The sequence below is a fragment of the Candidatus Babeliales bacterium genome, assembly GCA_035455925.1.
Classification (GTDB): domain Bacteria; phylum Babelota; class Babeliae; order Babelales; family Vermiphilaceae; genus SOIL31.
In genome coordinates this window covers 1-57,671 of sequence record DATIEE010000015.1, presented here as the reverse complement: position 1 = coordinate 57,671, position 57,671 = coordinate 1, and the positions used below count along the sequence as shown (strand labels likewise).

The 57,671-nt window shown below is 32.4% G+C and carries 62 protein-coding genes and 5 tRNA genes (1 of these 67 running past the window's edge); 27 read left to right on the top strand and 40 right to left on the bottom strand.

Features of this window, described 5'->3' with window-relative positions; genetic code table 11:
• From VLB80_02585 to VLB80_02575, 3 genes are all read right to left on the bottom strand, one after another.
• A protein-coding gene (locus VLB80_02585; protein ID HSC25080.1) for a glycine--tRNA ligase crosses the window boundary here: on the bottom strand, positions 1–192 show its 5' portion. 1,134 nt of this gene lie to the left of the window's left edge; the window shows 192 of its 1,326 coding nt (coding positions 1–192); it begins with the start codon at positions 190–192; its stop codon lies beyond the left edge, outside the window.
• A 281-nt stretch (positions 193–473) separates the two neighbouring features.
• A complete protein-coding gene (locus VLB80_02580; protein HSC25079.1) occupies positions 474–1,244 on the bottom strand; it encodes a hypothetical protein in 771 nt (256 codons plus the stop codon).
• 484 nt (positions 1,245–1,728) lie between these two features.
• The gene (locus VLB80_02575; protein HSC25078.1) at positions 1,729–2,490 is read right to left on the bottom strand and encodes a hypothetical protein; all 762 of its coding nucleotides are present in this window, start codon (positions 2,488–2,490) and stop codon (positions 1,729–1,731) included.
• A gap of 219 nt (positions 2,491–2,709) precedes the next feature.
• Here VLB80_02575 and VLB80_02570 point away from each other — a divergent pair, with 219 nt between their 5' ends.
• Together VLB80_02570 and VLB80_02565 are read left to right on the top strand one after the other, a co-directional pair.
• Positions 2,710–3,297 (top strand): hypothetical protein, encoded by a 588-nt coding sequence (locus VLB80_02570; protein HSC25077.1) that lies wholly within the window; start codon positions 2,710–2,712, stop codon positions 3,295–3,297.
• A gap of 100 nt (positions 3,298–3,397) precedes the next feature.
• On the top strand, positions 3,398–5,044 hold the full coding sequence (locus VLB80_02565) for a trypsin-like peptidase domain-containing protein (GenBank protein ID HSC25076.1): 1,647 nt from the start codon (positions 3,398–3,400) through the stop codon (positions 5,042–5,044).
• A gap of 152 nt (positions 5,045–5,196) precedes the next feature.
• Here the strand turns inward: VLB80_02565 and VLB80_02560 are convergent, their stop codons facing one another.
• The 3 genes from VLB80_02560 to VLB80_02550 form a co-directional block, all read right to left on the bottom strand.
• The gene (locus tag VLB80_02560; protein HSC25075.1) at positions 5,197–5,664 is read right to left on the bottom strand and encodes a hypothetical protein; all 468 of its coding nucleotides are present in this window, start codon (positions 5,662–5,664) and stop codon (positions 5,197–5,199) included.
• A gap of 69 nt (positions 5,665–5,733) precedes the next feature.
• Positions 5,734–6,603: a zinc metalloprotease HtpX gene (locus tag VLB80_02555; protein ID HSC25074.1), complete on the bottom strand. Its 870-nt coding sequence runs from the start codon at positions 6,601–6,603 to the stop codon at positions 5,734–5,736.
• A gap of 16 nt (positions 6,604–6,619) precedes the next feature.
• Positions 6,620–7,102, bottom strand: a complete 483-nt coding sequence (locus tag VLB80_02550; protein HSC25073.1) for a MerR family transcriptional regulator — start codon at positions 7,100–7,102, stop codon at positions 6,620–6,622.
• A 166-nt stretch (positions 7,103–7,268) separates the two neighbouring features.
• On the opposite strand from VLB80_02550, the gene VLB80_02545 reads away from it, so the two are divergent.
• The 3 genes from VLB80_02545 (at position 7,269) to VLB80_02535 (ending at position 10,134) form a co-directional block, all read left to right on the top strand.
• On the top strand, positions 7,269–8,333 hold the full coding sequence (locus tag VLB80_02545; protein ID HSC25072.1) for a hypothetical protein: 1,065 nt from the start codon (positions 7,269–7,271) through the stop codon (positions 8,331–8,333).
• A gap of 104 nt (positions 8,334–8,437) precedes the next feature.
• Complete coding sequence (locus VLB80_02540) at positions 8,438–9,649, top strand: hypothetical protein (protein HSC25071.1); 1,212 nt, start codon at positions 8,438–8,440, stop codon at positions 9,647–9,649.
• A gap of 65 nt (positions 9,650–9,714) precedes the next feature.
• Positions 9,715–10,134, top strand: coding sequence for a hypothetical protein (locus tag VLB80_02535; protein HSC25070.1), 420 nt, complete (start codon positions 9,715–9,717; stop codon positions 10,132–10,134).
• A gap of 10 nt (positions 10,135–10,144) precedes the next feature.
• Here the strand turns inward: VLB80_02535 and VLB80_02530 are convergent, their stop codons facing one another.
• Positions 10,145–11,863, bottom strand: a complete 1,719-nt coding sequence (locus tag VLB80_02530) for a hypothetical protein (protein HSC25069.1) — start codon at positions 11,861–11,863, stop codon at positions 10,145–10,147.
• Positions 11,864–11,933: 70 nt separating this feature from the next.
• Positions 11,934–12,833 carry a hypothetical protein gene (locus tag VLB80_02525; GenBank protein HSC25068.1) on the bottom strand — a complete coding sequence of 300 codons (900 nt, stop codon included), beginning with the start codon at positions 12,831–12,833 and terminating at the stop codon, positions 11,934–11,936.
• A 231-nt stretch (positions 12,834–13,064) separates the two neighbouring features.
• Between VLB80_02525 and VLB80_02520 the strand changes: the two genes are divergently transcribed.
• Together VLB80_02520 and VLB80_02515 are read left to right on the top strand one after the other, a co-directional pair.
• Entirely contained in the window at positions 13,065–13,232 is a 168-nt protein-coding gene (locus VLB80_02520; GenBank protein ID HSC25067.1) for a hypothetical protein, read from the top strand.
• Positions 13,229–13,561 (top strand): hypothetical protein, encoded by a 333-nt coding sequence (locus VLB80_02515; protein HSC25066.1) that lies wholly within the window; start codon positions 13,229–13,231, stop codon positions 13,559–13,561. The genes VLB80_02520 and VLB80_02515 overlap by 4 nt, the downstream gene beginning before the upstream one ends.
• A 30-nt stretch (positions 13,562–13,591) precedes the next feature.
• Here the strand turns inward: VLB80_02515 and ppsA are convergent, their stop codons facing one another.
• The 3 genes from ppsA to VLB80_02500 form a co-directional block, all read right to left on the bottom strand.
• Positions 13,592–15,988 carry a phosphoenolpyruvate synthase gene (ppsA, locus tag VLB80_02510; GenBank protein HSC25065.1) on the bottom strand — a complete coding sequence of 799 codons (2,397 nt, stop codon included), beginning with the start codon at positions 15,986–15,988 and terminating at the stop codon, positions 13,592–13,594.
• Positions 15,989–16,018: 30 nt separating this feature from the next.
• Complete coding sequence (locus VLB80_02505; GenBank protein HSC25064.1) at positions 16,019–17,221, bottom strand: clostripain-related cysteine peptidase; 1,203 nt, start codon at positions 17,219–17,221, stop codon at positions 16,019–16,021.
• A gap of 175 nt (positions 17,222–17,396) precedes the next feature.
• Positions 17,397–17,933 carry a hypothetical protein gene (locus VLB80_02500; protein HSC25063.1) on the bottom strand — a complete coding sequence of 179 codons (537 nt, stop codon included), beginning with the start codon at positions 17,931–17,933 and terminating at the stop codon, positions 17,397–17,399.
• Positions 17,934–18,199: 266 nt separating this feature from the next.
• Here VLB80_02500 and VLB80_02495 point away from each other — a divergent pair, with 266 nt between their 5' ends.
• Complete coding sequence (locus tag VLB80_02495) at positions 18,200–18,874, top strand: hypothetical protein (protein ID HSC25062.1); 675 nt, start codon at positions 18,200–18,202, stop codon at positions 18,872–18,874.
• Here the strand turns inward: VLB80_02495 and VLB80_02490 are convergent.
• The 10 genes from VLB80_02490 to VLB80_02445 all read right to left on the bottom strand — a co-directional run bounded on the left by VLB80_02490 (position 18,849) and on the right by VLB80_02445 (position 27,888).
• Positions 18,849–19,796 (bottom strand): UTP--glucose-1-phosphate uridylyltransferase, encoded by a 948-nt coding sequence (locus VLB80_02490; protein HSC25061.1) that lies wholly within the window; start codon positions 19,794–19,796, stop codon positions 18,849–18,851. The genes VLB80_02495 and VLB80_02490 overlap by 26 nt on opposite strands.
• 46 nt (positions 19,797–19,842) lie before the next feature.
• The gene (locus tag VLB80_02485) at positions 19,843–20,820 is read right to left on the bottom strand and encodes a hypothetical protein (GenBank protein ID HSC25060.1); all 978 of its coding nucleotides are present in this window, start codon (positions 20,818–20,820) and stop codon (positions 19,843–19,845) included.
• 11 nt (positions 20,821–20,831) lie between these two features.
• Positions 20,832–21,917, bottom strand: a complete 1,086-nt coding sequence (locus VLB80_02480; protein HSC25059.1) for a hypothetical protein — start codon at positions 21,915–21,917, stop codon at positions 20,832–20,834.
• Between the two features lie 455 nt (positions 21,918–22,372).
• Positions 22,373–23,455: a hypothetical protein gene (locus VLB80_02475; protein ID HSC25058.1), complete on the bottom strand. Its 1,083-nt coding sequence runs from the start codon at positions 23,453–23,455 to the stop codon at positions 22,373–22,375.
• 381 nt (positions 23,456–23,836) lie between these two features.
• A complete protein-coding gene (prfA, locus tag VLB80_02470) occupies positions 23,837–24,904 on the bottom strand; it encodes a peptide chain release factor 1 (GenBank protein ID HSC25057.1) in 1,068 nt (355 codons plus the stop codon).
• A gap of 6 nt (positions 24,905–24,910) precedes the next feature.
• The gene (gene rpmE / locus VLB80_02465) at positions 24,911–25,114 is read right to left on the bottom strand and encodes a 50S ribosomal protein L31 (GenBank protein ID HSC25056.1); all 204 of its coding nucleotides are present in this window, start codon (positions 25,112–25,114) and stop codon (positions 24,911–24,913) included.
• Positions 25,115–25,266: 152 nt separating this feature from the next.
• On the bottom strand, positions 25,267–25,740 hold the full coding sequence (locus VLB80_02460; protein HSC25055.1) for a hypothetical protein: 474 nt from the start codon (positions 25,738–25,740) through the stop codon (positions 25,267–25,269).
• 2 nt (positions 25,741–25,742) lie between these two features.
• The gene (locus VLB80_02455; GenBank protein HSC25054.1) at positions 25,743–26,219 is read right to left on the bottom strand and encodes a toxin C-terminal domain-containing protein; all 477 of its coding nucleotides are present in this window, start codon (positions 26,217–26,219) and stop codon (positions 25,743–25,745) included.
• 30 nt (positions 26,220–26,249) lie between these two features.
• A complete protein-coding gene (locus VLB80_02450) occupies positions 26,250–26,393 on the bottom strand; it encodes a hypothetical protein (protein HSC25053.1) in 144 nt (47 codons plus the stop codon).
• Positions 26,394–26,643: 250 nt separating this feature from the next.
• Positions 26,644–27,888: a hypothetical protein gene (locus VLB80_02445; protein ID HSC25052.1), complete on the bottom strand. Its 1,245-nt coding sequence runs from the start codon at positions 27,886–27,888 to the stop codon at positions 26,644–26,646.
• 217 nt (positions 27,889–28,105) lie between these two features.
• On the opposite strand from VLB80_02445, the gene VLB80_02440 reads away from it, so the two are divergent.
• A complete protein-coding gene (locus tag VLB80_02440; protein HSC25051.1) occupies positions 28,106–28,378 on the top strand; it encodes a hypothetical protein in 273 nt (90 codons plus the stop codon).
• A 36-nt stretch (positions 28,379–28,414) separates the two neighbouring features.
• Here the strand turns inward: VLB80_02440 and VLB80_02435 are convergent, their stop codons facing one another.
• The 4 genes from VLB80_02435 to VLB80_02420 form a co-directional block, all read right to left on the bottom strand.
• Positions 28,415–29,479, bottom strand: a complete 1,065-nt coding sequence (locus tag VLB80_02435; GenBank protein ID HSC25050.1) for a hypothetical protein — start codon at positions 29,477–29,479, stop codon at positions 28,415–28,417.
• Positions 29,480–29,590: 111 nt separating this feature from the next.
• Positions 29,591–29,668 (bottom strand) — tRNA-Asp (locus VLB80_02430).
• A gap of 8 nt (positions 29,669–29,676) precedes the next feature.
• Positions 29,677–29,751, bottom strand: a tRNA-Asn gene (locus tag VLB80_02425).
• Between the two features lie 23 nt (positions 29,752–29,774).
• Positions 29,775–29,849 (bottom strand) — tRNA-Val (locus VLB80_02420).
• Positions 29,850–29,999: 150 nt separating this feature from the next.
• Between VLB80_02420 and VLB80_02415 the strand changes: the two genes are divergently transcribed.
• On the top strand, positions 30,000–30,749 hold the full coding sequence (locus VLB80_02415) for a S49 family peptidase (protein HSC25049.1): 750 nt from the start codon (positions 30,000–30,002) through the stop codon (positions 30,747–30,749).
• On the opposite strand, the gene mreC is transcribed toward VLB80_02415, so the two are convergent.
• Positions 30,711–31,442 carry a rod shape-determining protein MreC gene (gene mreC, locus VLB80_02410; GenBank protein ID HSC25048.1) on the bottom strand — a complete coding sequence of 244 codons (732 nt, stop codon included), beginning with the start codon at positions 31,440–31,442 and terminating at the stop codon, positions 30,711–30,713. The two genes, VLB80_02415 and mreC, sit on opposite strands and share 39 nt — an antisense overlap.
• Before the next feature lie 371 nt (positions 31,443–31,813).
• Between mreC and hemW the strand changes: the two genes are divergently transcribed.
• The 7 genes from hemW to pgsA all read left to right on the top strand — a co-directional run bounded on the left by hemW (position 31,814) and on the right by pgsA (position 37,339).
• Entirely contained in the window at positions 31,814–32,968 is a 1,155-nt protein-coding gene (gene hemW, locus VLB80_02405; GenBank protein HSC25047.1) for a radical SAM family heme chaperone HemW, read from the top strand.
• Between the two features lie 71 nt (positions 32,969–33,039).
• Complete coding sequence (locus VLB80_02400) at positions 33,040–33,501, top strand: pyridoxamine 5'-phosphate oxidase family protein (protein ID HSC25046.1); 462 nt, start codon at positions 33,040–33,042, stop codon at positions 33,499–33,501.
• Positions 33,502–33,524: 23 nt separating this feature from the next.
• On the top strand, positions 33,525–34,718 hold the full coding sequence (locus tag VLB80_02395; protein ID HSC25045.1) for a hypothetical protein: 1,194 nt from the start codon (positions 33,525–33,527) through the stop codon (positions 34,716–34,718).
• 133 nt (positions 34,719–34,851) lie between these two features.
• Positions 34,852–34,938: transfer RNA gene (locus VLB80_02390), tRNA-Leu, on the top strand.
• Positions 34,939–35,048: 110 nt separating this feature from the next.
• Positions 35,049–36,605 (top strand): protein translocase subunit SecD, encoded by a 1,557-nt coding sequence (gene secD, locus VLB80_02385; protein HSC25044.1) that lies wholly within the window; start codon positions 35,049–35,051, stop codon positions 36,603–36,605.
• A 45-nt stretch (positions 36,606–36,650) separates the two neighbouring features.
• A tRNA-Met gene (locus tag VLB80_02380) sits at positions 36,651–36,727 on the top strand.
• Between the two features lie 21 nt (positions 36,728–36,748).
• Entirely contained in the window at positions 36,749–37,339 is a 591-nt protein-coding gene (gene pgsA / locus VLB80_02375; protein HSC25043.1) for a CDP-diacylglycerol--glycerol-3-phosphate 3-phosphatidyltransferase, read from the top strand.
• A 177-nt stretch (positions 37,340–37,516) separates the two neighbouring features.
• Here the strand turns inward: pgsA and VLB80_02370 are convergent, their stop codons facing one another.
• Positions 37,517–38,341, bottom strand: a complete 825-nt coding sequence (locus tag VLB80_02370; GenBank protein ID HSC25042.1) for a hypothetical protein — start codon at positions 38,339–38,341, stop codon at positions 37,517–37,519.
• 153 nt (positions 38,342–38,494) lie between these two features.
• Here VLB80_02370 and VLB80_02365 point away from each other — a divergent pair, with 153 nt between their 5' ends.
• Complete coding sequence (locus tag VLB80_02365; protein HSC25041.1) at positions 38,495–39,061, top strand: glycerol-3-phosphate acyltransferase; 567 nt, start codon at positions 38,495–38,497, stop codon at positions 39,059–39,061.
• Between the two features lie 98 nt (positions 39,062–39,159).
• Positions 39,160–40,899, top strand: a complete 1,740-nt coding sequence (locus VLB80_02360; GenBank protein HSC25040.1) for an ATP-dependent DNA ligase — start codon at positions 39,160–39,162, stop codon at positions 40,897–40,899.
• Positions 40,900–41,004: 105 nt separating this feature from the next.
• On the opposite strand, the gene VLB80_02355 is transcribed toward VLB80_02360, so the two are convergent.
• The 8 genes from VLB80_02355 to VLB80_02320 form a co-directional block, all read right to left on the bottom strand.
• A complete protein-coding gene (locus VLB80_02355) occupies positions 41,005–41,331 on the bottom strand; it encodes a hypothetical protein (GenBank protein ID HSC25039.1) in 327 nt (108 codons plus the stop codon).
• A 191-nt stretch (positions 41,332–41,522) separates the two neighbouring features.
• On the bottom strand, positions 41,523–41,945 hold the full coding sequence (locus VLB80_02350; GenBank protein HSC25038.1) for a hypothetical protein: 423 nt from the start codon (positions 41,943–41,945) through the stop codon (positions 41,523–41,525).
• A gap of 83 nt (positions 41,946–42,028) precedes the next feature.
• Positions 42,029–42,457 (bottom strand): hypothetical protein, encoded by a 429-nt coding sequence (locus VLB80_02345; GenBank protein HSC25037.1) that lies wholly within the window; start codon positions 42,455–42,457, stop codon positions 42,029–42,031.
• 159 nt (positions 42,458–42,616) lie between these two features.
• Positions 42,617–43,132, bottom strand: a complete 516-nt coding sequence (locus VLB80_02340; protein ID HSC25036.1) for a hypothetical protein — start codon at positions 43,130–43,132, stop codon at positions 42,617–42,619.
• A gap of 45 nt (positions 43,133–43,177) precedes the next feature.
• Entirely contained in the window at positions 43,178–44,068 is an 891-nt protein-coding gene (locus VLB80_02335) for a DUF58 domain-containing protein (protein ID HSC25035.1), read from the bottom strand.
• A gap of 17 nt (positions 44,069–44,085) precedes the next feature.
• On the bottom strand, positions 44,086–44,442 hold the full coding sequence (locus VLB80_02330) for a hypothetical protein (GenBank protein HSC25034.1): 357 nt from the start codon (positions 44,440–44,442) through the stop codon (positions 44,086–44,088).
• Positions 44,442–45,677, bottom strand: a complete 1,236-nt coding sequence (gene serS / locus VLB80_02325) for a serine--tRNA ligase (protein HSC25033.1) — start codon at positions 45,675–45,677, stop codon at positions 44,442–44,444. The genes VLB80_02330 and serS overlap by 1 nt, the downstream gene beginning before the upstream one ends.
• Before the next feature lie 182 nt (positions 45,678–45,859).
• Positions 45,860–46,147, bottom strand: coding sequence for an HU family DNA-binding protein (locus VLB80_02320; GenBank protein HSC25032.1), 288 nt, complete (start codon positions 46,145–46,147; stop codon positions 45,860–45,862).
• A gap of 204 nt (positions 46,148–46,351) precedes the next feature.
• On the opposite strand from VLB80_02320, the gene VLB80_02315 reads away from it, so the two are divergent.
• The 5 genes from VLB80_02315 to VLB80_02295 all read left to right on the top strand — a co-directional run bounded on the left by VLB80_02315 (position 46,352) and on the right by VLB80_02295 (position 50,549).
• A complete protein-coding gene (locus VLB80_02315) occupies positions 46,352–47,185 on the top strand; it encodes a TatD family hydrolase (GenBank protein ID HSC25031.1) in 834 nt (277 codons plus the stop codon).
• A gap of 15 nt (positions 47,186–47,200) precedes the next feature.
• Positions 47,201–47,686, top strand: a complete 486-nt coding sequence (locus tag VLB80_02310) for a prolyl-tRNA synthetase associated domain-containing protein (GenBank protein ID HSC25030.1) — start codon at positions 47,201–47,203, stop codon at positions 47,684–47,686.
• 433 nt (positions 47,687–48,119) lie between these two features.
• Positions 48,120–48,548 carry a DUF1398 family protein gene (locus VLB80_02305; GenBank protein HSC25029.1) on the top strand — a complete coding sequence of 143 codons (429 nt, stop codon included), beginning with the start codon at positions 48,120–48,122 and terminating at the stop codon, positions 48,546–48,548.
• Between the two features lie 185 nt (positions 48,549–48,733).
• Positions 48,734–49,072, top strand: coding sequence for a tRNA-binding protein (locus VLB80_02300; protein HSC25028.1), 339 nt, complete (start codon positions 48,734–48,736; stop codon positions 49,070–49,072).
• Between the two features lie 79 nt (positions 49,073–49,151).
• On the top strand, positions 49,152–50,549 hold the full coding sequence (locus tag VLB80_02295) for a sodium/proline symporter (GenBank protein HSC25027.1): 1,398 nt from the start codon (positions 49,152–49,154) through the stop codon (positions 50,547–50,549).
• Positions 50,550–50,710: 161 nt separating this feature from the next.
• Here VLB80_02295 and VLB80_02290 read toward each other — a convergent pair whose 3' ends face one another.
• Together VLB80_02290 and VLB80_02285 are read right to left on the bottom strand one after the other, a co-directional pair.
• On the bottom strand, positions 50,711–51,145 hold the full coding sequence (locus tag VLB80_02290; GenBank protein ID HSC25026.1) for an HI0074 family nucleotidyltransferase substrate-binding subunit: 435 nt from the start codon (positions 51,143–51,145) through the stop codon (positions 50,711–50,713).
• Positions 51,133–51,426 (bottom strand): nucleotidyltransferase domain-containing protein, encoded by a 294-nt coding sequence (locus VLB80_02285; protein ID HSC25025.1) that lies wholly within the window; start codon positions 51,424–51,426, stop codon positions 51,133–51,135. Before VLB80_02285 ends, VLB80_02290 begins: the two co-directional genes overlap by 13 nt.
• 203 nt (positions 51,427–51,629) lie before the next feature.
• Here VLB80_02285 and VLB80_02280 point away from each other — a divergent pair, with 203 nt between their 5' ends.
• Positions 51,630–52,586, top strand: coding sequence for a hypothetical protein (locus VLB80_02280; protein HSC25024.1), 957 nt, complete (start codon positions 51,630–51,632; stop codon positions 52,584–52,586).
• 26 nt (positions 52,587–52,612) lie between these two features.
• Here the strand turns inward: VLB80_02280 and VLB80_02275 are convergent, their stop codons facing one another.
• The gene (locus VLB80_02275) at positions 52,613–53,137 is read right to left on the bottom strand and encodes a metal-dependent hydrolase (protein HSC25023.1); all 525 of its coding nucleotides are present in this window, start codon (positions 53,135–53,137) and stop codon (positions 52,613–52,615) included.
• 91 nt (positions 53,138–53,228) lie between these two features.
• Here VLB80_02275 and VLB80_02270 point away from each other — a divergent pair, with 91 nt between their 5' ends.
• Both VLB80_02270 and VLB80_02265 read left to right on the top strand, forming a co-directional pair.
• Positions 53,229–54,083, top strand: coding sequence for a hypothetical protein (locus tag VLB80_02270; GenBank protein ID HSC25022.1), 855 nt, complete (start codon positions 53,229–53,231; stop codon positions 54,081–54,083).
• Positions 54,080–54,835 carry an ATP-binding cassette domain-containing protein gene (locus VLB80_02265; GenBank protein ID HSC25021.1) on the top strand — a complete coding sequence of 252 codons (756 nt, stop codon included), beginning with the start codon at positions 54,080–54,082 and terminating at the stop codon, positions 54,833–54,835. Before VLB80_02270 ends, VLB80_02265 begins: the two co-directional genes overlap by 4 nt.
• 72 nt (positions 54,836–54,907) lie before the next feature.
• Here the strand turns inward: VLB80_02265 and VLB80_02260 are convergent, their stop codons facing one another.
• Both VLB80_02260 and VLB80_02255 read right to left on the bottom strand, forming a co-directional pair.
• Positions 54,908–56,557, bottom strand: coding sequence for a hypothetical protein (locus VLB80_02260; GenBank protein HSC25020.1), 1,650 nt, complete (start codon positions 56,555–56,557; stop codon positions 54,908–54,910).
• A gap of 329 nt (positions 56,558–56,886) precedes the next feature.
• The coding region (locus VLB80_02255) for a hypothetical protein (protein HSC25019.1) at positions 56,887–57,671 on the bottom strand (785 nt) is incomplete at its 5' end.

Below are 57,671 nucleotides of genomic sequence, written 5' to 3'. Positions count from 1 at the left end.
TAAAATTGTTTTATCAGAAGATTTTATTGATTTCTTCCATGCATTTCTAATGTTATCTTTTAACAATGTACCAAGAGGACCAAAATCATAAACACCATTTATTCCACCATATATTTCTGCTGATTGAAATACCAATCCACGCCTTTTACATAATGCAATGATATCTTCGAGTGTTGGCCTAGGGAGTGACATAAAAAGATCCTTTATAATTTTAATGTAAGCGCAATTATATTATGATAGCGGTTTGATGTGATTTTGACAAATTCAACGATATTTTTTGTGGGTAATGGTAGTAAAAAATGATACTATCAACATATATACTGCACTCTACAAAAGATAAATTATCATGAAAAATTTATCTTTTATAGAGTACAAATGTTTTCTAAATTGATACAAAAAAATCACGTGTATATTAATAAAACAGAAACTATTTAGAATATAATCTCAACAGAAAAATAGTATCACATTATTTTTTATATATTATAGTAATATTCTTCACCATATCTTGTTTTAATATATTCTTGAAAGACTGGAATTTCTTTGATGTATTCTATAGCCAATTTATCGTAAGTATATAAAAATAGACTATTGGAATTCAGTGCTTTTGATGCTTTTATGCTTTGATTAATTTCATTTACATATTCTTCAGTGGGAGAAATTGATTGATATATTATAGATAGGTCTTGATTAGATTTTATTTCTTTCTGGTCATTTCCATAGATTGCATCATTATTATACGATACCTTATGCTTACCATACTGAATTTTTTTTTGTTCAAGCGCTTCAACCAATCTTTTTTTTCCTAATTTTTCAATTTTTTGATCTAATTTTAACTCTGGTTGATTAAAGTAAAAAAATGATTCATAAGGATTAAGAGCGTCAACATAAACTTTCTTTTTATGTGTTAAGTTTCTCTGAAGTGCAGAATAATCCACTAAAACAATTGGAACAAAATTATTTAACAAAAAATCTGGGCTCTTAAATAAAAAATCTTTGTCTTGATTTAGATATACTGCTGTCATATTACGTTTTATTAAACTTTTAACTAAGTCATGATTATCATGACTTGTTTTGCTAAAACTCATAATACTATTTCCATTCATGTAATTAACAACTGTTTCTTGACGTTCAACTGGTAATTGACCAAATGCGAATGGAATAATAGCAGTATCCATTGCAAAATAAATGCTATGTATTGACGCAACAAGTATAAGCATATGTACTTTTATCAAAAAACTATTCATACAAAAAATCTCTCATTGAAATTATTATAAAAAAATTAAATACTATATTTAATAGTACATTAGTGCTTAAAATAGTCAAATTTGAATTTACATACAATAAAGAATTGCTTTTTATCATTTATAGTGCTATGGACTATATCTATTTTTATGAAGTAACAATACAAAGCGTTAAAAGCCCAAATGTGAATAATTTTTTGGTGAATGGTCAAAGTTTTTAGATCAGTAAAAAATATCATTAATCTGCTATGAGCTATTAAATAAAAATATTATTTTTGTTGATATATCATTCGATATCACATTGAATAATATTAGCAAAATTAAGCATAAAAATTTTTTGGTAAATATGTATTTAAAAAAAAATAGATGCTTCAAAATAAGCATCTATAAGTAAAATTTTAGTTATAATAATAATATGTATTTGTTTCTATTTTCAACAAATAGATGCTTCAGCAAAGAAGAAGCATCTATTTGTAATAGACTTTTTTTATATATTATTGTAATATTCATCACCTTGTTGTTCTTGAATATATCCTTTAAATACTGAAATTTCTTTAATTTTTTTTGCAGCTAAATTTGCATATTCAAGTTCCATTATTAAAAAAAATTTGTTTATAAATTCCATAATTTCATTGTGTTTTTTTACGGAGTCTTTGGTTGGATTAATTAATTTATATATTTGATCTATATCCTGATTAGATTTTACTTGTTTATCGTTACAATAGGTCATATCATTATTATATGATACATTCTTTTTACTATATTGAATTATTTTTTGTTCAAGAGCTTCACTTAATTTTTCTTCGCCTAATTTTTCAATTTTTTGATCTACTTGAAATCCTGGTTGCTTAAAATAAAAGGATGATTTATAGGGATTAAGAGCATCAACATAAATTTTTTGAGTTTTTGTACTATTGCTATACAATCTAGAATGATTTACTAAAATAATCGGGACAAAATTGTTTAATAAAAAATCCTGATTTTTGGATAAATAATCTTTGTCTGAATTTAAATATGCTACTGTTATATTATGTTTTATCAAATTTTTAACTAAGTCATGATTATCGTGACTTGTTTTGCTAAAACTCATAATACTATTTCCATCCATATAGTTAGCTATTGATTCCTGGCGTTCGACTGGTAATTCCTCAAATGGAAAAGTAATAATTGTCGTGTCCATCATAAAAGTAACATTATTTATTGATGCGATGAATAAAAGCATAGAAGCTTTTGTTAAAAAATTATTCATAAAATCCTCAATTGAAATAATCATAAAAATAATAAATATTGTATTTGATTATATATTGATTCATATGTAAGTCAAATTTTGATTAATATACTAGTCTGCACATTGAAGTTATAAAATTAAATAAAAATATTTTTGAAAAACTTTGATAAAAAGGTAATGCTATTTGTTATGTTTTAAAGAAGTTTTTTTATAATCATTTTTTAAATGAGGGAAGAGAATATGAAATGTATTAAATACGGTGTATTATTTGTTGTTTTATGGAATATTTCTATTGTTTGCATAACATTACAAGATGCTCAAAATGTACAGGTAAATAATTTTTTTAGTGAATGGTCAAAGTTTTTAGATCAGGTTATTGATGCCGAAAAATACCCGTTGTCCGCTGAAAATGAGGCAATATACCAAGCATTTATTAAGCAAGGAACAACGTTAAAAATTCCAAAAGCTACGGGAAATAAGCATTCTTTGACGGATTTGAAAAAACAAATGAAGTTGATACAAAAACAAAATGAAGATAAGCAACGCTTTTTTGAGGAATGGTCACAATTTTGTGATAGTGTTGCTAATGCAAAGCAATATCCAATTTCTTCAGAAAATGAACAAATATATAATGACCTTCTTGAACGAGGAAAGAATTTATCTATCAAACAATCCTCCTTAGAAGAACTACAACAAAAAATTAATATTATTCGTGAGCAATTAAGCAAAGAACAATTACGCAAAGAAGAATTGAATAAGGAACAACTAAACACAGAAGAATCAAAAAAGGAAGAAGCAAAAACAGAAACAGTAGATACCTCTCAATAAAGCCAAAAATGCCATATACTTGGTTTTTATCAATTATACTGTAAACTATTTTTTATTAAACGATATAGAGCGATAATATTATTGAAAAAGGTTATATAGTATGATAATAAAAAATGGCGTAATAATAACCGTATTAACGGGAATATTTTTTTTACTTTTTATTTCTGTGATATATGTATACAAAAATCAACTTCGACTTGAAAATCAATGGGAGTTATCACAACAAAAAAATATTTTCCCACCAATACATCAACCAACTACACATGTAGTTGAAAACATGGTTACAAGTTCCCAACTGTGGCGTCCAGTACAAGATCGTGTACGAGATACAGTGATTCAATTGTTTGCGCAAGTTTCTGCTACGGATTTATTAGAACCATATAAAACACCACAGCAAGGCACTGCGTGCGGTAGTGGTTTTTTAATTAATGATCAAGCGTATGTAGTTACCAATGCACACGTAGTAATTTCAGCAAAAACAGTGTGGGGACAGCTTCCTTCCTTAGGAAAACGTATTATCGATATGAAAGTTATTGGCATGAGCCCTGAGCACGATTTAGCATTATTGCAAGTCACACAAGAAGGACGAGATCTTATTACCAAAGAACTAGGTGGTATTCCGTATTTGCCATTGGGAGATTCTGATCTTGTACGTCGCTCAGATGATGTTCTGGCGCTTGGATATCCTTTGGGACAGCAATCGTTTAAAAGTACAAATGGTATCATTAGTGGTCACGAGCATCATTTAATCCAGATGAGTGCACCAATTAATCCAGGAAGCTCTGGTGGCCCATTACTTAATGTTAGAGGTGAGGTGATTGGAGTAAATTCATCAGGTGTGACTGAAGCACAAAATGTCGGCTATGCTATTCCGATTAACATTTTAAAAACTATTTTAAATGATCTTTATACGGTAAAAATATTAAGAAAACCTTTCCTCGGCGTAAGGTTTAATAATAGCACTGAAACATTAACTAAATTTTTGGGAAATCCATTACCAGGAGGCTGTTATATTATCGAAACAGTTAAGGGCAGTCCATTTGAAAAAGCTGGTATTATGCGTGGTGATATGATTTATGAAATCAATGGGCATGCTGTTGATATGTACGGTGATATGAGTGTGCCATGGAGCGAGGATAAAATTTCTATTATTAACTATCCATTACGTTTATCAATTGGCGATACAGTAAATGTTGTAGTTTTTCGTAAGGGACAAAAAAAGACATTTACTGTCCCATTCGGTTTAGCTGACCCACAAGCAATTCGTTCTGTTTATCCGGGATACGAAACAATTGATTATGAAATTTTTGGAGGCATGGTTGTTCAAGAACTAAATGTTAATCATATACGTATGTTGGGAGAACATGCATCTGGCTTGCGCAAATATAGTGAATTAAAATATCAGTCTGAGCCTGTTGTTATTATTACCCATGTATTTCCTGATTCTCAATTGTATCGAGGTCGTAATATGCCGCTTGGCGCAACATTACATGAAATTAATGGCGTAAAGATCAAAACACTTAATGATTTTAGACAAGCAATTAAAAATAGTGTGACAAAAGAATATCTTACTATCTCAGCTGCTGATAATATAACACGCTCAGCAGAAACTATTTTTGTGGTGTTAGAAATGAATAAAATTATTCAAGAAGAACCACGTCTTGCACGTGATTATCGTTATCAATTGTCTGAAACAGTAAAAGAAGTTTTACAATTAGCGAACGCAGGAAAAGCAATAAATAATTAAAATATATCCATAATTATCTATATGATGTAGTACATATTAATCTATTGATAAAAAAAATAAGAAAAGTTGTATATTTGCTATTAAAAAAAAGAGAACATCAGTTAATCACTATGATGTTCTCTTTTTTTTAATAAAATTTAATAAAATAAACGTTAATGTATACTTTGTTTATTGAGAGGTTTCCATTTTTTAAGCAATTCTTTACACAGTTGTTCTTTAGGATTTATGTGTGGATTACTATCTAATTTTTTAGTTGTTTTTTCAATACTAGATCGCATGATTTCATGATCAAGTAATGATGAGTCAAAATGATCAATGGTAGGAAGTAAGTTTTTTTGTCGTGCTTTTTGTTGTACATGATCATTTATTGCATCCGATAATAATGTGTCAAGAATTTCAAAAAAATCAATTATACCATGATGCATATCTTCCAAAACATTAGGATCAGATAATGCAGCAGCCTGTTGTATAGTATCATGTAATCCCTGAGAAACTGCCTTGGTAATTATTTTTTTTAATTTATCTGTATCATATCTTCCAAGCCATTTTAATAAATGGAGCAATTCATACGAAAGTGCGAATTGTGCATTACTGTCGTGTGAGAATGAATCGTTATTCATATTATGCCTTTCGTGATTTGAAAACAAACTATACAGCTACTTTTTTTAGCCTTGCACAACTATGTATCATTATGACAATATTTTTTTAGAAAGTTGATGTAATCGTGCTATTCTTTTTTCTATTGGTGGATGCGTTGCAAATAAATAACTCCATGAATGACTAACAAAAGGATGCACAATAAATAGTGAAGCAGTACTTGTTTGTTGCATATTGTCTGCATTAAGACTACCATTTTTTGTGCTATTTTCCAATTTTTCAAGAGCACCTGCAAGGGCAAGTGGCACACGTGAGCACCGCGCCCCCGTATCATCTGCCGCATATTCTCGTGACCGTGAAATTGCCAGCTGTATAAGCATTGCAGCAAACGGCATTAAGATACTTATAACCAGCAAAACAAATGGATTTTCTTTACGTCGATCACTGTTTAACGAACCCCATAGAGCTACATGGCGTAACATATATGCAAGATAACCAATAGCGGAAGCAATTGTTGCTGCGATCGTTGTTATCAATGTATCTCTATTTTTGATGTGAGCAAGTTCATGAGCTAGGACTCCACGTAACTCTTCATTATCAAGAATTGTGAGAATGCCAGTTGTAATAGCAATCGATCCTTTGCTAGGACTACGACCTGTTGCAAAAGCATTAGCCATAGGTGTTGTAATGAGCCATAATTTTGGTACAGGAATATTCATAGTATATGATAAATCTTTGACTATTTCATAGATCCAATGATAATGAATTTTATCAAGAGGTTGCGCATTGTATAAAGAAAGAACTATACGATCAGAAAAGAAAAACGCAATACCATTCATTATGAATGATAAAAAGAAAGCCATTTGTATTCCCGTAGATCCACCAATCAATCCACCGATACATAGTAACAATGTAGTAAGTCCAATTAAGAGAAATGTTGTTTTAAGTATATTAACTACCATAATATCTCCTTAATTTTTAGTCTTCATAGTCAATTTCCCAACTAGACATATCAACCGCTTCTGCCTGTTTTTTGGTACTATTATCCTGCTTATTCGTTGCAACATCAGTTGCTGTTTCCTTTTCATCTTTGTTTTTAAGCCGCAATAATCGCTGATAACTGTTTTGTACAATTTCTTTTGACTTTTCATTTTCTTGATCAAGTTCTTGCTGTGTTGAATCAAATATTTTATTCATCTCATTTTGCATTTTTTTAATTTGTTTTTTTAAGCGCAAGATCATTTCAACACCAGCTAAATTAATTCCCATTTCATGCGTTAAATAAATAACTTCTTCTAGCTGATCAATATCATCTTCAGAGAAAAGTCGAGTGTTACCCGATGATCGTTTAGGACTTATCAGTCCTTGTTTTTCATATAAACGCACTGTTTGTTGATGCACAGAAAACATTTTTGCAACAGCAGAAATAGAAAAGAAACCTCTTTTTCTTCGAATTTTCATTGTATATACCTAAAAAAACTACGTACTAGAAATTAAGCTATTATAACCTGCAGATACTTTAGTATAGCATATATTTTTTTGCAAATCTTGTTGAATCTAGTTTTTTAAGGGCATTATTTTGTAAAATTACAGTTGGAAATATTTAAATTAAGTGTAGGGAGGTCGCATGAGGGGTTATGGACGATATAATCAATGCCTATTAATAGTTATGATTGTTATGCATATGTCATTAAGACTAATAGCAGCTTCAAATATATATATTCCTTCATATGATGATCGTTATGAAGAAGATATACGACAAGCGAGAACTATTAAAAATTATTTCAAAGAACCAGATGATGGATTAAATTATGCTCAATATCATTATGTTGGCGCTCATGCTGCTGAAAAATATGTACGTTTTTTTCCTGAATACACATTACAAGACCAGCCCGTACCAAGTTTATTAGCAATCGGTGTTCGAGGGTTAATGCTAAGTACCTATAATTGGTCATTAGGATGGTCATCAATTCTTCGAGAAGGAGTAAGTATAGTATGTTCTAATCCCTCAAAAGAATCGACTGTCTTTCGGAAAAATGGCAAGCCATTGTATCAAACTTTACACTACGAAATGAATCGTATTTTTAATTTTTTAAAAGAAAATCAACAGGCAATAATAACCATTCTATTTGACGATTATTCTGATAGTAGAAAAATGTCTCGAGACATAAGAGAGATCATTATGAAAAATGATTATGACCCATTATTAAAACCATCAAATTGGCCACATGCTCAACAAAAAGGTGAATGGCCAACATTAGGTTGGATGCGTAAGAATAATAAACGCTTAGTGATGTTTACGCAAACCCATGATCAGCATACTGATGTGACATGGCCAACAAAGTATTATTTCTGGGAAAATATGTATGGTTCTATTGATGAAAATATGGCTTGTACCGAAGAAAAAGAATTTGTATCAAATGCTATCAAAAACAATCGTAGTTTAGTGAGCTTTAAATGTTATGGAAGCGTTGCAGCTAATTCTACTGCTCGAAACAGTAAGCAATGTTTTGAATATTATTTTGCAAAAAACTTAACAATTAGTTGCCAAAATAGAAAATTTGCGGATGGCAAGATATTTAATGTTTATTGGGCTGACCATATTATAAATGCAGTAAATGCTTTAATCAAGGATGGTAAAAAAACAGTTTTTGACTATGTGAATGAATTAAATAGCCAAAATGGTAAGTAATCTCTTTTTGTATGTGTAAGAAAATATTGCGTCCAGAGAATAGCTTAGTCTAGGCTGAGGTCAATTGAGTTTTCAGCGTTAGAATATTCAACCAAGGAGGTGCCATGAAAAATTATTGTACGTATATATTTTTCTCTTTGATTCTTTTATATAATAATAACTTAAGCTGCTTTGGTGAAAAAACAATTTTTGGAATTCGCTCACAAGGGTTAGATGAGGTTACTGAACTAGCGGGATGGCAACAGAATATTTATAAATACGATCAGGACAATAACTATGGAACGATTGCTGCAGCAGCTAAATATACAAGATCTATTAGACCTGATCAAATATCAAATTTTTTATTTGGAGCAGAACGACTTCGTTTTTCTGGTAGTAAGGCAGAGCGTCAACAAGGTGATATTTTAGCCGATTATTTTGGCCTTCCCGTTGATTTTTCTAGTACAGTACTGTTTTCACCTCACATTAGCAACACCATTATAGATTTCAATTGGTTTCAAGCATTTGATGGATATGTGCCTGGTTTATTTATTATGGTGCATATGCCTGTTGTACAAACGAAATGGAATCTTTATTTTCAGGAGGTTGGTATAAACCCTGGAACTTCTTTTTATCCAGCAGGATATATGAGCGATATGCGTATTTCAGCAGATAATTTGCCTCATAGCGTTATGCAAGCAATGCATGGTACAACCTCATTTGGTGACATGCAAGAGCCATTACATTATGGTAAAATTTTTGGTCGACAAACACGCAGCAGAATAGCTGAATTACAAACAACATTAGGCTGGAATTATAATCAACCTTGGTATCATGCTGGTATTAACTTTCGCGTAGGGGCTCCAACAGGAAATGCTACTAATGCAGAATTTATTTTTGAAGAAATTGTAGGAAACCGTCATCACTGGGATGTTGGATTTGGTTTATCCGGTCACGTAAACGTCTGGTCTGATAAAGCCAAAGGACGATGTTTAGCATTATATATTGATGCGCATATATCGCATTTATGTACATCGGTGCAAAAACGTTCGTTTGACTTTACCGCTAATGGGGCAGGCAGTAGGTATATTTTACTAGAACAGTTCCAAAGCCCGGCACAGGAATTGCTTATTAATAATGAAATACCAAATAATCAATATGTAGGCAATTTATTCCCCGCGATTAATTATACAACGTTCGATACAAAAATTAGCATTAGCGTACAAGCAGATATTGTTTTTAAATTAGCATACCAACGAGATGGTTTTGAATGTGATCTTGGGTATAATTTTGGGCAAACAGTAAGGAAAAATTACATTGTCGCGATACATTTATAGAAAACAGATTTGCATTAAAAGGTGATGCACAAATTTATGGATTTACTGATACTGACAATAATGCGGTGGCGTTAAATGCTACGCAAAGCATGGCAACTATTTTAGGTGGACAAGGAACAGCGAATAGTAATTATCAAAATTTAAATGCTGATAATCAACCAGCGCTTGCATCCACAACAACAGGAATATTAAATCAATTGAATATAGCAGATTCAACTGATCTTGCTATTGCGCAAGTACAAGTGAGAGGCTCTAATCCTGCATTATTACTTAAAGATAGTGATATTAATAATGAATCCGGCATTTTACCACGAGCATTATCAAATAAAGTATTTGTTTATGCAGGTTGCCGTTGGGACAATCGAGATGATTTAGATCCCTATTTAGGCATAGGTTTATCCGGAGAATTTGCTAATACAAATCCATGTAATAACGCAACCTGCTCACAATGGGCTATTTGGGTGAAAGGTGGAATCGCGTACTAATATACTTTCATTAGAGTATAGATAGGAGGTATTTTGTGCCAATAAAAAGAAGTAGTGATGTTATCAAGGCGTTTCCAGTGTGACTATAACACAAATATAGTATTGAGGGTAGAGCTGCAATAATTGGAAGTGAATAAAAATAATGAAACCTTCGCAAGTCAATCAAGATTTTTTTAATGTAATCTTGTTGTATTTGAGAATATGTTACAATATCACAGAGCGTATGGGTAGCATGGGAAACATTACGTTCTCTTAAATAAGTAAACTTATTATTATCCTTGATGGGAATTATATGTATTTTGTGAGGAAAGTTACAAGAATTGCTGGTATCCCACGTATGAATTATTTTGGTCTTTGTAGTGTTTTGAGACGTAGTAATTAAAATAGTTTTTATATAATTCGTTTTTTTAGTTTCTTCACTGATGTGAATAATGGTTGTATTTTCATCTAAAGGATAAATCTGTTGAATATAAATTCTATGATCTTCCAGGTCATCATAATGTCTCTCCTGCATTTCAAATAAAAATTTTTTTATAGTAGTAATAGTTAAAAAATCTTTTTTTACTAGAGAAGGTAATGAAATAGATGTAAGTTGTTTTTTTAACGTAGAGCTAGAGAGTAGGCTGTGTATAATTGTTGTTTCACAGTCATCTCGTAAAGGACAATTATTTATGTTTTGTGTAATGGTTGCAATTTCTATTTCATTTGCTTTATCTAATGTATCTTTTATTTGAGAAAAACTTGTGCTAATCGTCCTGTTAGCCTTATTATATTTTGCTCTTTGGTTTGATAATGCGGTTATAAGTTTATGTTTTTTACAGCAATTGATGTTATTTGTATTATCTTTATCATATTGATAATCTAATTTTTTTAAGATCTGTTTTTGCTTTATTTTTTCACCTTTTCTATTAATAAGCTCTGCAAAAAATAGTGTATCTTTATATGAATTAATCCAATTAATTGTGGCATCAGTGTTAGGAAATAGATCAATAGTTTTATTGTTGGAAAGATTAGTTATATCAATAATAAATATTTTTCCATTTTTAAGGCCTAAGCAAAGAATTTGTTCTTTTTGATTAATCCCTGAAGAGAAAAATTCCTCGATAAAATGGAAGGTGTTTTGATTGCTTAAAGCTAAATTATTTTTGTTCCACGTTGTTATATGTCCTTGCGAAGAAACTACTAAAAGATGCGACTGAGTACTATCAATAGTATCTATAACATCATCGCTACCCAAGTGTGGAGAAGCTGTTTGTAGTATAGTTAATGAATGTTCTGGTGTAAGTTTAAATATATTAAAAATATTTCTGATATTTCGCTTTTCTTGTAGAAAATAAAGCTGTGTACCATGCCCTACAATCATAGTGTGTGGATCAAGTAAATGTATAGCTGATACGGGCGTTTTATTATCAATTTCTGGAATTGGTTCATATCTTCTATTTATGCCAGTTTCAATGTTAAGCAGAGACAATGGATTATCGAGAATTTTTCCTCCATAATAATCTGTTATTGATCCAGCAAAGCAGATAAAAACATTTGGTTGATTAGAGATGTGATTACTGACAATATAATTACCCTTACTCCATACACCCAAACTTGCCCAGTGAGAAATAGTGTTTAATATGGTTTGCTCTGATTTTGTATATTCTACAATAGGGTTTATTTGTTCCATTCCATAACAAGACAAGCAACCTTGAAGTAAAATAAAAAAATAATATTGTTTAAGCATGATAACTGTATTATACAGTCATTTCAGTTGTTTAACTAACGTTAAATAGCAGCTTTTATTAAAAAAAACTTTAATCCCTATTTCTTGCATATTTTTCACTGCGTTCTTTTATAGTGCAACATTCTCTCTTTAATTTTTTAGATAATTTACAATTAAATTTTTTAGAATTTCCATAACCCATAATATCATTTCGCCAAGACAATAAATTAGTCCTTGTGTCCTTTATATACTTATTTCGTGCTGACTGAAGATTCTCAAAAGTTTTTGTTTTCAGACATGATCGAGTAAATGCTTTACGATTATTTTTTAACAATTCAATTTCTTGCTGAAGCACCTGATGCATTTTATTAAAGTCGTCTTGTTGCAATTTTTTTTCTTCATCAGGTTTTATATTCCAATAAAGTTCCATTTTATGAAGCTGCATTTGTAAAAATTTAAGTTCATCATGAAATGATTCGTTTTCAATAAAATTACATGAAGTTACATTACGATTACCTGTAGTACACAACTCAAAGTAGGGACTTTGTTCATCAATACGCACTTTACGTATTTTTCCATTTATATTTAAATCAATTTCACAAAAATGTTTCTCTTTTTTTTTTGAAGATTCACTACGCAAGTTTTTTACATGCCAATCTTTCCATTCTTTTTCATGCATAGCCATATTTTGAGCAAATTTTAAAATCTCAATATCTTTGACTGAAGGATTTTCAATCTTATCATTATTAATATCTGAGCAACGATTAAACAACTTTATTGATAATAAATCTTTAGAAGAAGGTTTACCACTGGACAATTCAGGAAGAAATTCGCGGCCAGCCACGTTAAATTCTTCTAAGGCAGTAACAAGTGGAAGCTTTTCTACAGGTTTACCAAAAAAATATTGTTTTAGTTGTGTAAAATAATCCATCGCACGAGCTTGACTCACAAAACTCAGTCCAATTACAACAATTAATATGTATTTTTTCATATATTCTCACTTAATTCATACAGTCATATAATACTTTATTATATTCAGTTTACCCCCCCCTATATTTTGTCAAATGGTAATATATGAAAAACAAACAGTAGCTAAAAAAACAACTTGTTACCTCATCTTTTTCATTAAACCAAACTATATTATTGCTATCTGAAATTTATAACAGGTAGTATTAAAGTGAAACTGAGATGTATTGATAGTGAAAACAATAAGGACTGTATCATGAAAAAATATGTAATATATTTCATCATCATTGGCACGACAGCCACTAAGAACATGGTATCATGTCCCTGTGAATTTTCGTCTAACGATAAACGTCCTTTTTTTGAGCAATATGAAACGCCAACAAATAGTCCTACAACAACACAGGAAGAGGAAAAAAAACCGTGAAAAAAACATTATTATTCGTGTTATTCATAACAATAACATTTCCTCTTATTGCTGGCATTGATTGTCTTGACAATAGCCAACATCTGCGCCTACCGTATGATGATAAAGAATGGCATTCAGCAGCATGCAACTGTAATTGCGCTACAATAAAAGGTAGTCGGTGCATTGAATGCAATCACCTGCAAAATGCTCACACATACACAATCATTACAACCCCCAAAAAAAATATCACTAAAAAAATAACTCACTCAACGTATGTTGATCCAAAGCTTGTTTTTGAAAAACTTGTCATGAGATACACGCGTAATAAATACGGGTATATTGAATAGAAATAGTAGTATTTATAAATAAAAAAAATTTCATTTTTTCGCATAACTCATTAAAAATGCAAGTACCTGATCAGCATTTAACGAAAGAGAATCAATTCCAGCTCTAATTAAAAAATCTGCAACTTCCGGATAATCAGAAGGCGCTTGACCGCAAACACCTATATACCTACCGCGTTTATGTGCACCTTCAATTGCCATTAACATCATTTTCTTTACCGCTTCGTCACGTTCATCAAATAATGCTGCAAGAATTGTTGAGTCACGATCAACCCCCAGTACCAATTGTGTTAGATCATTAGAACCAATCGAAAACCCATCAAAATAATTGCTAAACTCTTCAATCAAAATAACATTTGATGGTATCTCGCACATCATCATTAATTCTAATTCATCTTTGCCTTGTATCAAACCATGCAATGCCATTGCACCAATAACCTCTTTTGCTTCTCGGATAGTACGCACAAAAGGAACCATAATTTTTATATTCTTAAAACCCATTACCGCACGAACACGCTCTAATGCCTGACACTCCAACGCGAATGCTTCTTTATATCGTTCATGACAATACCGAGATGCACCACGAAATCCAATCATCGGATTTTCTTCAATAGGTTCAAAAAAATTCCCTCCAATCAAATTGCGATATTCATTACTTTTAAAATCAGACAACCGCACGACAACAGAACGAGGATAAAATGCCGCTGCAATCATTCCAATACTACACGCCAGCTGTTCAATAAAAAAATCTGTTTTTTTTTCATATGATGCAGTTATATCATCTATCTGTCTACGAACTATTTCATCATGAACAGACTCAGGATATATTAGCGCCATTGGATGTATTTTTATAATGTTGGTAATAATAAACTCAAGACGCGCAAGCCCTACACCAGCCACTGGCAAAAACGATAATTTAAATACATTATTTATATCGGCAATATTTATCATAATAGGAACGGGTGATGATGGTATATCAACTAGAGCTGTTTTACGTACCGTATATTCAATTTTTCCTTTATACACTGTTCCTATAGCTCCTTGTGCACAATCAAGAGTCACAACATCGCCATTTTTAATTGCTATAGTACCATTTTTTGTACCAACAATTGCGGGTATTGCCAACTCACGGCTAACTATTGCGGCATGGCAAGTACGTCCTCCGCGATCAGTTATAATTCCCGCCGCACGCTTCATAACGGGTACCCAATCAGGATCAGTCATCTGCGTTACAATAATATCACCATCACACACTTGCGCGATATCTTTTGGACCTTTTACCACTCGTGCATTACCAGAAACAATTTTAGTACCTATACTTAAACCAGTAACAATTACTTCATTTACAACAGCTGCACCGTTATTTAAAATATATTCTTGCAGCACTAGTTCTTGCTTACCTGCATAAATAGTTTCCGGTCGCGCTTGTACAATATAGAGCTGTCCATCTTTTCCATCTTTTGCCCATTCAATATCCATTGGAGACCAACTTTTTTTCAAGTCTGAATAATAATTCTCTATGGTGACAACAAACTGTGCTAATTCAATTATTTCATTATCAGATAATGCAAAACTATGCTGATCGCTGTATGGCACATTAATAGTCTGAATTGCTTGATTATTACTGCTAGTATAAACAATTTTTGTTTTTTTATCCCCACAATATTTTTTAACTATTGATGAATATCCTAAGTTAAGCGTTGGCTTATGAATAATATATTCATCAGGCGTTACCAATCCCTGTACAATTGATTCACCAAGACCATATGACGCTTCAATCATGACAACATCTTTAAAACCACTCTCCGTATCCAATGAAAACGCGACCCCAGATACTGCACAATCCGAACGAATCATTTTTTGTACACCAACAGAAATTGCCACTTTAAAATGATCAAATTTTTGTGCAATGCGATACATAATTGCACGATCATTAAAAAGAGATGCGATACTTTTTTTATAAGCCTTTAGAAGATTCTCATCACCAAAAACATTTAAAAAAGTATCTTGCTGCCCTGCAAATGATGCTGCTGGTAAATCTTCCGCAGTTGCAGAAGATCGAACAGCAACATCGCTCTCCTTTTCATTATAACGAGAAGAAAGTTTGTGATAAGCAGTAATAATTTCTTGCGCTAAATCATCAGGTATACATGCATTACTAATAAGATTACGAATCTCTAACCCAACTTTTTGCAAAACAATAATATCATCAACACTATCTAATGCACGCATAATTTGTTGCATATGAGTCAATAACTGATTTGCTTCAAGATAATACCAGTAAGCATCAACGGTTATTGCAAATCCGGTAGGAACTCTAATTGCGTGGCAAGAAAGCTGCGTTATCATTTCACCTAATGAAGCATTTTTTCCACCAACGGTTGGTATATCAATAAGACGTATATCTTCAAAATATTTAATATAACGCATACCTATTTTCTTTTTTATTTATTGCTTTTTTTATGATAAAAATGCTTCCAAGAAATTTAACCAATTTCTATTATGCTCTGTCCAGTAAAGACCATAATAGGAAAAATCAATAGAATAACGAGGAAAATAGATAGAAAGACCTCCTGCTTGCTTATAATTAGCGCTAGTGACATTAGCTTTAATAATAAGTGAAAATAAATTTATGCCTTCTTTTAATAAATCCTCACATTGCTTATTTATTATTTTTGATAACTTTAACCCAGAAATATTTTTTAATAAATTTTTATAAAATTGACACAAATCAATATAAATTCCTTGATCAAACGAAGGACAAATACCATATTTAATGCATTTTTTGATAGTATCATTCACCGCAATTTTATTTATTCCCATAAGCTGTGTTTTTAGAATTTGAGCAACATTATTACAATTATTTACGAGCAAATTTACCGCGTTTAAATCAGTTATTGACAATGTATAATCAGTTGTTCCAACATATTCCTGATTATAGGCAGTTATCATAAGTTTAGCGAAAGAAAGCGAGTCAAATGTTTGTTGGGAAAACTTATTTAAAATATAAGCATACTGATACCCATCACCCGGAATTGTCTCCTCTGATGCAACAAGATAATCTGCACATGACGATAATGTATATGCCATTTCCAGGGAAGCTAAAAGACAAGCATCAAATGCAATAATATCAAACTTTTTACCACTTCTTAGATTATCACGCGCCCATGAAAATGCTTGCAAACAATCACGGTCTGTCAAATAATGATTTGTATCATCATCATAACAAACACCTCGAGGGTCCATAACAATTTCAGATCGATTTAATGGCCCAGATCCGTGATTCCATAAAACTGTTGCTATATGATCTGACGGATAATCAACACAGGCCCACTGCAAAGCTTCTTCTAACGTTGCAACACTACCACTATCACGAACCATATTTTCACCAATTTGAATCAATGCTCCTTTTTCAACATATAATTTCTTGGTAACTTTAGATTGTCCATCCTCTTGTAATGTAAGATAGACAATGACATTAACATTTGCATTAGATCCTGCTTGCATCATCTCTTGTAGATCCAAAGGAGCAAATGAATTTAAATTATTTGCCGCTGCCATGTAAACTAAAAATGTCCACGGCTTTTTGATTACTGCATCCATACCACATATAACAAAAAAAGCACTTATAAAAAATAAGCACTTCGCTAACCCTCTTTTCATAGAAATCCTTTCAAAAATGAAGTTATTAAAAAGAATAAATCTATTCTAAAAAAATAAAACCACTATTATCAAGCTTCCTAGTAGTATATTCATTATACTATTATAAAAAAATAGGTTTAGATGTTTCCACCAAAAACCTATTTTTTTATAATATAATCAAAAATTATTTGTTATCTTATTTTGATGCTTTTGCTTTATCTAATGCCGCTCCAAAAATTACATCAGGATTATTAACTAATAAATAAAAAGCCGCAATTATCGCAACATATTCATTTAATTTTTTCATTTGTGAAAGTACATACGCATCAAAAAGACCCATCGCTCCAAATGGTTTTTGCATTAATTTTTTACCTTTAATAGTAAAAATAGACCCATCTTCTCTTTGAGTTTCAGTTGATGTATCTTCTATTTTAACAGCTGATCCAACGAGATACTTATCAAACATATACAGTAAATGTTTACATGATTTAGAAGATTCTAATAAATCTTTAAAATCTTGACCTAAATCAGCATATCTAGAATCACTAGATGGCTTTGTATCTAGACGAATTTTCATAGCTACAAGAACAGCTACAAAAACAGAAAGTGCAACTTTTTTATTAACTTTAGATGCAACCGCAGTAACTGAATTACATTCTAGCGAAGAAACTCCAGTTGTCATTACAGCAAGCGCAAGCAATGTTGATTTTGCATGTTTATTAAAATTCATCATAATAAAAACCCTCTTTATAAATAAAAAAAACTAATACTCTTATAAATCATATACAATTATACAAAAAAGTCAAAAAGTCTTTATTCGTATTACTATTAAACTAAACATTTTTGTATCAATTTCATCACTACAATCGATTGTATGATTTCAATATGAAATAAATAAAACATTATTAGTCAAAAAATCATTAAAACCTTTTAAAATCGAGAATTAAGAAGCTATAATCATAGCTATGAAAGAAATATACTTTATCAAAGGCAACAAATATGTATAAAATCATTGTCAAAAAAATAAAATTAATTATTTTGCTTACAATCTTCACCATCATTCATTTAGCAGATGCAACATCACCTACTAAACATTTACAATATCCCTTCTACTATTATCTAGCAGGCGCAGCTACATCATTTATTATTGGAAAAATAATATATAGTTATTATCAGACCTATAACATGACCCATGAGCAAATAATTGAAAATTGGCGATTAACATATAAAAGTATCTACAAAGATGTTCAAAATTATCATAATTTTTATCAAAGCGATGTCCAAATAAGCGATTGGGACCTTAAAGAAGCTATCATCTATAATACGCAGGAAAAATATCCATTTATGACATATTATTCTTCGCTTATAAAAGCATCTTGGCACCTCAATAAACATCTTGTTGCACTGAATAATCAATTAATTGAGATAAATAACCATCAAAAAAAAATGAGCCAAAATTATTCAGAAAACAATATTCATCTGCAAGAGGTGCTATTGCAACTAGAGAAAAAAGGTAAATATCTTCAGGAATATACGCTCAAGACACTTACCCTACTCATGATTTTAAAAAATAAAATAAAACTCTTTAAAGAATATAATGACGACTATCACAATTGGTCACAATCAGACCGTTGCATAAAAACTATACCTATTGATAAACCATTTCCTGGTTAAATATTGCGCACAACATATCTCTATAGAGAGGATTATGTAACCCTAACGTTACAGTTGTTTGCAACAGACCACGTATAGTCCCTGTATCATGTCGCTTTCCTTGCAATTTATACGCTAAAACACGCTTTCCTGATCGCACCATATGTTTTACTGCATCTGTTAACTGAATTTCACCTGCAACACCTGGCTCAACAACTTTCAATGATTCAAAAATATCATAAGAAAATACATGGCGCCCTATTTGACCTAAACAAAATGAAGAGTTATCTCCTGATTGTGGCTTCTCTATAATATCTACCACCTCCACTAAATCATCCGTTAAAAATTCTCCTGGGGTAATAACCGCATACTGACTAGCCTGCGCGCAACTAATCTCTTCCACAGTAATTACTGTTGCATTATATTGTTTGGCAATAGCAATTAAACGTGCCATATGTGGGTCATTACTTTCAATAATATTATCCGGTAACATCACACAAAAAAATGATCCTGGCTTAATAAAGGGTTCACCAATAAGTACCGCCTGTCCCAAACCAAGCGGTTCTGGTTGAACTATATACGTAAAATTCGACTGCTCAATCAAACGATTAAGTGGCTCAAGATAATGTAATTTATTTTTTGCTGCTAATAATGCCTCAAATGTTGGATCAAAAGAAAAATAATGCTCTATCGCTTGTTGTTCATTCTCATTCACAATAAAGCAAAAATCTGATATGTGTGATTGTAAAGCTTCTTCAACTACATGATGCAATGCAGGTTTATCAATTAAAGCAACCATGCTTTTTGAACAATATTTAGAAATAGGTAAAAGCCGTGTTCCTGATCCTGCCATAGGAACAATAACTTGCATAATAGCATCATCAGCATATATACCACCACCTAGACACACAATAGAAAATAGACATATTAAAAAATTTTTCATCATTCTCCTTATATCATTTAATTTTTAAACTACAATCAAACCAACTCTATTTATTTATTAAATTTTGAGCAAAAGTAAAACAATCATTTTTAGAGTACAATAAAACATCACCGTTTAAAGACGGTGCCAATGCAATCTGATCAGTGTTTTCAAAATTAAATTCAAAGTAAATTTTCGCTGCAAAATCAAAAAGCTCTTCTAAAGTAAACTCACTATTGGTAAATGTTCCGCGTTCACCATATTCCACCGCCGGAACCGTTTTTATATATTGAGCAGCATCTTCCATTATTTGATTAAAATCGTTTTTAGTAAATATTATAATATTTTGTTGATCAGGAGTAGCTAGTTTAAAACAGTTAAAAAAAGATTCCAAAACTTTTTTAATTAAACGCCTATTACTAGCATTTTTGGTATTAATCGCTTCTTCATTTCTAACCTGCCATTCTTTAATCATTGTATCTGGCATAGAACATGTTAACGTTGTAACAATATCAGTAAAAGATGTTTTTATTAACTCTAATTCATTTTCCCAGTTGTATACCGTTCCCGATTCCCATACAACATTATGCCCACACGCAGCATGATAATAAAGTTGAGCCATTGTTGCACGCTGAACAGCCATAAAAAACATATCTAAAATATATTGATTACATGGTTTATTAAGGTAATCCCTTATTTCAACGATAGCGCTAAGGGTTTGTTGTTTTTGTTGTTCATGTGCTGTGTTCTTAAAATAAACATGATAATACATAATAGCATGAGGAATATTTTCTGGATTAATCGCCTTGTTTATGATAATCATTTGTTCAGAAAAAAGATCATTAAGTAACTGATAAAATAACGAATGAAAAATATCATATTGAGAAAGGGACTTATAAGAATCATCATACGAAGTTATCATATTTGATAAATAACCACCCATTCCAGAACATATCGGCCCCCTTGTAATAACAAGAGTATTTGCATCTGTATATAATGTAGAAAAAGTACATAACAACAATATAAATATTTGATTTATCTTCATAACTTTACCCCTTATATAAGTTTATCTTTCAACTCATCCACATGTTTTTTTAAATAATTAGCTAACTCAATAGGATCAACATCCAATTTTGCTGAATTACCATCAATTGTGCCTGGAGTAGGTTGTATAGTTGTTCGTGGTATTACTACCGTATGAACATGATACTTAGCTTTTACATCTATAGATGCCTTACCACCCATACTCTTAGTGTATAAATTACCGCCGCCACATTCACGAATATTTTCTTGAGCATATTTCTGCATTATAGGTAATAAAGCCGTTGCTAAAATCATATTTTCTCTCAAGACATCGGGGGATAAATCTTTTATTGCCGAAACATGTTGATTTGGCACCACCGAGATCTCTCCAGCAGTCGATGGATGATGTGATAAGCAAACATAATTATAATCAAATCGTTCGATAACAAAATTATCATTGTCTTTTACTGGAGTATCTTTCACTGAACAACATGTGCATTCTGTTGTATCGCATGGTATCACCGTCCCAGATGATGTCTGTATATTTTTTTTAGAATATAATAGATTTTTTAAAACTTCATAAGCTTCTTTTCCATTTTTAATTGTATAATTCTGACGAGCTTTCATTTGCTCTGGCAGGGACTGCGGTGGCTTTACATAATTTTTAAATTGACTGTGCCAATGCGGAACAGACTGTCCTGCAATTTTCCCCCAATTGGTGAAATATTCTTGTGTATATGCATCCTCATACAAATCAGCACTAAATTGCTGAACCGCATCCGTTTGATGTATTAATTGCTCTCGAGACAAATTAGCTGGATTCTCTTCATGTGATATAGTCATAAAAAGAAGATGATCTCCCTGCTCAAAGTCAAAATAAGGATTTTTATTCGTCATTACTCTCATATCTTTTTTATGATCTTCATATATAATAAAATTGGCAGCTAAAATATCCTTATCACAAAAATGACATACAGATATGGTCGGCTTATTTACTATAGTTTCGCTAACATATTTTTTACGCAGATCTCCGCATATCTCTAATTGGGCCAGCTTTGGATTCATGCCAAATAATGCTGAAGAACATAACCCTAACACAATAATACTTCTCATTAACATATTTCCTCCTTTGAATTGTATACGCCATTAGTATCATTTTGTCATTTTGCTTTTGGGTATTTTATAACATACAGATAAAAACAGTCAAGCAACAAAAAAACCTGACTGTGCTCTATAGAACACATCAAGTTTTCTTATCTTTTAAACAAATATGGTATTAGCTTAATGCTAATTTACGTCTTTCTTTACGGTCAATCGTACGCAAAGCATCTATAATTTCATCTAAATCGCCTTCAATAACATAATCTAATTTTTTTAAAGGAATACAATAAAACAACTACCTACAACTATTTTCATAAAAAAATTTGAGCCTAAAATAACTTCTAGCATTTACTAATGCTCTAAATTTTTCTAGACCCAAATCTTGTACAATATAGCACATTGAAGTAATTAATATTTCCTCAAACAATTGGTGCCATTAAAAAAATGTAATTTTTTTATATATACAAATTATGTTATACAACCAATTCCTTTAAATAATCAACCTTGGCCTTCAAATATTCAGCAAAATGAACAGGATCAATGTCCAATTTAAAAGAATTACCACTGAATGCACCGAGAGTTGGCTGCATTTTCGTTCGGGGTGTCACAACTGTATGAACATGATATTTACTTTTTTCAACATTGGATGTTTTTGCGCCTATACTTTTTATATATAAACTGCTACCGCCACACTCAAAAATATTTTTTTGAGCATATTCTTCCACTATAGACAACAAAGCAATCGACAATATCATATTTTCCTGTAACGCATCCAAAGGTAAATCTTTTAGCGCTGAAACATGTTGATTTGGCACAATAGAAATCTCTGCTGGCATAGATGGATAATGTGATAAACAGACATAATTGTATTTAAATCGTCCAATAACAAGATTTATTTCATCCATCATTTCATTATTTTCAACTGCACAACAATCACATTTCTCATTGCCATACACTATTACATCTGGTGTAATTTTCCCATAATCAGAATTTAACACCACTTTTAACGCTGCATACGCATCTTCTATGTTCGTAATATAACTATTTTTTTCGGCTTGCAACTGTTCTGACAACGATTGAGGTGGTTTTACATAACTTTTAAATTGACCATGACCATGCGGAATCGATTGACCCGCAACACTTCCCCAGTTCATAAAGAATTCTTGACTATATGCAGTAGGATATAATTTTCCACTGTAATCGTGAATCACCTTAGCTAAACTCATTAGCTCTTCTTTAGAAAAATCAGTTGTAGACCCTTTATGTGATATGGGCATAATAAGAAGATGATATCCCTGATCAAAGTCAAAATGAGGATATTTATTTATCATAACTCTTATATTATTTTCATAACTCTCATATAAAATATAATTGGTAGAAAGTACGTTTGGGTCACAAAAAAAACATGCTTCTGGATCTTGTAGCATATGCTGTATATATTCTTGATTATATTCTTTGCGCAAAGTCCCACATACTTCTAATTGGGCTGACCTTGGACTCATACCAAACAATGTAGAAGAACATAACCCCAATGCAATAACGCAATAAATCAACATATTCTTTCCTTTAAATTAATACAGATTCACACTTCTACTTTTTCTGACTATGTTTTCTATAATCAACCAAACATATCTCTACTGTCAAGAAAATGTAAACAAAAATTATTTTTTTAAAAAACTATTTTCATTATCAAAAAAAATATACTATAATATTCCATTACTGTTATAAAATCCCATTACTATCCGTATTATATAATTTTTTTTAAAAGAAGATTTAGTATGAAATAATTTTTAAAGAATGCTTTTCAGCATTTATTTTTCATCTACAACTGACTTTTCCGATTTTTTTTATCACAATAGTCAAAAAAATAAGAAAATCTGACTGTGCTCAAAAAAACACATCAAATTTTCTTATTTTTTTTTAAACAAATATCGGTATTAGCTTAATGCTAATTTGCGTCTTTCTTCTCGGTCAATCGTACGCAGAGCATCTATAATTTCATCTAAATCGCCTTCAATAACATAATCTAATTTTTTAAGTGTTATATCGGCATTATGATCCGTAACGCGATTTTGCGGAAAATTATAGGTACGCACTTTTTCAGCACGCATGCCTCGACCAACCATCTCTTTACGTTGTTTTCCAATTTCTGCTGCATGCCGCTCTTTTTCAAACACCAACAAACGAGATTGTAAAACTTTTAATGCCTTAGCCTTATTTTTATGCTGCGACCGTTCATCTTGACAAGAAACAACCACACCTGACGGTATATGAGTGATTCTCACAGCTGAATCGGTCGTATTAACATGCTGCCCACCAGCACCACTTGCACGAAACACATCTATGCGCAAATCTGCTGGATTAATACTAACATCAACTTCTTCCGCTTCAGGTAGAACCGCTACCGTCGCTGTTGATGTATGCACCCGTCCTGCTGTTTCAGTTTTTGGCACACGTTGCACACGATGTACACCCGCTTCAAATTTTAAATATCCATAAACGCCAACACCTTCAATGTGCAATGTGACGTCACGAATACCGCCAATATCGGTGAAACTTTCATCAACAACAGTTGCGCGCCATCCTTTTTTTAATGCATAATTTGTATACATTCTCAAAAGGTCTGCCGCAAACAATGCTGCTTCTTGGCCACCTGCTCCCGCACGTATTTCTATAAAGACAGAACGTTCATCATGCTCATCAGACGGAATCATTAAATCTTCAAGTGCACGTTCTTTTGCTAATTTTTTTAACCCTAAATCATGCAACTCAACTTTAAATAACTCTGTCATCTCCGCATCTTCAGATGAATATTTAAGTTGTTTTTTAGTCTCAGCAATAAGTTCATCACAATGCATAAGATCTTTATGAGCATCAATAATACGCAAAAGACGAGCAAGCTCCTTCTGTAAAACTATTCGCTTAGTATTATCAGTAATAGTAGCTAACTCACCCACAAGATCATCATACTTTTTCTGTAAAATCGTCAGACCAGTTATATCCATAAAAAACTATGCTTTTTTTGCATATTTTTTATTAAACTTCTCAATCCGACCTGCGGTATCAAGAAATTTCTGCTGGCCAGTAAAAAATGGATGGCAATTTGAACAAATGGTAACTCTTAATTCACTATTTGTTGAATGGGTTTCGAATGCATTACCACACGCACAACGCGCAACGATACTATGACGCTCTGGATGTATATCTTTTTTCATAAAATGCCTTAAAATAATGTATGTTTTTTTATCATTCGATAGCAGCACTCATACTGCTAATATATTCTGAATGTAATCGAAAAACACCATTTTGTAAAGAGACTGTGTTGCAGCAAAGCGATACGCTCTCCATCTGAATAATCAAAAAAACTTTAAATAACTCTAATTCTGTCAGTTAAATTGATTTTTTCATCACTTTTAACCAAATCAACAACCCATTCTGATATTTTGTTTCCATCTTCATCATATGGTTCACCTCGCTCTGGAATAAAATCATAGCAAGTTTTTAATGTAAACGGCTTATCACCTATTCGCTCTGTATAGATATCACTTATAATAATCTGATTTTGTACATAAACCTTATCATCAATTTTGTACAATACCCACCATTCTATAAATCTCCTCTTTTGTGGATTGTTCACTGCAACAATAAAACACGTTCTATCGTAATAACTCAACCGCTCTATTCCCTCATGCCACTGCTTTTTATAATCATCTAAACTCCACCACCCAAGAGGAATATACAAAGTTTCCCTAAAGTCATTAATTTGAATCTCGCCTTTTGCAGAAAGATGTCCCCACTTTTTTTTTGGCTTATCATCTATAATGCCAATACTCATACCCATAATCATCCTCTAATATTTTTTGTTAGATCTATGCTCCATGTACCAAGCCGGTTACCCTTTTTATTAAATACTTTCCATGAGCCACCACCATGTCCGTCTGCATCTGGACTAATATAATTTTTTCCATTCGTAAACACCGGCTTATTACGCGTATCACCACATGGGTGATTTTTTGCTTCTCTATATCCATGTTGCTTTGCTAAATCTCGAGCTTCTTTATTTGTTAATACTTTATGATCTTCACGCGCCTGATTTCTTTTTCTTTCTTTCTCTTCAGGATCTTCTGGCATCATGCCATTACCACCAACAGGTGATATAATAACATCACATTTACTTCGCTTATTTTTATGCCATTGATAACCAAGACATGTCCCCAATCCTGCTATACCAAGGCTAATCCCAGCTACTTCAATTGTCCCTGAGCAAAAAAACAAAGATATTCCAAAAACAATTACCGGCGCAAAATTATGAACACACACATTTGCTTTTGAAACAAAAAAATTGTGATGTTACGCAACACTCAATACGTAAACATCAATACGCTCATAACCAGCTGGAGTTTTGACAAGAATTCCCGCCACAAATCCTTCAGAAAAAATTATGCACGGAAATAGCGCAAACACAAAGGATAAAATTTGAACAGATCGCTTCACTACCTAACCTACTTGCCAAAAAATAACAATTTACAAAAAACATACTACTCAAAAATAGTCACAACAAAATAAATACAGCCATTACATGTATAATGTTTAGCTTCTTGTGTTCATAATTATTGTTTCTTGATCTTATTTTTATATATCATAATTTATCAAATTTTTTTATAACTACCCTTACAACAAAAGCGGCCGCAGTAAAATCACTGCAACCACTACATCCCAACTCATTTTTTTTATGTAATCGTAATTACTTTTCTGCCATCATCTTATTCAATGCTTTCTGCAAAACAGCTGCTTGATCTTCAGGTGACAATGAATCACTTTTAAACACGTTGCAATCAGAAATCATCTGTGTATATTCTGAACCATCACCCTCCATACGCATATCATATTCTTCTGGATTTTGAATAATAAATGACATACGTTTTTGTGCTTCAGGATCCAAAGCTCGTGTAAATACGTTTGTTGGTCCTTGATCAGCGCCAAAACCAACAATCTTTTTATTAAGACTCATAATGCGTGCAAGAGCAATAACTGCATCAAAGGGTTGCTCTTCTTTAGGAAGAACCATATATTGCTGTTGTTGATCTTTTCCAACCGTAATCCTACTGTCTTTTGTTCCACAATCCATTAATACAAGATTTTTATTATTTTTAAGTAATTCTTGAAATGATTCTGAAGTCATCTGTCTTCCATGGTTTTTTTTATCTCGCGGCAGCTGTTTTCCTCCGATTAATGTTGCTGAACGATCCTCACCCAAAAATACTACTCCCAAGACTTTACCTTGTGCCAATATAGCATTTACTTCTTGAGCAACAACCCCATTTGCTCGTTCTGGTGCCATCAATAAAACTTTTTCCGGCTTTGTTGCCGTAGGATCCATTTCAAAATGACCGTATAGCCCCATAATATGAGTAATATAATCAGTTTCTGGCTGTTTATCTTTTTCACTCATTAGCGCGCAACCATAATCTTTAACTACATTTGATAAGGTTGATTGAAGAAAAGGTCGCACTGAAACAGTGATATCCCAATTTGTACCTTTTTTTAACTGATGAACAGTCTCTAAAAAATGAACTATATCACCAATACCCACCTGGTCTGTTCTAACTAATACTGATTTTTTATCACCCTTATTATTGGTGCTATTAATTTTTTCGACCGAAAGACGTTGTTTTTCTTCTATTCCAAGAAGCACATCAAAACTACTCCAATAATTCGTTGCTTCTCTCTGAGCCATAAGACACGCTGCTAAATTGAGTTTAGCCATTTCTTTGTCATATTCACTACCAACATTATCATGTAAAAACTGTCTATATAACAATGCAGCGTCTTTCCATAAACGTTTTTGATGTACATCATTTGCAGATTTAAATGGATTAGTATCAGCATAAAACCACTCGGCATTCATCGGTCCTTGCTGTCCCATTGCGTATAAGATTACATTAGATATAAACATTATTGATAAGAGTATTACCTTGACACTTTTCATCATTTTTCTCCTCATTAAAAAATAAATCACATTTTAAACAAAAAATCATAGACAATATCTATTGCGAAATCAAATGAGTAAAAAATACAATAGTGAATAACTAATTAATTAAAAATATTAAATTAAATCAAAACGAATTTGTAATCTATAAAATTAGCTGTATACACATTTTTATAATAATTCTTAGATCTAAATTTTTAAAGAAATGAATTTATGAATGAATGTTTTATGTAAAAATTTTATACTTTTTTTGTATACATTAACCTATTCATTGCACGCGCATTATAATGACAATATACCACCAAAAAACCTCAAAAAAACTCTGCTGTGTATGCATTATACATTTTATACTGCAGAAATAACGACAAGTAGCGCTACATCTGCCACCATAGCAGCCTATAAACTCTCTACACTTGTAGCCGTGGTCAACATTGCCGAAACCCCAACAAATTCTGTTGCTATATCATTGCTGGCAATTGCTACAACGTAATATTTTAATTAATACAAAAATTTCAATTTAATAAATTTACGCACGTATTTTTTTAATTAATAAAAAACTTCCAACACACAAAATCGCAATACAAGAAACTGTCAACCATTTTCCAATTATTAACCAATCACAACTACTATTTTCTATTTTTTCTTTTGTCATTTCTACAGAATGCAACTGCACTATATCACAAAGAAAGTTCCTATCATTACTCGGCAACTCCCAGTCATTGAAACCCACTCCCATCTTCTCAGAACCAAAAATATGAATAAGGTTATCTACAGAAAAATTTATTTTCTTAGCGTCAGAATATGTTAATTGCACCACTATATCTCGAATTTTTACATTTTGATCAGAATAATTATACTTATTCTTACTATTGCATAATATTGATAATTCAGAATTACCCGTCTTATTTTTTTGTTCATTTATTTTGCTTATAAAAGCATTGATATCAATTTCAGCTATCATATTCTTCTCTAATGTACACTGAGAAGGCCTCTTTATTTTATTATTTACATCATCCTGCAAATGCAAATCAACATATAAATTATGCTGTTTAATATAATTATTCAATTCTTGATTATAGATAACATTAAAATATTTTATCAAATTATCTTTATGATTCTTTCCAATATTTACGATATACATAACACCATAAGTATACTTATCTTCTTTTTTAGTCGCCAGAATAACAGTGCTGACAATATTGTCTTTAATAAATTGTTGCGTAGATTTCAAACTCCATCCAAGCGTTTTTTCCAATAAAGACTCTTCGTGCCACTCTCTTGCAGCAACTATAAGAGAATTATCCTCTCCTTTATCAGCAAACCCACCAAAATAGTCAAATTGCTCCAATGAAACAACTGAATCTACAGATACCTTGCAATATTTATTATTATCTTTATTCGAAATTTTTATCATATTTCCTAAAATAACCGATGTAATTTTCTTAGTTACGGGATCACAGACAACAGGTAAAACACCGGCCGCAAAAAGTTTATATGAATTATGAGATGAAAAATCACTACAACCTACATTACCGACAACAAAAAAAACAATAACAAAACATTTGTATACTGGAATATAAAACTTTTTCACGATTAACCTCTTTATCTTAAAAAATGTATTACAAAAAAAAGTAGACTGATCAATGAGACCAATCTACTTTTTTTTGTTCAAAAATTAATGCATTCACCACATTTTAAAATATGGCGGGGTGGACGGGACTCGAACCCGCGACCTTCCGCGTGACAGGCGGACGCTCTATCCAAGCTGAGCTACCACCCCAAAACAAATGGCTCCCCGGGCAGGATTCGAACCTGCGACCCAACGATTAACAGTCGTTTGCTCTACCACTGAGCTACCGAGGAATATATTTCAAAAATTTAAATTATGGTGGGCGATGTAGGTTTCGAACCTACGACCCCCAGTTTGTAAGACTGATGCTCTACCACTGAGCTAATCGCCCAAACTCCCACCCAACTTACTGGAGAAAGTTTAATGTATATATGAGCAAAAGTCAAAAAAATATCACATTTCTTTTATAATTTTTCTTTTTTGACTATGCTACTAAATCAATACCTAGAAATGTTTCGTTTAATTGCTACAAGGTTTCACCATGACCCTGCTTACCTCAATCAAAACAATTTTTTTTCTTATTACCTTTTTGTATATAGCACCTTTTTTATTTGAAGGAATTAAAAAACAATATATAGCTTTATTAGAACCTCGAACGCCTATTGGAATTCTTCACGTACTAAATCCTTTTAATCAAACATCATATTTTATTGAACGATTACATTTTTTTTTCAAAAACCCCTCTATAAAGGGCATTATCATTAAAATAGATTGTACAGATATTGCTCCTGGCACTAGCCATACTATCTTTCATGACATTCGGCAGCTCAAAAAAATGTATCCTAAACCTATTATTGCATTAATAGAAAATACATGTCTTGCGGGAGCATATCTTATAGCAAGCGTATGTGATTATATCATCGCGCCAGAATCGGCAATTATAGGAAACATTGGATATACCTTTACTACAATACCACATTACATATTAGATGAAGAACACAATGAGATGTTTAACGACATAAAAAATGAATTGTATCAACATCTTACTAAGCAAATTGCTTTACAGAGAAAATTATTGCTTACAACGACGCATAGCTGGGGCGATGGAAAAATTTTCACTGGTAGCAAGGCTGTCTCTTTAGGCTTAAGCAATGAAGTTGGCTCGTTATGCGCAGCAATAAGAACAATTAAAGAAAAAGCACTTATTGAAGGAGAAATTGAATGGATTGAATATAATGATAAAACATCATATTCAGATATCTTCCTTGGCAATAAGAGTACAATATTGTAATCCTTGAAAGTCTAACGTAGGCCGTATCATAATAGTATAAAATAACTCTCCCTTAGTAACTGAGATAATTTTTCCTAAAGCAAATCCTTTAGGAAAAACAAAACCTTCTCCGCTTGACAGCACTAAATCATCAATGCAAACCGATTCCAAATGACTTACATAACGCATTATCGTACGATCAATTTCATTAATTCCTTCATGAATACCAGTAACGTTACCCTGAGAGCATACTGCGACAACTTTGCAATCAGCATCGGTAATAAGAGATACTTTACAATACCAGGGATAAACCTCAACAACCTTCCCAACTATAGAATTACACCATAACGCTATCATGTTTTTTTTTATACCATGAGATCTTCCTGCATCAACGAGAAAGAATTGATTATTAGGTGAGAAATGACGAGCTAATACTTGTGCAATAGATCCTCGATTTAATAAATATTTTTTTTTAAAATTATATAATTCGCCTATCTCTTCTGAATAATTTCGCAATGCTTTTAATGCAATATTTTCAGCTACAATCTCATCGTTTTTCTTTTTTAAATCTTCAACTACTTTATCGAGATTGTGCATTATTATATAACGGCCTAACCATGATGTAATGGGTTCAAAAACTATTCGCTGGACTCGCAGCAAAGGATATACCATGTATGATGAAAATGTTTCAATAATTGAAACATTAATGAACATAAAATTCCGCAAAATAAAAAGTGATATAATAATTGAAACAGCGATTAAAATTATTCTATTTTTATACACAATATCAACTCTTGCTTTTGGCAATAAATAACTTTATGGTAGGCATCACAAAATCAATCATAATAATAGTTTTAATCTATGTCATAGTAAAAAAAAATCAATGCAATAAAAAAAAAGGAAAAAATGAAAACAGCCTTGGACCATCTACACAACTTATTACGTATGCCTTATTTTCTTTATATTTTACTCATAAAAATATATTATACTGAAAAAATTTAATATTTTAATACAATTTGCTGCGAAACAAGACCTATGGTACAATGAAATGTACTATTTTAGCTTTTCAACAAAATGGATTCTTAATGTATTATGATATTTCATCACACACACGATCTCTTTATATTCATTGGCCTTTTTGCCCATATCGCTGTCATTACTGCCCTTTTGTTGCGCTTGCATCGCATGATCCATTTATGGAACGATACCACAATGCCTTAACAAAAGAGATCCAAGAGTTTGGCAGCAATTACGCGAACCGACTACCATTAAATACAATTTATTTTGGCGGTGGAACACCCAGCACATATCCTGATCATCTTTTACGCGATATGTTCGCCACATTGAATCAATTTTTTATTTTTGATGAAAACACGGAAATAACATTTGAAGTTAATCCGGGAACAGTGCGATTTGAACAATTAAGCTTATGGAAAGAATTAGGAATTAATCGAATAAGTATTGGCGTGCAAAGTCTTAATGATTCTGTTTTGCATAAATTAAATCGTTTACAAAAAGCCACAGATGTATACTCTTTGCTTGATAAAGCACCAAGCTATTTTGATAACATTTCTGTAGATGTTATTTTAGGCCTACCAGGAATTAGCATGATTGAATGGAAAGAGTTATTAGCAAAAATAGTTACATGGAATATTACTCATATATCAATGTATATATTGGAAGTTCATGATAGCACACCATTATTCTTTAATGTTTCATCAAAGAAAGTCATATTGCCTTGCGATGATGAAGTTGTAGATGCATATTACTGGTCTCGCGAATTTCTTATTAATCATAATTTTAATCAATATGAGATTTCTAGTTTTGCAAAAACAAAAAAAGAATCTCGCCATAATAGTATGTATTGGGAACGTTTGCCATATAGAGGATTTGGGCTTGGTGCATGTTCATTTGATGGAACTTCTCGCTTACAAAATGAAAAAAATCTTATTAAATATTTAGAAAGTATCGAACAAAACAAGTATAAACCAGTTTTTACAGAAATAATTACCAAAGATCAAATATATGTTGAAAAAATTATGCTTGGATTAAGAAGAACAAAGGGGGTTTGTTGGGAAGAAATTAGTAATAATTTAACCGTTGTACAAAAAAAAGAACTTAAAACTATAATTAATACATTACAAAAAGAAAAATTAATTATAGAAAATAACGGTCGTCTGCAATTAACTCCCGCGGGGTTGGTCATAGAAAATGAAATAATAACGAGACTTGCCTTATAAAAGGCATTTTTTCTTTAATAAACTAAAAATATATGAAAATTATAGTATGTATTATGTAAGTTAGGATGTTCATGGCAAAACATGTTGGCATAAAATTACCAGAAGATTTATTGACAGTTTTAAAAAAAGGACAAACGGTAGGCATTCTTGCAACTTTTTCTGAAAAAGGATTACCAAACACAACTCCTGTCCAATGTATAGTCGCGAAGGGTCTTGAAAGCATCTTATTGACTATTCACAAAGACCATACAGGATATCACAACATGGTATGGCAAAAAAAAGTTATGATTTGTTTTTTAGATGAAGGCAATGTGGCGTATAGTATTTTAGGACGCGCTGGTGTTGTAAGAGCTCCATCACTTGTTCATCCATTTATGAATGTTGTACGTATTGATATTATTGATATTAAATGTGATAGATCAGTTTTAACTAATGTAACGAGTGGTGTAAGGTGGAATTATACCTCATCAGAAGCTGAAGAACTGTCTAATGCTTTAATGAAGGAAATAGAAGAACTTTCAGTAACTCTTTAGTAAAAAAAAGGAGATAGCATTTTATGCGTATACTTACACCATTAGTAGTAATGATGCTCAACACAGCAGTTCATTATGGCATAGCTCAAGAAGCTCCACCAATTAACACTTCTCTAGAAAAGCCAAATGAAAAATCACCAACAGAAACCACAAACACCTCAATAAAACAAGAGGGCGAAACAACGCAACAAAAAGAAGGTTTACCAAAATCTCATGCTAAAGAATCAACACCAGCATTGGTTAAAGAGCTACCAGAAACATCTTCTGAAAAACCAATGAATCCATCAGTAACACCTGTTCCTATCGAGCCCGAACCAGTGGAAGAAGAGATTGTCATCACAGAAAAACCAATAGGAATCGATACCGTTTCTCTTGAAAATCCACAAGGAAACTGGCTCTTCAAACGTATTTGGTGGGAACGCGCTGAAGAACGATATGAAAAAATACGCCTTCTTGTTGATAGCATATGGGAATCTCGTACCATTTTTTTTGTTAAGCGCAATGAGCTTGATAGAAATATTTTAGATCCTTTTTATCTTAATATCGGTGTTGGTCAAGGGGAACTACAAACTATATTATCAGAATTAATCAATTTTTTTGAAAAAAAACGAGAACAAGAAGGAGATCTTAGCGAGCAAGAGCGCACACTATATGAATCGATTGCAACAGAAGAAGAGGCGATAAAACAGCTCAAACTTGATGTTGAATCAATTGCAAATCTTGATCATTCTATCGATGATGCATTAGGGACACTAATGAATCAAATAAATCGTGTAAGGCAGTTTGAAAAACAGGCTTGGGACAATTTTAAAGAGATTGCCCACATATTAAATGACACGAAAGCCCGTGAACTCTATTATATGATTGAAGGAGCAGCTCGTAACATAAAAAATATCAGCTTATATTTAGAAAAAGATTTTTTAACTCACTTTAACAAACTAATTAATGAAGCAACACAACATATAACTAGAGTGCAAAATCAAATAGAAGCGCTTAAAGAAAAAGGTGTCAATTTAAAACGTCGAACATCTCTTCTCGAACAACAAACAGAACAAAATCAAGAAGAAGAGAATCAAGGCGATACTAATGATGAAGAGGAAGTTGCGCCAAAGCAAAAATTAAGTTGGTTTGGTTGGATTGCTTCGTTTATCAAAAAAGGACTTAACGCTATCCTTTCTGTTATTAAAATTCCCTACAATATGATCTTTGGAAAATAAAATTCCAAAAATATATTCTTAATTTTTTTATTATAAAAGCCCAATTTTTATTTATTAATTTATAAAATTGGGCTAAAAAAAGATTGATAATACCGAATTTCTCGTTATACTAAAACACATTCAAGAATGAGATGCCGGGGTGGTGAAATTGGCAGACACGCAGCCTTGAGGTGGCTGTGGGAGAAATCCCATAGGGGTTCGAGTCCCCTCTCTGGCACCAAGCTTATTTAGGTTTTTTATTACGCTGTAGTTAATATTTTTAAAAAAATATATAAGTATTTGAATATATAAAAAAGGTAGTGAAATATTTATGTTTAAGGAGTTATTTTGATGAAATCAACAGTAAAACATATTGTCAGTTCTGAATTAATGATATGGCTATTATTAGGCGTTATTGGTATCTATTTTTTATATCCGCTACGTCAATCATTACGATTCGGAATAGATCTTGTTGGTGGTAGTTACTTAACTCTTGAAGTAAAAACTAATAAAGCAATTGAAGCAGAACTATTAAATAAGTTACACAATATTAATACTAAATTAAGTCGCGAGCGTTCAATTGTTGTAACGTCAAAAACAATAGAGAACAATACAATTATTCTCATGTTTCAAAATCAACAACAAACACAAGATGCTACGCAAATTTTAAAAACTGATGAACACGAACTAGTACAAAAAGTTGATAAAAACACAATCGTATTATATTTTCCAGAACAAATCGAAAAACGTATTAAAAATGATGCTGTATCGCGTAATATTGAAATATTACGTACTCGTCTTGATAAATTTAGCGTTGCTGAAATTTCTATCGCGAAACAAGGCGAAAAAGAAATTATTATTGAACTACCTGATGTCAAAAATCCACAAGAAGCAAAAGAAATGATTGGACGTGCTGCGCTTCTTGAATTTAAAATTGTTGAAAAAATAGGTTCAAGCGAATCAGAATTACTACTCGAATATGACGGAGATCTTCCTGATGATCTACAGATTTTACCAGGTGAATACACACATGGTCGCTCTCGTTCATATTATGTTGTACAAAAATATGCTAAGGTAACGGGCAATATGCTTTCTGATGCACGACCTACAATGGGCGGAAAAACTGGAATTGAACCAGTCGTGCAATTTTCATTTAATGAAGATGGTGCTGATAAATTTTACGAACTAACCAGCAAAAATTATAACAGACAACTTGCAATTGTGCTTGATGGTAAAGTAATTTCCGCACCAAGAATAAACGAAGCAATTCGAAATACAGGAACCATTACCGGAACATTCACTAGTGATGAGGTAAAAAAATTAGCGTATTTACTTAAATCAGGTTCTTTTGTTGCTCCCGTTACTTTTGAAGAAGAAAGACAAATTGGACCTTCACTTGGAGCAACATCAATAAAAAATGGTTTATATTCATGTCTTGGTGGATTTGCGCTTATATTTTTATTTAGTTTATATTATTATCAGTGGTGCGGATTGTTAGCATTTCTAGCTTTGGTCTATAACCTTATTTTAATATTAGTTGGTCTTGCATGGCTACGTGCAACGCTAACATTACCTGGCATTGCTGGTATGACATTAACTATTGGTATGGCGATTGATGCATCAATCTTAATTTTCGAACGAATTAAAGAAGAAATAGCACAAGGTAATAGTGTAAAAAATTCTATTGATAAAGGATTTGTGGGTGCAATGGGAGTTATTTTAGATGGCAATATCACGACCTTCATTAGTGGCATTGTTCTCTATAATTTAGGGTCAGGCCCAATTCAAGGATTTGCTGTAACATTAATGCTGGGAATCATTGCTACATTGGTAGCTACCTTATTCTTCTTAAGATCATTTTTTAAATTTATTTTAAATAATTTTAGTATTCAAAAGCTTTCTATTTAGTGTTATACTAGAAGCAAATATATTTCTATCATCTGGTATAGTAGTGGCGGCGTAGCTCAGTTGGTTAGAGCGGCGGAATCATAATCCGTAGGTCCGGGGTTCAAATCCCTGCGCCGCTACCAGAAATTTTTAAAGAATATGTTATGCATAACACAAAACTTTCTCTTCCAATGTTTCTCACTTTCATTAGATTAATAGGATCTCCTATAATTTTGCCATTTTTTTTAGTATATCTGTTGCCTTATAACATTTTTTTGCTTAATTGTTGTTTAGCGTTATTTTTTTGCTTATTCGGATTAACCGATTTTTTTGATGGTTATTTAGCACGTAAATATCAACAAGTTACTTCTACAGGAGCAATGCTTGATCATGTAGCTGATAAATTTTTACTCTATTCAACACTCATTGCATTAGTAGCTGCACATAAACTACATTTTTTTTGGGCTATTATCTGGATAGGAAGAGAATTCTTTATTATGACACTTCGTTACGTTGCCTTAGAGAATAACTATTCAATCGCTGTTTCATCCTATGGCAAACTTAAAACAATTATTCAAATTATTTGCTTAGCATGCGTTATTGCTAATCCATATTATATACTTAATGTTTCTACAACTTACTGGAACGCTGTTGAGCTGTTTCTTTTATTGCTTGCAACAGTACTATCAATTGGTAGTGCTTATAATTATTGTTCTATTTTTATGATACAACTTAAAAATAGAAAAAATTTATAGTGTTTTTCTTTTTAATTACTGCATGATTGGATGGTATAATCACCGGTTTAGATACTACGTTGATTAGTAAATTAACATCAAACTTCAAAGAAAATTCTAATATGGTTATTTCTTATATCAAGAATAAAGCTTATAAATTTTTTACATTTATAAGCTTTATAATTTTGTTTAAGTTCTTTATACTATCTTTATATTCTTTAACTGTTCTTTCATAACCTTTATTTTCTCAGTCAAAAGAGCTTGATATGCTTCAAATTCAGATCGCTTTTTTACAAATAAGTGTATAGTAAAAAGAGGATCTTGATATTCCTTTATAAAGTCAATAATTGCTGATACCGCTACTGGTGATGCTTTACCACGAGGAAAGCCAACAGACGTACTTAATGCAGGTACAATAATATTTTCTTTTTCACCTTTAATCAATGCTATTTCTAAAACTTTCATATAGCACATTTTTAAATCACCTTCTGCCACTTTAATTGCCTCATCACCCTCATGCTCTTCATCACGATAACTATTCGGTCCTATTTGCCTCATAACTGTATAATAAAACCCTTTAGTAAACTTATGGGTGATAGAATCATATATGAGCGTTTCAGCTATACATGGCTCTATAATGGACATGTCCTCAATAGTAACTGTTTCTTTTTGAGCCTTTTTATAAAATGTATCATCATTATTATAAGGTTTATAATTATCATCATCAGATGCACTCTCATCATCGGGATTTCTAAAATAAACACGTTTATCTGTAAGGAAATACATTTGACCCACTTTATTACTATCGCCAAGAGAAGGCTCTTCCAGTGTCCTTTGTTCAGAACGACCAACAATTACTGTGGTGCCAAAACCTTTATTTTTTATGGTATTTTGACTAGAACCTTTTTCTAAAATAATTGTCGTATTACATACTTTATATATCTTTCGAGGATTTATCTTCTCCATCCCATAAAGAAATGATCCATAAGACATAACAATTATTGCTATTAGACTGTTTTTCATATTATCCCTTTTGTTAACATAGAATTCTCATTGATCATTTATACACTTATTTTACCCTCTATGTCAAAGTATTACTGCGGAAGTTTTCGAATTTAATAAAAAAAAATGATATTATTAATATGAATCATAGTAACGTAGATTAGGATAATATATATGTATATTTTTATGATAACAACTGGTATAGCCGCATATCTTATTGGAGCAATCCCCATGGGTTATCTTATCGCTCAATTAAAAGGAATTACTGATATCCGTTCTCATGGATCAGGCAATATCGGTGCAACAAATGTCTCTCGGTTACTTGGAATGCGATATTTTTTTCTCGTTTTTTTACTTGATGCTGGCAAAGCTTTTTTATTCATACACATGATACAATCCTATTTTGAACTTAATTATCTTTGTGTTTTTGCAAGCATATTACTTATTGGCAATGGCTGTTCAATATTTTTAAATGGTAATGGAGGAAAAGGTGTTGCAACCCTTTGTGGATTACTTGCTGGTTTATACCCAATGGCGATTATTTCTTCATTTAGTATTTGGTTATTCTTATTACTAGTAACCAATACAGTTGGTATAGCATCAGTCGGTTCTGCTCTATGTTTACCATTATATACGTACACAATAAACTATACCTCACTCTTTCTATTTTCCCTGTTTTCTACATTATGGATTCTACGCACACATCAACTTAATATCTATGCATATTGGAAAAAATATTGACCAAAAAAATTGTCCTTCTTATTGTTATACATAGTATAATTATTGGTACATCATTAGTTTTGATAAAAAATAATTTTACAGCATCACCAAGGAACAGTATGAAATTTATTGAAGTAGCGCATAGTTTTAATGAAATTGAACCAATTTCAGGACGACTAGAAATCACTCGCCTACTCGCACAATTACTCAAAAAAGCATCTCCTCAGGAAGCGGAAATTATCACTTCACTTTCACTTGGACAATTACATCCACCACATATCGGCACACAATTTAATATTGCTGAAAAAAATTTACTCAAAGCAATCGCTCAGTTTTTAAATACGTCCCCCGATACAATAAAAAAAGAACTAAAACATATCGGAGATATTGGTCTTATATTCAATGAATACACCTGGAATAATACCGCACAATTATCTGTTACGGATGTCTATCACGCATTATGTAAACTTGAAAAAATGAGCGGTACCGGTTCTCAAGAAGAAAAAATAATTTTTTTATCTGACTTATTTAATCAATTAGATCCCTTATCTGCAAAATTTATTGCGCGCATTATCATTGGAAAATTACGTCTTGGATTTTCTGATATGACAATTATTGATGCATTGTCATGGATGGAAACTGGAAATAAATCAATACGATCTGATTTAGAACATGCTTATAATATGTGCGCAGACATTGGCCTTATTGCAAAAATATTAAAGGAAAACGGAATCACTGCAATCAAACATATGAGTATTAAAGTTGGCACTCCTATCCTACCTGCAGCAGCAGAGCGATTACCAACGGCACAAGCTATTTTTAAAAAACTACATACCTGTTATGCTGAACCAAAACTTGATGGTTTTCGCTTACAAATACATGTTGATAACACAACAAATACACCAAAAATTAATTTTTTTTCACGTAATCTACAAAATATGTCAGCAATGTTTCCTGACATAACTAAAGAATTGTTAAAACTGAATGTTAAGAATCTCATCTGTGAAGGTGAAGCGATTGGCTACGATCCCAACACCAATGGTTTTTTACCATTTCAAGAAACAGTAAAACGCAAACGAAAACACGGCATAGAACAAGCTGCTACTGAATTCCCTTTGCAACTGTTTTTATTTGATTTACTTTATCTTAATGACCAAAGTTATCTTAATATACCTTACATTAAACGGCATCAGCAATTAGAAAAATTACTGCACAATGTAAAATCTGAACATATCTTTATTATTGAACACAAAGAAATACATACCGCCAAATCACTTGAAGATTATTTTTTTGCTACGGTCGCGACAGGGCTCGAAGGACTTGTAGTAAAACGACCTGAGGCACCATATCAACCAGGAAAACGTAACTTTAATTGGATAAAACTAAAACGCCAAGAAGAAGGCCATCTAGAAGATACCATTGATTGTGTAGTCCTTGGTTACTATGCAGGTAAAGGAAAACGCACACATTTTGGTATTGGTGCATTCTTAGTAGGGGTTTTCAATAAAGAACTGGATATGTTTCAAACAGTGGCTAAAATTGGTACCGGTATGACTGATTCTGAATGGCGTGAATTAAAGAAGAAATGTGATTCATTAACAGTTGCGGAGAAACCAAAAAATATTCAATGCGCTAAAGAACTTATTCCCGACAAATGGGTAACACCGGATATCGTCTGTCGCGTACGAGCTGATGAAATTACCCTGTCCCCACTACATAGCGCTGGTAAAACCGAAAAAAATCTTGGTTATGCATTACGATTTCCACGATTCATGGATTATCGTTTTGATAAAGGTGCTGAAGAAGCAACAACTGATGATGAAATCAAACGATTATATGAAGATCAATTTATAAAATAATTTTACTCATGAATGTTTACATTCACAAACACAAACAGCCTGCTACAAACTATTAGTAACAGGCTATCTTTATTGAACATCAACTGTATCATTCTTATTCTTAGATTACTTTTTAACGATAAGTCCAACAGGCATAAAAAGCATGAAAGATATTCCACTAATCCCACCTACTATCGCTCCTGATGTTCCACCAATTACGGTTCCTGCTACAGCTCCTGTAATCCCACCTATTCTACCTAATTTTATTCCATATTTACTACCAGCTATTGCTCCTTTTCGTGCTGCAATCGCACATCCTGCTACTGAACTCATCAATCCTCCTCCTAAGCAGAAAGCCACCACAGGTGATACTATTTTACCTTGTGCAAATACACTACTGGTAAAAACTGTATTAATCATCAGCGCTGAAAATATTATATATTTCATGTTCATAAAAACACCTTATATTTATATAGATTTTGAGGCAATTTACACACCATATAAATCTATTTGAAATTTATAACTTAGTCAAATAGGCGAGAATCATACCTTTTTTCTATTTATAAAGTAACATAAAAAACACCTCGCTAAGTTTATTAGCGAGGTGTTTTATTAATAATTCAGAGCAAACCATTACAAAGAATTTATTGCTTCAAATTGTTCTCTTCTTCATAAACATAGGGCTCAGACTTTCTTCCAAAAGCTTCCATATGCCATGTTTGATATTCTGTCGTTGTGGTTGCAGCATTACATAACGGTAATCGTTCAGCATTTAGTTGAGTTAAAATTTCTTCCATCAACTTAGCTTCTTCGCAACTATAGACTGAATTGTTTTCTTTACAGTTTTTTTGAGCAACGGAATGAATTGTACGAATAGTACGTTCTCTTTCATCAAGTTGCATCAATTCTTTATATTGCCATGTTCCTTCAGCTGCGCGTCGTTGTTGCATATGAGCAGCCTCTTGTCTAGCCTCTCGCTGCTTTTTAGTAAAAAAAGCATCCATATTAGCACTCAAAAAACTACCAACTGCCAATAATGCAACCAAGGATATATTTTTCCTAGTCATAACTGCATCCTTTCTAAATAAAATATATTATATTAATACTTTTAATTCTTCTTACTATTACAACTAACTCAATAATTATTAAATCAGCACTTACCATAAATCATATCACAAATAGAAAATAAGTCAAATAGCATAAAAATGCTTCTAAAAATACTTAATTTTAATGTTATTTTTTTGATCTCATTATGTAATGCTTTAAATATAACTAACCCGGTATATCCAGCTACCGCTCCAACTGCTCCACCACCTACCACACCTATCACTCCGCCTGCTAGAGCTCCTGCTGGTCCTGCAATGGATCCTAACCTTGCGCCATAGGTAGCTCCAAGAGCAGCTCCTTTTTGTCCTACAACTATGCATCCTGCTGTTGCACCTGCTGTCCCTACTACTATCACTGACGCTGCTTTATCAAGGAAATCTAGAGACATTAGAGGAACTTCTGCTACCATAACTGAACTCGCAAAAACCGCACTGATCATAAATGCCGAAAGCATTATATATTTCATGTTCATAAAAAAAATATCTTATATTTATATAGATTTTGAGGCAATTTACCTTTAATATAAATCTATTTGAAATTTATAATTTTGTCAAATAGGCGAGAATTCTACTTTGTTATTCTTGTCAATAAAAAGTATCTATTTTTTGCTATTTATTGCAAAAAATATTAGCTATTTTCTTACTGGAATGGTTCGGGTGATTATTGCAGTAGCACAAAGATAATCATGTTCGATTTGTTCTTGAGCTGCTTGAGCATTAGCAAATTTAATAATTTCGCTGCCCTGCAGTAATTTTTTGATTTCTTCAACCCCATGCAGATCTGTATAATGTTCTTGCAAATACTGAACTGCCTCATCATCAGTTTTACTCACCAAATCATAACCAAAACGATCCTGAAAATACTTTTTCAGTAAAACCGATACCGTTAAATAAAATTCTTTACCATGAGCAACGTCTACTTTTTGATCTCTTTTTAAATAACTCAACTCTAAAAGTGCTTGATCCCACAGAACTAATTTTTTTCTTTTACGATACTGCATATATTTTCTGATTAAAAAAAACGCTGAACATAACACAACCAAACATGCAAAAATTTCTACCGCCAACTGAAATTTTTGTGTTTGCCAAAACGGAACATGCCACAGCCCATAATTTTCATATAAACCAGTTTTTTCATTTAACTTCATATTTTTAACTACTCATAGTATACAAAAATTATAACAAAAATTCTTTTAATACATCATGCGACGTCTAAAAAATTTAACCATATCAGATAAATAATCATGTTTTTCTGATGATACTTCAAAAAAATCAATGCCACGTCGTTTAAATAACATATTCTGCTCATCAATACGAGTAGCTAAAAACTTTTTTACATCACCACTAGAATTATTACGCAAATCAAGCTCAACAAACTCGCCAGTTTCCATGTCTTCTACCGTAATAAAACCGACTGGTGGCATTATTTTTTCATTCACATCCAAGCAACGAACTGCAATAAGATCATATTTACAAGCAGCTTGCGCAAGATATGTATCCAACTCATCATCAATAAAATCTGAAATAAGAAATACAATCGCATCACTTTTTTTTACAGAAAGCAGGTGCTGTAATGCTTTTGATGTATCTGTTGTTGATTTTTTTGGCGCAAAGCCCAGTATACATTCAACAACACGATGTACATGATGCAAGCTACTTGCTGGCGGTATATATTCCTCAATGTTATCCGAAAACAACAAAAGTCCTACGTGGTCTTTACCATGGTGAGCAACCAATGCTAACACACTCGCAAGTTCGGTGATACGTGTATGTTTATTAGTAACGCTAGAACCAAAAATACTCGATTGTGAAACATCAACTGCCAAAAATATAGTTCTACTGCGCTCTTCAATATACTGCTTTACTAATAACTTATTGCTCCGTGCTGATGCTTTCCAATCAATAAAACGAATATCATCACCAAAACTATATTCACGAATTTGATCAAATTCAAAACCAGTTCCTTTGATAGCAGAACGACTATCTCCTACCAAGGATCCATTAAGTAAGCGCCGTGTAAAAATCTCTAGCTGTTTTATTTTATGTGCAATTTCTGGAGATATTAATTTTTTTTTCTCTACCATTTAAATCACCAATCTGATCATGTTTTACACATAATTTTTCTGAACAACTTATACTCCATTCCTATCCAAATAAAAAAAGGCATATTAAAATAAATAAAGAATGAATAATGATACCATCGAGCACCTAACAACCACAGCATAGAAATTAATATAATAATAAACAGCCTGATAAATTCATACCAAATAACTGCTTTATTCTCATGCCCCACACCAACTAATTCTGCCGGAGAACAACAAACAGTAAAAGTTTCTACAATGATCAAAGATAAAAAAAAGACTACGCTTGTATACACATCATAATAACAAGCAAAAAAAGAGTTATAAACAAGAAAAAACATAGCTCCTGCAAAAATTGGAATCATTTTTTTTCGCATTAAAACAGACCTTCTTTTTTCAAAATATCGGGAATAATAATAGTGCCATCAGACTGCTGATATGTTTCCATTAACGCTACCATTAATCGTGGTAATGCTAAAGAAGAACCATTGAGCGTATGTACTAATTGCGTTTTACCATCCGGTTTATCCTTAAACCGTATCATTCCGCGACGTGCTTGAAAATCAGTACAATTACTGATTGAAGAAACCTCTTTATATTCATTTTGGCCAGGACACCAAATTTCAATATCATACGTTTTTGCCGATGACCATGAAGCATCCTGTGCTGCTAATAACATAACACGATAATGCAGACCTAAAGCCTGTAAAATACCTTCAGCGCATGCAAGCATACGTTCATGTTCTTGCTCAGACTTTTCAGGATCACAAAGAGAAACAATTTCTACTTTTTCAAACTGACGCATTCTAATTAAACCACGCTCACTAGAACCATAACCACCACTTTCACGTCTAAAACAACTGGTGAACGCTGTCATGCGTACGGGAAGATCTTCTCTCATAAAAATATGGTCACGGTACATATTAGTTAAATTAACTTCAGATGTAGGTGTTAAAAAGAAATTATCTTCTGGAATGGCAAACACTTGGTCTCTAAATTTAGGAAAGTTACCGGTAGTTTCCAAGGATTTTTCGTTAACAAAGACAGATGGTAAAACAAAATTAAAACCATGCTTATTGTTATGCTTAAGCATAAACATAGCCAAAGAAAAAAGTAATCTAACGCCATCATCTTTATACAAAGCAACGTCAGCACCACTCACTTTTGCCGCTGTTTGAAAATCTAACCACCCAAGGCTTTCTCCTAATTCAAGATGATTTTTTAATTCGAATGAATATAGAGGCTTTTTACCAAACAAACTTACTACGCAATTCGCTTCCTTATTACCTGTGGGAACTTCATTCTGTACAATGTTAGGACAAGCAAGATAATAATGAGTAAATTCAGGTTCTAAAACGCTCAGTACTTGTTCTTTTTCTTTTAATTGATTGTTTACATCAATGGATTGTTCACGCAACTCTTGCGTTATGCCTCCACGGCCTTCTTTTGCTAACTCATTTTTACGATGACGTAATGATTCAACATCAACGCGAACTTTACGAAGCTCCTTATCCAAGCTTATTAATCGCATTACATCATAATTAGGGTCTTTTTTTTTAAGAGAAGCAATAAATAAATCAGGGTTTTCACGCAATAAGCTAAGATCAATCATATATACCTCTACATATAGAATACCTAATTTAAACAAATCTTTTATAATAATACTCAAAAACAATACTCTTGGCTATGCACAAAAGAATTTTATTTTCAAAAATGTATAAAAAAATAACAACTAAGGCGGCAATCAAGCAACCTTAGTTGTTGTGTAAAAACTTTCTTGCGAAAATTTTTTAGTTAATTTAGTCTTACTGAACGAACAACTTCACGTAAACTTTTGCCAGCTTTAAAACGAGGAATACTGATTTCAGGCAGATCGATACGTTCTTTTGTTGCTGGATTGATTCCTTTACGAGCTGGTCGGCAAGAAATCCAAAAGCTCCCAAACCCTGTAATGGAAACTTTTTCACCTTTCTTTAATGCACGGCTTACAACGCGTGTTAACGAATCAAGTACTCGAGTAACATCCATTTTACTGAATGTTGTCTCTTCACTGAGCTCATTTATTAATTCGCTCTTATTCATAAGGACTCCTCATAATGGTTAGTAAAAATGATTGAAATAAACACTGTTTCTTCACTAAAACTTTCTTTTAAAAATTTAATCTCACGATAGACTAAATAATACTACAATGCTGTAAGATATAATAATTTCAGAAAAATTTGTCAAATTTATTAACATTATTTTACAACAATTATATTCAAAAAATTATGTAATAAGGACTTTATTATGCTCATTGATACTCATTGCCACATAAATATGATGATAAAAAAAACTTTCGATACTCCTTTAGAAAAATCGGATTTACCAAACGCACAAACCATCCTAGAACAAGCACAAAAAGAGAACGTTTCTATAATTATTAATGTTGGCACACGCAGCATTGAAAATAGTAATTGCATATTACTTGCACAAACATTTAATGCCATTTTTGCAACTGTTGGTATTCATCCCAATGATTCTGATACCTGGCAAGAAGACTTTATATTGCTCAAAAAATGGTTGCTCAAAAAAACTGAAAATAAAATTGTTGGTATTGGCGAATGCGGTATTGATTTCCATTATCCTGATTACAACTTTAACCGTCAACGTGACGCATTTAAAGCGCAAATAGAACTCGCCCTTGAACACGATCTTGCACTCATTATTCATAGTCGTGACGCATATGATGAAACATTACGCATAGTAGAAGAATACAAAAATAATCTTACACGGACAGTCATGCATTGTTTCTCATACGATCAATCATTTGCAGCAACAGTAACAGATTGGCGCTTTATGCTCGGCATTGGGGGTACCATAACCTATCCAAAAAACAACATACTCCGCGACATTGTTCAATCAATTGATATAAAAAATATTGTACTAGAAACTGATGCACCATTTTTACCCCCACAAAGTATTCGTGGCAAACAAAACCATCCCAAAGAAATTGCAACAATTGCTCATTTTATTGCTGAATTACGTGGTGAGTCTTTTGAAAATATTGCTAAGCAAACCACAAAAAATGCATTAACATTATTCAATCTTCATGATGTATACATGCGCATGCATTCTAACTAATAAGGAGCCTCATGTATGATGAACATTTATATTTTTTTGAATAATCATAACATTGCTTATGAATCTTTTGACCATCCAGCAGTATTTACGTGCGAACAAGCAGAAAAATTTTGTCCAAAAATGCCAGGTAAATCCATAAAAAATATTTTTCTCTATGATAAAAAAACAAATCAACATTTTCTCATTATTGTTAGCACTGAAAAACAGATAGATCTTAAAAAACTAAAAACTATACTTGGTGCATCAAAACTGAGCTTTGCATCAGAAGAAGATCTGCAACTATATTTAGGTGTAACGCCAGGCTCAGTAACCATCTTGGGACTTATCAATGATACTACCCATACCGTTACCGTTATCTTTGATGAGATTCTTAAAGACCAAACGTTACAATGTCATCCGTTAATTAACACCAAAACAGTAACAATTCCTTTTGATGAAATAAAAAAATTCCTCAAAATCACCCAACACGCCTATCAATTTTTTGATATCCCCAAACGTTAAATCAGTGATGTATTTTTAACCATTAACTCGTTCATCGTTTTTTTGTATAATATAACCTGAGTTCGACTTAAAAAACCAATAGTATAGAGCTTTTTTTATACCTTGAAGATTTCTTTTTACGTAATTCATATGCACTTAAAGCTAAAGGAACATTTACAATCAATGATGTTGGACTACGATATCGTGAATGTTAACTATTGAGACCCTTTTTAAGTATATAATATCATTGGAAAAAAGCTTATATAACGTGAATTCGATCTAAAAAAGCTTATTCTGCTCATTTTTTAGATCGAATTCACGTTAAAATATATATTAATAAAAATTAATATGAATATTTGCGATGGCATTGCATGAGCGGTTATTTTGATTTAAAATGATACATATGTATATTGATTAATAGTTGTAATGTATTAACAAATAGAAAGATAAATTTATGGAACAAAATACCATATCACAAATAAATAATATTGCAATGGTTTTAAAACAAGCGGAAAAAGAAGGATGGCCTTATCCCGTACAATTTGAAGCTCTTAGAAATGCAGGTGTAACATCATATGAAGTTTCACCATCAACATATGATAAGACATTTTATGGACCCTTTGGTGTATGGCATATCAATTGCAATGAAGACAATCTACCTTTGACTACCGTTACAAAAAAATTTAATGAAGAACTTTTTATGAAGGCTCTTCTACAACGTAGATTCAAGGAAACAACATATATAGTTTTTTTACAAAATATCGCATTAGCCGGTATTGCACGCTATCATGTAGATATGAATAAAAGAACAGTTACTTATTTTGATACTGATGACAATGCAGCTTATGTGCAAGATATTCCTCAAGCGCCATCTCATCCATAAAAATATTTTTTTTTAAATTCCTCAAAGAGATTTTTTTATATCTCTTTGGGAAGATTAGTTTTAATACCGGGGAGTTTTCATATGCCAATCAGTTTCTTGTTGAAATGATTGACAAATAATAAAATGCTATATAACATATTATTATTTTTAAGATAAAATATTAAATTCTTCCAATAAGGACTCTTTTGAATACCGCTTCGATAACTGATTTTCAAAAGCTCGATATTCGTGTAGGGAAAATTATAGAAGTGAATAATTTTCCTGAAGCAAAAAAATCTGCTTACAAACTCCTGATTGATTTTGGCTCTGAAATTGGAATCAAAAAATCTTCTGTTCAAATAACTGAAAATTACACCAAAGAAGAACTTTTAAACACATTTGTTGTCTGTGTTGTTAATTTTCCACCTCGTCAAATTGGACCCTTTATTTCTGAAGTATTAACATTAGGGGCTCCATCACAAAACAATACTGTTGTTCTTATTCGTCCCGATCATGATATTCCGCTTGGCGGTAAACTATATTAAGAGTGTTTCACTCTCACTTTAAATAGTATTTATTGCTTTTATATCTCAAAAAATTATCTAAAAATAGCAAGGAATTTTCATGAATCTCATGATCTTTAGCTCATTTATTATCTATTTTCTTGTTCTCATCAGTATTGCTCTTTACTTTTATCGAACCGTAAAAACAGCCTCTGACTTTATAATAGGAAGCCGCTCTGTTAATTATTGGGTTACCGCCATTGCAACGCAAGCAAGCGACATGGGCGGTTGGTTGTTTCTTGGATTTCCTGCTGCAATTTATAGTCAAGGCCTCTTTGAAGCATGGACTGCTATTGGTTTAGTACTCTTCATGTTTTTAAATTGGCATTTTATTGCGCCACGATTGCGTATAATTAGTGAAAAAACAAATTCTAATACCTTATCAGCACTTTTTGAGAAACAATTCTCTGATACAACAGGACTTATTAGTTTGGTGAGCGCATTATTTACGCTAATTTTTTTCACATTTTATATAGCATCAGGCTTAGTCGGTCTTGGACGTCTTTTTGAATCGGCATTTGAAATACAGTACCATACAGGAATTGTAATTGGATTATGCACAGCTATCCTTTATACACTCATTGGCGGATTTATTGCTGCAGCATGGTGTGATCTATTTCAAGGAATTTTTTTACTCTGCATGATCATATTAGTGCCATTAGTAGCGTTGTTCAACACATCAGGAATTTCAGGAATAATAGATGCATACCAGATGCACGTTTTTCACTTTTCATTTATACAAAACATGCCTTATGGATTATTTCTTGCCGCAGGATGGGGACTTGGTTATTTTGGTCAGCCACATATTTTAGTAAATTTTATGGGCATTGATAATCCAAAAAAAATTAGTTCTGCAAAAATTGTTGGGCTTACTTGGCAAATCATTGTACTTTCTGCATCAATTGCCATTGGGCTCATCGCTCTCACCTTTTTTTCAACACCAGTGGCAAATCCAGAACTAATTTACATTCTGATGACAAAATCATTATTTAATCCATTTATCGCCGGAATGGCACTCTGTGCAATTTTAGCAGCAGTACTTTCTACTATGGATAGACATATTCTTATTTCCGGTTCTGTTATTGCATCAGACTTATATCATAAAATAATTAACCCTCAGGCATCATCGCAACATATCCTGTTCATTACGCGTATCGCCTCCATTTTTGTTTCATTATGCGCATTATATATCGCTTGGACAGGAAGCTCAACCATTTATGGCCTTGTGCAATATGCATGGTCAGGATTGGGTAGTGCCTTTGGCCCACTTGTTATCGCCGCTCTCTATAAAAACAAAAACATTACCAACTATGGCGCTCTTGCAGGATTAATTATTGGTGGAACAACAGCAGGGTTATGGCCATATATAAATAGTGATATTGCACCACTCATTCCAGGATTTGCTTCAAACGTTATTACTATGTATTGTGTTTCATTAGTAACAAAAGAAACAACTTGAATTCTAATTTTACAATAAATTAGCGCACATTTATCTTTATGATTTTTCTATAAAGAAAATCATAAAGATAAATTGCCTAGCAATAAACAAAACAAACCTTATTTTACTAAAAAAATTATCGACTACCACCACATTTGAAATTGATAAAAATTTTTACTAAGTTACTTTTTGATTGTATCGGGTGATGTTTGCATTATAATTGCATGCATCACTTGATAATATTCTGAAACTTTTTCTGACATTTCATTTGCCAAATCGACATCATAGGTATGCGTTGTTAAATTTCTACTTTTTATCATATTAAATAATAACTGCTCTTTATCTACATTTGTTATGCCATACTGAAAACATAAATCAAAAACTTTACGTGGCGAATCTGCATACGCTCCTTGCGAAACGCCAACATATTCACGTAAATATTTCCATAATAAATCATAGCTGAGTTCAAATCTTTTAATAATAGAATCACGAAAAGCTTCTCGTATCACTATGTCAACTTTTGGATTATCTTTTGTCTCATCATAACAATCTATTGCTACTTTAAACGCATCCAATAATCGAACAATCGCTTTATATTTAGCTTTTAAGCTTTCCATACAATACCATCCTTAAGAATTTGTTGCTTCATACTTTCAGAAGCACGCCAAACATCAATAACATCAATTTTTTGCGGAATATTAAGTCCAGCAAGAACACCATCCGCAATTGCCCACTCATCAATCTCCAACTTTCTTCCTATATCAATGGCAATATCAATATCAGAACGCTCTGTGTGAGTGCCACGCGCACGAGAACCAAAAAGATAAATTTTTGATGTTGGAAACAAAACAGTCAATAATTTAATGATCAAATCTTGCTTAGGAACATTACTTACCATATATAACCCATAATATTATCAAAAAATAAAATAATCTTTTTATGGTCATTATAACGATTCATTCAAGAAATAGCCATTGACAAAAAAATATAACTACTGTGCCATTTGACAATCAATTATATTAATTTTCAGAATTGCCAATCTATTTAAAAAATGATAATTTGCTCCTAATCTTTAAACTATATCAACCAAGGAACTGCTTCATGAAAGCATTACAAATAATTATCATTGTAAGCATGACAACAATTTTTTCTTTACATTCAATGATTATTATTCCACGAAAGACATTGCCTCATTTACCTCTTGTTACAAAAATAAACAACTCTAGTTTTCAATACTGCTCAACAAACAAAAAAACAAAAACCTTGTTGGAAAAAACTGTACTAAATAGAAACGTGGTTGCCAGCACTATCAATGTAGCCGCTACAGTTGCTTCAGGCAGCCCTCTATTTTTATTACCAATGATTCCCCAAATTTTGTACGAAGTCTCTAAACATTCATGCCCACAAAGCGGTGAACAAATACCATTGGAAAAAGATCTTAAATTGTTTATGCAAACGAAGAAAACAATTATTAAAGAAATGGAAACAATCAATGAAAAAATTCAAGAAATAAATCCTCTAAAAAACAAATTCGCCCTCACTTGTTATGATTTTTTAGATCCCGATCATCAAAACAAAGTTGACAAACTAGTGAAGGACAACATTAATTTGAACAATAATCTTAGTAAAATAACTTTAACTTTTTTTAAAACATATAAGAATACTGATCTATTACAATACCTGGAAGATAACAAAAATTACATAAATTTATATAAACAATATAAAATACTTACTAACGTATGTTTATTTACCTCACTACCTTTTGCTTATATGCCATGGTCGGTAACAACACCGAATGGAAATATCATATTGGCACTTTTGATATTATTCGAACAATGTGTAATCTCATTTGGAATTATTGAGAAGTTGCCTCATCCTGCTGGACTGCTTGCCGTCTCTTCACTTATCTTAAGCACAGGAATAATTTATAAAAATTTTATTCATCTAGAGAAAGCTGAGAAAAAATGTCAAATTCTCGACTTCGCTACAGAAATATTAAAAAACAGACAAGCACAAAAATTAATTGAAAGTACAAACAAAAATCAAATTAACGAATAACAAAATTGTCTTGAAAATATTTTCAACTACCATCGCTTACTGCGACGAGTTAGTAAGCGACGTATCATGTGACGTGTTCCAAAATCAAGCCAAAGGTGTGAAAGCGCACCAACAATAAAAAATACACTATCAAAAAAAATTTGTGTTGATATTTTTGGCATAAAAATGCTTATCACAATCCAAAAAATCATTGGTGCTGCAATAACAAACCCTGGACTATGAAAAATTCCACGATGGCGAACCAACAGAGGAGAAAGAATAATAAAACTACAACACGCTAACATTTCAAATCGCTGTCTCAGTGTCAAAATAATAAAAAACAAAAAAACAATATAATAAAAATATTTTTGACCCTTACTTTTAATATCAATATCAGGAAATAAAGAACCTGCTAATGTAAATAATAACCATTCGCATGCAGTCATTAATGATGGTTTAGTAAAGCCAACCACTACTCCAAAAAAAAGTATCCCAAAAACTATCACTCCACCCGCCAAATGACCTTTATAACCTGGCATTATAGTACTATTCTTTTTTTCATGTTTTTTCACAACTATATCTTTTATTTTCTCATATATACAATTATTTGTTATAATAGTCATAAGAACATATTTTTGAAGAATCTGATATAAGGAAATACAAATGATTTCTGAATGGCTAATTATCCAAGGAATTATTGAACGCGGCCTTATTTTTTCCATTAGTGTTATGGCAATTTATCTCACTTCTCGTATTATTCGTTTTGATGATCTTTCTGTCGAAGGAAGCTTTGGTCTCGGCGGTGCGCTTATGGCACTCTTATTAACCAACAATATACATTGGCTACTATCATTTCCTCTAGTGATATTTGCAGGAGCAATTGCCGGACTTGCAACAGGGCTACTGCACACTAAACTTAAATTAAATAACCTTATTAGCGGTATCGTTGTGACAACTGCATTGTTTTCTATAAATCTTAAAATTGCCGGCTCAAATATGATTGTGGGAAATAAAGCAACAATTTTTGATAGTATTACTGGCATAGGACACATGAAAATAATTATGCTAGCGCCTATTGCATTCTCAGTACTGATGATCATCAAATGGTTATTAAATACCGAATGTGGATTTTTATTTAAAGCAGTTGGCGACAATCCACAAATGTTAACAAATCTAGGTAAAAATGCACATATATATATTATTGCAACATTAATGCTAGCCAATGCACTTACCGCATGCGCAGGCGGACTTTTTGTACACTATGTAAGTTATTTTTCAATATGGTCAAGTGTTGGTATTTTAATTATCGCACTTGCAGGACTTATTATCTCTGAAACGTTTAATCGAACATTTGGGTTTAATATTTTAATTGGGGCAATACTCTATCAAGCAATTATTGCGGCAACTTTCGAATTTAATGTTGATCCAGAATGGAATAAACTTATTACGGCACTTCTTATTATTGTAATGATTACACTAAAAAAACAATCCGGATTTATTACTCAAAGGCAATCATGATAAAATTTGAAAATGTTTCCGTAACAATCAATAACAAACAAATTCTCAAAAATATTTCTTGCACAATCAACACTGGTGATTTTATTGTTATTGTTGGCCCAAATGGCGCGGGAAAAAGTACTTTTTTTGATATGATTAGTGGCAAACGTATACCAACAAACGGAAAAATTTTACTTGATGATACTGATATTACTCATCTCAGCGAACAACACCGCGCAACACTCATCAGCAGATTATTTCAAAACCCTCAACTTAATGGCGTTGCATCAATGACTGTTGCTCAAAATTTGGCATTAAGTAATTATAAAAGTAAAAGAGTAAGCTTATGCAATGGCATGAAAAAATTCCCCGCAAATCTTGCCAATGAACTTAACAAACTAAATCTAGGATCAGAAAAAATATTAAACACCCCCATGAAAGATCTTTCAGGTGGTCAACGCCAACTACTTGCATTTATCATGGCAACTATTTTACCACCACGCCTTTTTATGCTCGACGAACCCACAGCTGCCCTCGATCCGCAATCAGCAACAAACTTGTTACAATTTGCTGTAAAATTTATTAATGAACACTCTCTGACAACGCTTTTAATCACTCATGATCCTGAGCTTGCACTTGCTATTGGTAAAAAAATATGGATCTTGGAAAATGGTCAAATCACCAAACAATTTGACACACACGATGTCATAAGGCTTTCTGCAGCAGATTTAATTGGGCATATTGATTATAAAAACCTAATGAAAAGTAACTAAAATAAGGGGCCTATGGACTCTTATACATGCTAATGTTAACAAAATACGATCTATATAAGGATAATAGAAGCTTTAACGCCAAAAACCTCGCGCTTCCATTACACTTTCAATCATATCTAGTTCATTAGAAACTTTAAACAACTCTGGGCCATTTTTTTCATTTATCAATTGCTCTCTTCGACTCTTCGCTTTTTCCCATATGTGCTCTAAATCGCTATTAGTTAATGATTCAAGATAATCTTTATCCATTACTTTTTCTAATTTCTGTACAAATTTTTCTCCATTTTCTTCCGGAGTTGAATTTTTTTCATGTATGTTTTTTTCAATTATTGACTCATCCAACCTTTGCTCAGCCGAGTCATTTTCCCTGTCTTCTTTAGCCAATTCCGGTGGCCCTGCTATAGCTTTAAATCTTTCTTGTTCAGCAGCAGCTAGATCTTCTTGTTCCTGCATATACTGATCTTCCATCAGCATAAATGCTTTATCTTGTTCTCGTGCTTTTGCTTTCTCTGCTATTGCCACATCTGCTTGTTGTTGAGCCATCAGACGTGCTTGTTCAGCAGCAGCTAGCGCTTCTTGTTCCTGCATATACTGATCTTCCATCAGCATAAATTCTTTTTCTTGTTCTCGTGTCTTTGCTTTCTCTGCTATTGCCACATCTGCTTGTTGTTGAGCCATCAGACGTGCTTGTTCAGCAACAGCATTTTTTATAGCTTCTTCTTGTTTATGCTCAGCAGCTAATCGCGCTTCTTGCTCAAGCGCAGCTTGCGCTTGCTGCTCACGTTCTAATTTCTGCTGCACATACTGCTCTTTTTCTTGTACCCACTGTAATTCTTCCTGCTGTTTATTAATCCCATGCTCTTCTTTTTCTAAATTTTGTTGTATTAATGGTAAATTCTTTGGAGTTTGATTCACGGATGTTATTGTATTTTCTTTAGGCTCTTGTAGAAATCCCTGAGGAGCTTCAGGCATAAATAATTTATTAGCAAGCAACAAACCTGCAGCAACCAAAGCAGTTCCGCCAAGAACCGCTCCAATAATAACCTTTTTTTGCGTACTCATTACTTCACCAGTAATAAGCCGCTGATTATATATTTCAGCATCAAGCAAAGCGATACATAGATCATAACGTTTTTTTGACTCAACTTTTTGATTAACAGTAAGTCCTGATTCTTTATATCGTGTCAATAATTCATACTCAGTTTTAAGTTCCTTTTTTTGCTTCTCTAATCCATTAATAATATCCTGAGCTATTTTTCTTTGATCTTGTGATGGTCCAAATTGGAATGCATTAGCAATGACTGAAGCTGCTTTACCAAAATAACCTTCTTGCAAAGTCCATGTTTTATCTTTTTCTTCTTTAGTTAACTTTTCTACTTTAGTTAACTTTTCTAATTGTTGTTTCTTGGTGACGATAAAAACATTTTTTTCCTTGATTATTTCTGCGATTATTGCTGCCGGCAAATCCGGTATATCGTGACCAGGTTCAGGTATAGGTTTTTCATCCTTTAAAAGAAATAAACGTTCGCGAGCTTTATTCATAGCTTCTTCTGCTTGTTTAATTTCTTTGTCAATTAATATTGCTACGGACGCAACTGTTTGCGTGGCAACGTCAACATCTTGTCCATTCGTAACCGTTACTTCACCAACCACTGCACTCGCCTGACAAGCAATCGCTACAATGAAAAACATCATTAATCGAACTAAATGTATAGATTTCATATATTTCCTATGATCCTTTAATCATTACAATAATGTATTTTAATTATATCACATCTTAATTACGATTATACCACACAGAATTTCTATTTGCAATATTGCTTCGAGATAAAAACAAAATCTATTTTTTCAAATGATATTGCTTCACACTACCTTACTTTACTTATAAAAAGAGACAACAAATAGCTTGTAATGATTACGGTAAAAACACGCTCATCATACAAATTATTTGTTGTCTTTGTTGTCTAAAGTTCAGCCTAGCCCCACATCACTTCTAAGCTTTTTTTTTATATGCATTATTTATATCAATCTCCGCTCTCCCAACATATCCATTAAAGCCCTTCCTCAACTTTGCTGTTTTCCTCAACCGCAGGAACTTCTGATTCAAAATATTTTCCAAATGTTTTGTTAAGAAACTCCTTACCTTCTTCCAATCCTTTAGAAATAGCTTGGCCAATAGAACTTTCTTGTGCAGCCTGTGAAGTATCAGAAATAAATTTTCCTACCTGCTGACGACCTTCGCTAACTTTTTGAGATACCTTTTTAACAGCTTGCTCAGCATTTTCTCGTACCACTGGTCCATATTTGCTCGTAAGGTAGTTACCTTCTTCGCCTTCAAATTCAGCTGGATATTCTCTCGTCGATTCTCTTAATGAAGTCAAACCGCTCTTAATGTCCTGTGGTAATTTTTTAATAGCCTCAGTTGATTGTGGGCCATATTCTTTTTCAAAATATTCTTCTTGTTGAGGATTCTTTCTACTTGCTTCTAGCAATGATTCAGCACCTTCTTTTAATATCTTACTTGTTGAAACACCAACTTCTTTTAACTTTTTGCTCGCCGAGGCGCCACCTTCTCTTAATTTTTTGCTTATAGGGCCGCCAACAAATTTCTCTGCTTCAGTCAATCTATCTCTATCAAGTGCTTCCTTCGTTGATTGTTTCCATTTGTTTGCAACTTGCTTAGCTGCACTAGAAATATCTTCGCCAACTATAAACGCCAAATCCTTAACATCTATTTTTTTTTGTGTTTGTGTTTGTGATGGTAAATATTTCTTTCCAACCATTCCCCCCGCAACAGTTCCTGCTAACCCAATAGCTCCCCAAAACAATTTTCTAC

Coding starts and splice junctions, on each gene's coding strand:
- VLB80_02495 (HSC25062.1), top strand. CDS start 18,200: ATGTATAAAATCATTGTCAAAAAAATAAAATTAATTATTTTGCTTACA.
- VLB80_02440 (HSC25051.1), top strand. CDS start 28,106: ATGAATGTTTTATGTAAAAATTTTATACTTTTTTTGTATACATTAACC.
- VLB80_02570 (HSC25077.1), top strand. CDS start 2,710: ATGAAATGTATTAAATACGGTGTATTATTTGTTGTTTTATGGAATATT.
- VLB80_02490 (HSC25061.1), bottom strand. CDS start 19,796: ATGAAAAATTTTTTAATATGTCTATTTTCTATTGTGTGTCTAGGTGGT.
- VLB80_02290 (HSC25026.1), bottom strand. CDS start 51,145: ATGGAAAGCTTAAAAGCTAAATATAAAGCGATTGTTCGATTATTGGAT.
- VLB80_02445 (HSC25052.1), bottom strand. CDS start 27,888: ATGAAAAGTGTCAAGGTAATACTCTTATCAATAATGTTTATATCTAAT.
- VLB80_02500 (HSC25063.1), bottom strand. CDS start 17,933: ATGATGAATTTTAATAAACATGCAAAATCAACATTGCTTGCGCTTGCT.
- VLB80_02565 (HSC25076.1), top strand. CDS start 3,398: ATGATAATAAAAAATGGCGTAATAATAACCGTATTAACGGGAATATTT.
- VLB80_02400 (HSC25046.1), top strand. CDS start 33,040: ATGGCAAAACATGTTGGCATAAAATTACCAGAAGATTTATTGACAGTT.
- VLB80_02315 (HSC25031.1), top strand. CDS start 46,352: ATGCTCATTGATACTCATTGCCACATAAATATGATGATAAAAAAAACT.
- VLB80_02575 (HSC25078.1), bottom strand. CDS start 2,490: ATGAATAATTTTTTAACAAAAGCTTCTATGCTTTTATTCATCGCATCA.
- VLB80_02280 (HSC25024.1), top strand. CDS start 51,630: ATGAAAGCATTACAAATAATTATCATTGTAAGCATGACAACAATTTTT.
- VLB80_02525 (HSC25068.1), bottom strand. CDS start 12,833: ATGAAAAAATACATATTAATTGTTGTAATTGGACTGAGTTTTGTGAGT.
- VLB80_02330 (HSC25034.1), bottom strand. CDS start 44,442: ATGCGAAAAAAAATGATTCCAATTTTTGCAGGAGCTATGTTTTTTCTT.
- VLB80_02540 (HSC25071.1), top strand. CDS start 8,438: ATGAAAAATTATTGTACGTATATATTTTTCTCTTTGATTCTTTTATAT.
- VLB80_02365 (HSC25041.1), top strand. CDS start 38,495: ATGTATATTTTTATGATAACAACTGGTATAGCCGCATATCTTATTGGA.
- rpmE (HSC25056.1), bottom strand. CDS start 25,114: ATGAAAAAAGATATACATCCAGAGCGTCATAGTATCGTTGCGCGTTGT.
- VLB80_02270 (HSC25022.1), top strand. CDS start 53,229: ATGATTTCTGAATGGCTAATTATCCAAGGAATTATTGAACGCGGCCTT.
- VLB80_02415 (HSC25049.1), top strand. CDS start 30,000: ATGACCCTGCTTACCTCAATCAAAACAATTTTTTTTCTTATTACCTTT.
- hemW (HSC25047.1), top strand. CDS start 31,814: ATGTATTATGATATTTCATCACACACACGATCTCTTTATATTCATTGG.
- VLB80_02285 (HSC25025.1), bottom strand. CDS start 51,426: ATGGTAAGTAATGTTCCTAAGCAAGATTTGATCATTAAATTATTGACT.
- serS (HSC25033.1), bottom strand. CDS start 45,677: ATGATTGATCTTAGCTTATTGCGTGAAAACCCTGATTTATTTATTGCT.
- VLB80_02580 (HSC25079.1), bottom strand. CDS start 1,244: ATGAATAGTTTTTTGATAAAAGTACATATGCTTATACTTGTTGCGTCA.
- VLB80_02265 (HSC25021.1), top strand. CDS start 54,080: ATGATAAAATTTGAAAATGTTTCCGTAACAATCAATAACAAACAAATT.
- VLB80_02555 (HSC25074.1), bottom strand. CDS start 6,603: ATGGTAGTTAATATACTTAAAACAACATTTCTCTTAATTGGACTTACT.
- VLB80_02310 (HSC25030.1), top strand. CDS start 47,201: ATGATGAACATTTATATTTTTTTGAATAATCATAACATTGCTTATGAA.
- VLB80_02395 (HSC25045.1), top strand. CDS start 33,525: ATGCGTATACTTACACCATTAGTAGTAATGATGCTCAACACAGCAGTT.
- VLB80_02320 (HSC25032.1), bottom strand. CDS start 46,147: ATGAATAAGAGCGAATTAATAAATGAGCTCAGTGAAGAGACAACATTC.
- VLB80_02505 (HSC25064.1), bottom strand. CDS start 17,221: ATGAAAAGAGGGTTAGCGAAGTGCTTATTTTTTATAAGTGCTTTTTTT.
- VLB80_02460 (HSC25055.1), bottom strand. CDS start 25,740: ATGGGTATGAGTATTGGCATTATAGATGATAAGCCAAAAAAAAAGTGG.
- VLB80_02260 (HSC25020.1), bottom strand. CDS start 56,557: ATGAAATCTATACATTTAGTTCGATTAATGATGTTTTTCATTGTAGCG.
- ppsA (HSC25065.1), bottom strand. CDS start 15,988: ATGCGTTATATTAAATATTTTGAAGATATACGTCTTATTGATATACCA.
- pgsA (HSC25043.1), top strand. CDS start 36,749: ATGCATAACACAAAACTTTCTCTTCCAATGTTTCTCACTTTCATTAGA.
- secD (HSC25044.1), top strand. CDS start 35,049: ATGAAATCAACAGTAAAACATATTGTCAGTTCTGAATTAATGATATGG.
- VLB80_02295 (HSC25027.1), top strand. CDS start 49,152: ATGAATCTCATGATCTTTAGCTCATTTATTATCTATTTTCTTGTTCTC.
- VLB80_02345 (HSC25037.1), bottom strand. CDS start 42,457: ATGAACATGAAATATATAATGCTTTCGGCATTTATGATCAGTGCGGTT.
- VLB80_02475 (HSC25058.1), bottom strand. CDS start 23,455: ATGTTGATTTATTGCGTTATTGCATTGGGGTTATGTTCTTCTACATTG.
- prfA (HSC25057.1), bottom strand. CDS start 24,904: ATGGATATAACTGGTCTGACGATTTTACAGAAAAAGTATGATGATCTT.
- VLB80_02305 (HSC25029.1), top strand. CDS start 48,120: ATGGAACAAAATACCATATCACAAATAAATAATATTGCAATGGTTTTA.
- VLB80_02485 (HSC25060.1), bottom strand. CDS start 20,820: ATGAAGATAAATCAAATATTTATATTGTTGTTATGTACTTTTTCTACA.
- VLB80_02370 (HSC25042.1), bottom strand. CDS start 38,341: ATGAAAAACAGTCTAATAGCAATAATTGTTATGTCTTATGGATCATTT.
- VLB80_02360 (HSC25040.1), top strand. CDS start 39,160: ATGAAATTTATTGAAGTAGCGCATAGTTTTAATGAAATTGAACCAATT.
- VLB80_02530 (HSC25069.1), bottom strand. CDS start 11,863: ATGCTTAAACAATATTATTTTTTTATTTTACTTCAAGGTTGCTTGTCT.
- VLB80_02520 (HSC25067.1), top strand. CDS start 13,065: ATGAAAAAATATGTAATATATTTCATCATCATTGGCACGACAGCCACT.
- VLB80_02545 (HSC25072.1), top strand. CDS start 7,269: ATGAGGGGTTATGGACGATATAATCAATGCCTATTAATAGTTATGATT.
- VLB80_02550 (HSC25073.1), bottom strand. CDS start 7,102: ATGAAAATTCGAAGAAAAAGAGGTTTCTTTTCTATTTCTGCTGTTGCA.
- VLB80_02560 (HSC25075.1), bottom strand. CDS start 5,664: ATGAATAACGATTCATTCTCACACGACAGTAATGCACAATTCGCACTT.
- VLB80_02340 (HSC25036.1), bottom strand. CDS start 43,132: ATGAAGTTAAATGAAAAAACTGGTTTATATGAAAATTATGGGCTGTGG.
- VLB80_02335 (HSC25035.1), bottom strand. CDS start 44,068: ATGGTAGAGAAAAAAAAATTAATATCTCCAGAAATTGCACATAAAATA.
- VLB80_02350 (HSC25038.1), bottom strand. CDS start 41,945: ATGACTAGGAAAAATATATCCTTGGTTGCATTATTGGCAGTTGGTAGT.
- VLB80_02480 (HSC25059.1), bottom strand. CDS start 21,917: ATGTTAATGAGAAGTATTATTGTGTTAGGGTTATGTTCTTCAGCATTA.
- VLB80_02355 (HSC25039.1), bottom strand. CDS start 41,331: ATGAACATGAAATATATAATATTTTCAGCGCTGATGATTAATACAGTT.
- mreC (HSC25048.1), bottom strand. CDS start 31,442: ATGTTCATTAATGTTTCAATTATTGAAACATTTTCATCATACATGGTA.